The organism is Lactobacillus sp. RTP31084st1_F9_RTP31084_210423, from assembly GCF_040919545.1.
Classification (GTDB): Bacteria; Bacillota; Bacilli; order Lactobacillales; family Lactobacillaceae; genus Lactobacillus; species Lactobacillus paragasseri.
Genome location: NZ_JBCOVH010000001.1, coordinates 57672 through 115342, shown reverse-complemented (window position 1 = coordinate 115342; position 57671 = coordinate 57672). Strand labels below are relative to the sequence as shown.

The following is a 57671-nucleotide window of genomic DNA, read 5'->3' as shown; positions in this document are numbered from 1 at the left end:
TTTTCAACTATAAATGGATCCCAGTAATTTTCTTTGGCATTGTTGGTCTTGAAGTAAGTATCAATTTGTTAGCTAGCCTTGATAATATTTCTTATCAAAAAAACTTTGACTATACCAATTTCACTAAAAACATCTCTGAAAGTACATCATATTTACACAAATATGATTCTGGCTTATATCGAACCGAAAAAACTTTTACGCGTTCAGATGACGATCCTTTAAGCAATAACTATTATGGTATTAGTAATTTCAACTCCATTTCTGACCGTTCAACTATTAATTTGATTGAGTATTTAGGTCTTGAAAATAATGACAATTCTTTTACTAATAATTTTGCTACTCCCTTATCTGATAGTATTTTAGGCGTTAAATACAATATCGTTCCGATTAAGAATCGGCGAAGCCTTCCTTCAAAACAACAAATAGTTTTTACAAGTGCATTTTATCGACTCGATTTAATTACGAATAAGATTGTCAAAAGTTTTAAACAAGTACAAATTAGAAAAAATTCTTCAGCTTTACCTCTTATTTTTATCTCTCCATCACATAAGAAAACAAACTTTTATGCCAGTATGCCATCTGCTAATCAAAATACTCTTTTTAATAGCATTGTTGGTAAAAAAATTAATCTCTTTAATAGCTTGTACCTAACAAATCCTAATAAACTAGAAAATATCAAATCCACTAAAAATATTAATGAATATCAAAAAATTAACAAAAGCAGAATTGCAACGATTTCTTTCAAAATTTCTTCCTTTCAAAAAGGACCTTATTATTTAGAACTTCCTTCAAATTTAGATGCAAATTCTGTTTCCATTACTGTCAATGGACATCATCTTAATAATCAAGATTTAGGAATTTCAAACAAATTATTAAATATTGGTTATTATTCTCCAAATGCTCCAATCAAAATTACTTTTAATTTACATAATGAAAAAACTAATCTGAGTGGAATTCGAGTACTACAATTTAAAGAGCATGAATTTATCCAAATCATTCGTAAATTTAACAAAAAACAGCCTATTACTTGGCAAACCAGTCCTATTTCTTTAAAGCTCACTTACATTGCTAGAAGAAATAAACTGCTTAATTCTACTATCCCTTATTCAAAAAACTGGCTAATTTTAGATAACGGCACATTTCTACGAACAGAAAAATTTGCTCATAATTTTTTGAGTGCCAAATTAAGCAAAGGAAACCATCATTTAATTTTGATTTATATTCCCTTTGCCTTTCTAATCGGTCTTATAATTTCACTCATTTCACTTATAATTATATTTATTTTCAAACCAAAAAAGGCTTAACTTGCTCACTTGCAAGTTAAGCCTTTTTATAAACGAGTCAGAGTTAGTTCAATGTTTTAACATCATTGATAGTTACATCAAATGTTCCACCAGGAGTGTTAATAGTTACCTTTTCACCCTTTTTCTTGCCAAGTAAAGCTTGAGCAATTGGTGAATCATTAGAAATTTTTCCGTTAAGCGGATCAGATTCATCAGATCCAACGATAGTATAGGTTTCTGGATCATCAGTACCTACTTCAGTGTAGGTAACAGTCTTACCGATAGAAACTTCGTTAGGATCAACGCTATCTGCATCAACAACTTGTGCATACTTAAGCATTTGTTCAATTTGAACAATACGTTGTTCTACAGCACTTTGCTCATCTTTTGCAGCATCGTATTCAGAGTTTTCTGATAAGTCACCGAATGATCTAGCAACCTTAATTCTCTCAATAACTTCTGGACGTTTTACTAATTTTAAGTTTTTTAATTCCTTCTGAAGTTTTTCCTTACCTTCAGCGGTCATTGGATAAACTTTTTCTGCCATACTAAAAATTCTCCTTACCTATACCTATTATTCTTTGCACCAACCAGCTTATGTTTTCTACTAAAAAAGTCAACCATTTTTACTGGCCTAAACTACTATTCCGTTTCAAGTGTTCGTCATAGTTTTCATTGTAGTAAACCTTACCAGTCTTAAGATTTGCAACAAAGTAGAGATAGTTAGACTTGATTGGGTTTAATACAGCACTAATTGAATCTAAACTCGGATTATTAAATGGTCCCGGACCATATCCCTTGTGAACATACAAGTTATATGGAGATTTTACCTTAATATCCTTTAGGTTCAAAGAATGTTTATGCTTATTCAGCGCATACATGACTGAAATATCAGATTGAAGTGGCATATTTGCTTTAATTCGGTTAAAGAATACCCCAGCAATCATGCGGCGATCCTTAGACTTAACACCTTCACGCTCTACTAAAGAAGCTAAAGTTAAAACTTCCTGCACAGTCAAATGTTTTTTCTTGATAGAACTATAGTAAGGTTGTAAAACTTGATCAGTCTTATCAACCATTTGGTTAACTAGTTCTTTCAAAGAAGCTCCTTGATAGACATCATACTTAGCCGGAAAGAGATATCCTTCTAAGTGATAGCGAACACCTTTACTGTTCATTGAACTAGTTAAGAGCTTAGGATATTGCTTTTCTAGACTCTTCATAAAGCTTTGATCTTTCATTAGCTTCAAGAAGTCTTGACGGCTATATTTCGTATTCTTACCAACTGTCGTAGCAATACTATCAATCGTTTGTCCTTCTTTTATCAAAACGTGACCGACAACTGGACGACCGCCTCCACCTTGCAATTGACTAACGATTTCCTTGTTATGCATTGAAGGTGAAAGATAGAAATTACCTGCCTGAAAATTGGTTGCACTATGACTCTTTAACCAAAAGTTAAAGATGATCGCATTTCTAATAATCTTTTTCTCCTGTAAAATCTGAGCAATCTGACTATTAGTTGCACCTGCAGGAATATGAACACTAACGACATCTTCATCATGACGGTTGGCAGGCTGAAGGGCATAGCCAACATAACAGCCTCCAATTAAGATAAACAAGACTAAAATAGCACCTAATCCACTAAGAATCCAACGGGTAACTTTTTTAGATGCCTGTTCTTCTAACTCATGATTTTTCTTTTTGTCCTGATTTAGCAAACGCTTTTCCTCCGAAAATCACAAAAATCTAAGACAATTATAGCAAAGCTCCCTAGAAAAGAATTAACGAACTTTAATCTTTAGACTTTCTTTCAGATCTGCTTCAATTTTTTCCATTGCTTTAGTAACTACTTCATCAGTTAATGTATCTTTTTCATTCAAGAAAGTTAATGAATAAGAAATTGACTTATGGCCTGCTTCAATTTGACTACCAGCATAAACGTCAATGACTTGAATATCATGAAGATACTTGCCACCATTTAATTTAATTTGGGCTTCAATTTGGGCATTAGTTACTGCATTAGGTACTAATAATGATAAATCACGTTCAATTGCTGGGAACTTAGGAGCAGCTTTGGCCTTCATTCCCTTATGAAGCATTGAAACAATCGTATCTAAATCAATTTCGTAGCCATAAATTTCACTTCCACGCAATGCCTTATCAAGGGTAGTAACTGTATGAGCAATCATCCCAATTAAACCAACATATTGATCATTAAGGTAAATACCAGCTGTTCTAGTTGGATGCATACCAACTATGATTTCTGGACGATACTCAATATCTGTATCCTTAATTCCAATTGCTCTAAATAAATTAGTTAATTGGCCTTTTACAAAGTAGAAATCAATCTTTTGATCTAAATGTTGCCAATTTGCTGACACAGTATGTCCTGAATAAAGAGCAGCTAAATGTTCATGTTCATTAAAAGTATTATTTTCATGATCATAAACTCTACCTTGTTCAAATAAGGCTAATTCCTTTTGCTTACGTGCCATATTATAGCTTGCAGCATCAACTAAACCAGTTAATAAGTTTTCTCTCATCGTTGAACGGCTTGAATTCAATGGCCATTGAACTTCTACAACTGGCTTAGGATCTTTGGTAAATGAAATTGCTTTTTCCGGAGAAGTCAATGAATAAGAAATTGCTTCCATCATGCCTTGTCCTTGAACAATATCTTTGATTCTGCGCATAGCAGTTTCTTTTTCTGAATATCCACCATGAGTTTCAGCTAAAAGAGGTTGAGTAGACTTTAAGTTATCATAGCCATAAATTCTACCTACTTCTTCAACTAAATCTGCTGGAATAGAAATATCCCATCTTCTATTCGGAACTGTAACAATTAATTCATCTTTTGATCCATCAACAGTAAAGCCTAAGCGATCAAAAATCTTTTCCATTTCTGATCTACTTAATTCTGTTCCTAATACCTTGTTAATGTATGAAACAGTAGTTTTAACTACTGAAGGATTTCTTTGCACATCAGCTGCCTTAATTTCACCTTCGTTAACAGTACCATTTGCATCATTACGTAATAACAGAGCAGCAATATCTAAAGCTTTTTGCGTGTTATCCCAGTTAACCCCTTTTTCAAAACGACTTGAAGCTTCAGTACGATTAGCATGACGTAAAGCAGATTTTCTAACACTAGTTCCATCAAAAATAGCAGATTCTAAAATTACATCAGTCGTATCATCTTCTACTTCTGAATTTTTACCGCCCATCACACCAGCCATCATTACTGGCTTTTGACCATCGGTAATAATAATATCGTTTGGATCTAAGTCAACTTCTTTATCGTTTAGTAAAGTAAGCTTTTCACCTTTCTTAGCTTTTCTAACCTCTAATTTACCATCTTTAAAAGTACGAGCATCATAGGCATGTAGTGGTTGTCCAGTCAATAGCATTACATAGTTAGTTACGTCAACCACATTATTAATTGGCCGCAATCCTGCATTCCAAAGACGTCTCTGCATCCATAATGGACTTTCACCAATTTTAACATTTGAAACTTTTCTTAAGTAAAACTTAGGTGCTAATTTTTCATCAACTTTAGCATCTAATTCATTAGTCCATTCAGGACCATCTGCTTTAAGAACTACTGGTTCAACCTTAGGCTTTTTATCGACAATTGCACCAACTTCATATGCTGCACCTTCCATTGATAAAGTATCAGCACGGTTTGGGGTAATATCAAAGTCTAAAATGTAGTCATCCATACCAAGTGCTTCATAAACTTCTTCACCTGGTTTTACATCGGAATCTTTAGGGAAAACAAAGATTCCATCAATATATTTTTGAGGAACAGTCTTATCTGCAAAACCAATTTCTTGAAGACCACAAATCATTCCATTTGATTTAATTCCGCGAATTTTACCACGCTTAATCTTTTCATTGCCTGCGATTCTTGCACCGTGTAAAGCAACAATCACATCTTCACCCGCTGCAACATTTGGAGCTCCACAAACAATTTGAATTGGTTCATCTTCACCTACATCAACTTGACATTTATGTAAGTGAGTTCCTTCAATATCTTCACATTCTAAAATGTGACCAACTACTAACTTCTTTAAGCCTTCTGCTGGATGGTCTACTGATGCAATTTCGACACCAGTTCTAGTAATTTTTTCTCCTAAATCTTTAGGATCTTCGTCTAAATCAAGAAAATCTTTCAACCAGTTATATGAAACAAGCATTAATCTTCCTCCTTACGGAATTGTGCTAAGAAACGAACATCGTTGGTGTAGAAATCACGAATATCAGAAATACCGTATTTCAAAATTGCAAAACGGTCCAAGCCTAAACCGAAGGCAAAACCACCATAAACTGTTGAATCAACGCCAGCATTTTCTAAAACGTTAGGGTGAACCATTCCAGCCCCAAGTACTTCAATCCAACCAGTATACTTACAAATTGGACATCCCTTACCGTTACAGTTGAAACAAGAAACATCCATTTCAACAGATGGTTCAGTAAATGGAAAGTAGGATGGACGAAGACGAGTTTTACGATCTTGACCAAAGACATGCTTGGCAATCATTTCTAAAGTACCTTTAAGGTCCGACATAGTAACATTTTTATCAACTACTAAACCTTCCATTTGTTGGAATTGGTGAGAGTGAGTCGCATCATCATCATCACGACGGTACACCTTACCAGGTCCCACCATCTTTAATGGTCCTTTAGAAAAATCATGCTTTTCTAAGACTCTTGCTTGATCTCCTGAAGTTTGAGTTCTAAGCAAGTCTTCACTATCAATATAGAAAGTAGCTTGCATATCACGTGCTGGGTGATCCTTAGGTAAGTTCATCATCTCGAAACAGTAGTGATCTGTTTCAATTTCTGGACCTTGTACTACCTTATATCCCATACCAATGAAGTAGCTTTCCAAATCATCCAAGATAATATTGATTGGGTGCTTTGAACCTAAATGTCCTTCACGTCCTGGTAAAGTCACGTCAATCTTTTCTTCTTCTAATTTTTGAGCAATTACTGCTTGTAAGAAATGATCTTTTGCTTCATCTAATTGCTTTTGAAGAATATCACGAACTTGATTTACTTCTTGACCTACTTTTGGTCTATTTTCAGGTGCGATATCTTTCATTGAGTGTAGAATTTGAGTTAATTCACCCTTACGCCCCATTAATTCAACTCTAATCTTATCAAGCATCTTTTGATTTTTAGCTTGCTTGATTTGATCTAATCCTTCTTCTTTTAACTTATTTATTCTATCGAATAAGTCCATCTCATTTTCCTTTCCAACAAAAAAAGCTCCGTCCCAAAAGGGACGAAGCTTCGCGGTACCACCCTAGTTTGAACTAGCACAAAAAGTGCGTGTTCACACTCTCTTCATATAACGGTGAAATACCGGAATTGATTAGATTCTGCTCCTAAGATGAAATTCATGCTTCTATCTTAAGTTTTTTCCACCAATCAAACTCTCTCTAAAAAGATATCTACATTACTAATCTTAATCATTGCATTTAAGTATAATAGTATCTTAAATCTTTTTACTTAACTTTGCAATTATCTTTAGGCCCATTTATCTGCCCAATTATGAACTTGTTCAAAAACAGGCTGTAAGTCTGCTCCTTTTTGAGTCAGAGTATAGCTAATAATACCGCTCTTTTCATCAACTGTACGATTAACAATACCGTCCTTTTCTAGTTCTTTCAATCGCTCAACTAAAACTCGATCAGAACACTTACTAATACAACGTGCTAAATCTTTAAAACGCATTGCATTAGTATCGCACAAAGAGCTAATAATTAAACCATTCCATTTTTTACCAATAATTGCAAAAGCATCAATAAAATGCGAACACAGTGAGTAATCTTCTGGATCTGGACAGTCACCCATTTTAGTTTTGCTTTCAATTTCTTGGGACATTTATAATTCCTCCTAAAAAATCAAAATATTTTTAGATCAATCTATACTAAAGATTATAGTAATATTACTTACTTAAAACAAGCTGTAAGCTTATGAAAAATGATAAATCATGATTCCAGCTGCTACTGCTGCATTTAATGACTCTGCCTTACCTTTTATTGGAATATAAATTTTTTTATCTGCTGTTTCAATTACATCTTTACTTGCCCCATGAGCTTCATTGCCAATTACTAAGGCTAATTGAGGAACAGAAATACAATTATTCAATGATTTGGCTGTTTTATCTAGAATACTTACATAAACTGGAATTCCATTTTCCTTAAAGCTACTAATTGCTGCTAAGATTGGATTCTGAACAATTTGAATGTGAAATTGACTGCCCTGCATACTACGCTGAACTTTGGGATTATACAAGTCTACACTTTCTTCAGATAGAACAACTCCATCAAATCCAGCTGCATCAGCTGTACGAATAATAGTGCCTACATTTCCTGGATCAGTTAAGTTGTCCAAAACAACCCATTTTCCATATTCAAAACTAAATGATTTAGGCTGATTAATCGGTAAAACCATAAAAATATCTTGACTGTTCTTAGTACTGCTCGAATGCTCTGCAATTGCATCAGTAATTTGAATTACCTTGTCATCCTTCAACTTATAATGAGCAGTAAGTTTTACTAAAGCTGCTGAAGTTCCTAAAATATATAGATAATTTTCGTGATTCTTGAGTGCTTCTTCAACTAAATGAAAACCTTCGATTAAATAAGTTTGAGTCTTTTTACGATATTTCTTCTGTTCTAGCTTTCTAAGACTCTTAATTGTCGGATTGTTTACTGAATTAATTTCTATCATAATTTCTACTTCCTTCTAATCTAATATTTTAAATTACCTCGCCCAAAATTAACATGTTAAAATTTAAGTTAGAAGATAAAGAAAAGAGCGATATTTATGAAAACTGTCACAATGAAAGTTACCGGTCTTGTCCAAGGTGTTGGTTTTAGATGGACCACGCAAATGATTGCACAAGAATTAGGAATTAACGGCACTGTTAAAAATAACCCTGATGGATCAGTTTCTATTGTAGCTCAAGGGGAGGAGCTTCCTTTAGAACATTTTATTAAAAAAATTAAAGCTTCACCATCAGTAGCTGGACATGTGGATCATGTTGATTTAAATACAATCTCCAATGCAGAAAAATTTACTCGCTTTAGTGTGGTTTATTGATACTTTAACAAATAACTAGTAAACTTTATTCCAGTAACAATAAAGTAGGAAAGGTTATAGTTAATGAAATCAAAAACTAAATATTTTAGTCTATTTGCCATGCTAACTATCTTGGCATTAGTCTTAACTGGTTGTGCTAACAATAGTCAAAGTATCTATCAAGCACCTACTAGTGGACCATATGCTTGGGTTTTTAGTCTTTTTGGTAAGCCAATTCAAAATATCATGTTAGCTGTTGAGCATCAAATTGGTGGCTCAAATGGTGCTGGCTGGGCAATTATTATCATTACTTTTGTTGTTCAGTTAATTGTTATGCCGCTTCGTCTTGCATCTCAGCGCAAAATGACTACACAGCAAGAAAAGACTCAAAAACTTCAACCACAAATGAAGTTGATTCAAGAAGCACTGAAAAAACCTGGCTTAACTCAACCGCAACAAATGCAAATTAGCCAACTTCAAATGCGAGTTTATAAAGACAACAATATGTCCATGATGGGTGGAATGGGATGTTTACCATTACTTATCCAACTGCCGATTATGATTGGGATCTATCAAGCAGTAGCTTATTCTAAAGAATTAGCTGCTTCAAGTTTCTTTGGTATTTCTTTGGGGCAGCGCTCAATTGTTCTAACCATCATTGCTACCTTGCTTTATGTAATTCAAGGTTATCTATCAATGGTTGGAATTCCTGAAGAACAGAAGAAAGCCATGCAGATGACTTTGATTTTGAGTCCAGCAATGACTTTCTTCATCAGTATTTCAGCTCCTGGTGCCTTAGCTCTTTACTTCTTAGTTGGTGGTTTAATTGCTATCTTGCAACAAGTAATTACTACATTCATCATCATGCCAAAAGTAAAAAAGGATGTTGCAGCTGAATTAAATGAGCGTCCACTTAAGGTAGTAGTCACTCAAGAAACAATCGATAGTATTCTTAATACTACTACTTCATCAAATACTAATAACGAAACAGAAAAAGATCTTCATCAAGATTTACGTGCACGAAATGCCGGTAAGCAAAAACGTCCTCATAACTCTGATAAAGATTAATAAGCAAATAAGAAAGGAATCCAATTTTTGTAGGTCACTACAAAATGGATTCCTTTTTATTATCATTTATTTTCTTGTTTAGACTTTAACAAAGGAAATTCAATCATAAATTTACTGCCTGAACCAAGTGTCGAACTAACACTAATTTTTCCATGGTAGCTTTCAACTAATTTTTGAGCAATAGCTAAACCTAGACCATTACCACCTTTTTCACGAGTTCGAGCTTTATCTACACGATAGAAACGATTGAAGATCTTATCTTGCTCATCAGGCGCAATACCTTCACCAAAATCTTGGACGGAAATTTTAACTTTATCTTTTTCGGTAGCTGCATCAACTAATATTTCTTTACGATCCGTAGAATACTTAATTGCGTTGTCAATTAAAATAATCAAAATTTGCTCTAAGTGATTACGATAGATCTTGATAATTGTATCTGGTGCTAAGTCACTGTCATCATATGTAATTGTAAAATCCTGATGAATCATTCTCATATCATTAACTGTTCGATTAAGAACTTCGTTAACATCAGCCGTTTTATCAGGATACTGTAAATCAACTTGTTCAGCCCTAGTTAAGTCAAGCATCTCCTGAATTAAATGTTTCATCCGTTTGCTTTCTTGAAGAGAGGCTTGAATTGATTCTTCTAGGACCTGCGGATCATCTTTTCCCCATCGTTCTAGTAAGTTCAAGTGTCCTTCAATTACAGCCACCGGTGTACGTAACTCATGAGATACATCCCCAACGAATTGCTTCTGTTGCTGCATATACGCCTGCATTCGATCTAGCATTTCATTAAATGAAGTAGCTAATTCACCTAACTCATCATTTCGATGGAGATCTGGAACTCTTCGTTTATTAGTTGGATCTTCATTAATATCATGAGAAATCTGTGACATCTTTTTGATCGGTTGGACAACACTATTAACAATCAAATATGATAAACCGACAAAAACAATAATTGCAATAATCGACAGACCAATCATCCAATTACGAATTGATTTCAAAACATGATTTTGTTGATCCATCGAATTATCAACAATTAAGTATCCAGTTAATCGATGTGTTTTATCAGAAAAAATCTTCTGATAAATTTTCATATGGATTTTTCCTTTTGTGTTTTCTACCTTTAAAACATGATTCTCTGTCTTGCTAAAATGAGGCATTCCATTATCAGGAACATTTCCATTACTAAAGACCACATCTCCGCTTGGATTATAAATAGTAATACTTGTATCTCGATTCGACAAAGTCGCTAAAACATCATCATTAAAGACATTTCCCCCATCATTTGAAGTAATAGGGGTTTGCCCTTCCAAAATTCGATTAGTATTAGGCGAAAGCTGAGGAACAACATTTGAAATCTGGAGACTGGTCGGAATTTCGACCAATCTTCTCTGAAAGGTGGTGGCAACACTTTCAGTCAAATTTCTTTCCTGCGAAACAATTTGCTGCTTTACTAAAGAATAAATTGCAATTGAAAATATAACAAAAGAGACCGTAATTGTCGCTGCAACTAAGCTTACCCACTTAAAGGTTAGCGAGGACTTGAGGGTCTCTTTGGTCGATTTATTTTGCTTCTTCACGTGCTTCATCATTTTCATCCGTTCTTACCATATAACCGGTACCACGAACAGTCTTGATGTATGAAGGACGGCCCGGTACATCGATCTTATTACGTAAATAACGTACATAAACTTCGACAACATTAGTTTCAATTTTAGATTCAGGTCCCCAAATCTTATTTAAGAGTTGCTCTCTAGTAACAACGTTATTTTTGTTTTCAATTAATGTCATTAACAAGTTGTACTCACGCTTAGTCAGATCGACTGTACTATCTCCGCGATGAACGATTCGGTTAGCTGTTTCAATGGTTAAATCATTAAAATGAACAACTTTTTGAACACCCATCGTGTCGCCCATAGCTCTCTTTTCAATTTGTACTCTTCTTAAGACTGCACGTAAACGAGCCAATAATTCTTCGATTGCAAAAGGCTTAACAATATAGTCATCAGCACCGTGATCTAAGCCAGAAACTCGATCAATCACTGAATCTCTTGCAGTCATCATAATAATTGGAGTAGTTTTTTCTTGGCGAACGCGACGAGCAATTTCTAATCCATTAAGATCTGGCAACATTAAATCAAGTAAGATTGCATCAAAATCTTCGTTTAATGCTAAATCTAATCCTTTTCGACCATTTCCTTCAACTTGAGTTTCATATTTCTCATGTCTTAATTCTAGTTCTACAAAACGGGCAAGATTTTTTTCATCTTCAATAATCAGAATTTTACTCATTATTTTCTCCACACTATAATTAATCTGGTTAAAAATTTTATTAATAAATTAATATTAAATTTAAAAATACATTAATGCAAGGGTTTATTCCTTGTTTTTTTCATCTTTGAATAAATCTTTAAGCTTAGCAAAGGCTGGATTTTCCTTATTTGATTGTTCTTCTTGATAAGCCGCTTGAGAAATAACCTTCCATCCCTCTCCTTCAGGGAAATCACCTTCACTTTTTTCTTGAGGCGTTAGAATAACTGATGGTAAGCTTAATAATAAATTGTCTTCTACAGCTTTTTGAAGATCAATTTTATCATCCTTAACAGTTACGATAGTATCTTCTTCATCAAGCTGCTCTTGAGTTGGCTCAACTTCACTATAATTTTCAGTAAAATTAAACTCTTGATGCAGTTTTACCGGCTTCAAACTTCGAGTAGATGGGGCAATTACATCTGCTTCTACAGTGAAATTCCCAGTTACAAAGGGGTCATCATAAAAGAAATCGCCACTAACATGCACATTTTTGGCATCTTCAAGTAATTCTTTACTTCTATCAAAAAAATCTTTACTTAACTCGACATCTTCATCAACGTGAGTCAAGGGATTACGGCTATTTTTAATTTGTGAATATGAAAAATTTAACATTATTTTACCTCAATTGGTCTTCGACCAAAGTTTTGATCTTCACCCATAATTTGTTCAAAAAGTCGATCTACTCTTACTTGCAGACCTAAAGTTCCACTCGCTGCATTTTTCTTATCGACTTTAGAAATAATTGGGAGTTCAACATCTTTCCGAATTTTCTTAAGATAATTTCTTCCACGACTATTATAGCCAAGCAATAGCGTTGAAACATCTTGATATGAAGTCTGTATTTCCTTTTCGGTTACGTTTAAAAGAGTGTAGAGACAAAGTCTTCTTAGGCGCGCATAAGTATAGCGTTTAGACTTAATCTGGCGTAAAAATGAAGTAAAATCTTCCGCAGTATGAATTTCTTCTTTCATTTTGTACTCTAAACCCTCGCTCATTTGATAGATTGAGCGTAATTCTTCTAAACTGGCGCTTTCAATCCGATACTTTAAAAAATTAAATAAAAGATTCCAATTGGGGTAGACTTTTTGTTTTTCTAGTGCTGCTAGTTCTCCTTTAGGAAGATACTTTTTCAATTCAGTTAAATCATTTGGGTGATGTAAACAATAGTTTCTAATTGCAGTAGCAGAAGAAATAATCTTGTCTTGCAAAAGTGGATCATCATGTCCACTACCCAATCTAGTCACAGGGTGTAGATGAAGTGGATTTTCTAATTGCTCACTAGCTACTGCATAAGCAACAGCTAACATCATATTAGGTTGATTTACTTCATGACCAATTTCTCTAGCAATCATTTCGTTATACTGAGTAGCATAAGTTTGGGTATAATCACTAAAATCCAGACGATTCTTAGGAATTTGACTTATTTTTTGTCCTAGATATGAAAAATTTAAGTTAGCATCCTCTACACCAAAAAATAATTCTGATACTCCTAAATCACTTAACATCCTAATACTACCATTAGCAAAAATATCAGCTGGTTGAACTGCAAAAGAAAATGGTAGTTCAAATACTAAATCAGCACCTGAATTCAAAGCAGCTTTAGCTCTTTGCCACTTATCCATAATTGCCATCTGTCCACGTTGAACATAATTACCTGACATTATAACGATAATTGGATCGTTTTCAGCAACTAAACGAGCTTGGTTTAGTAAAAATTCATGTCCACTATGAAAAGGATTATATTCGGCTACAATGCCAATTACACTCATACGTCTTCCTTTAATCCAAGTTTAATTCTAACTTCTTACCATTGCTCCAGAGCTTTTCCAAGCCATAAAAGTCTCTAGCATCCGCAGTGAAGACATTTACAACTACATCTCCCATATCTACTAAAAGCCAGTTAGAATCACGTGTTCCTTCAATACGGTAATCTTCTTTTCCTTGTTCATGAATTTTATCAATAATGCTATTAACAATTGCATGAAGTTGACGATTTGAGCCTGCAGTAGTTACAACATAGTAATCTGCTAAAATACTAATTCCTTGCATATCATATGCTTCAGTATCTTCACCATGTCTCTCATCAATTGCTTCTACGGTTAAATCTAATAATTTCTTGCTATCCAATTTTATTTTTTCCTTTCAAAATTCTAATCTTTCACAGCCCATTTATTATATGCGGCAAAAGTCTTAGGATATATCTTTTTTCTATTAGTTATTAAAAAGTCAAGCGTATGAGCTAGTTCAAAACCTACTCCATCATCTAAATTAGCATATGACACCTTTCTTGCCTCTTCTACACCTGGGAAATCACGTCCTGGTTCTATAAAATCAGCAACAAAGACAATTTTATCCAAAGTAGACATTTCAACATCAGCTGTTGTATGACGTCTAATTGCAGTTAAAATTTCAGGATCAGTTATCTTTAACTCTTTCTCAATAAAATATGCCCCAACAATGCCATGCCAAATAGCACGATTATAGTTAAGTAAGTCCTGATCAAAGTGTTGTTCCTTAATTACCTTAATAAATCGTTCTGGAGGTACTTGCTTTGCATAATCATGAATAAATCCAGCTAAAGCTGCTTTATCCGGATCATAATCATTAAGTTCAGCTAACTTACGGCTCGTTTCACTTACACCAATACAATGCTTAAATCTTTTTTCATCCATGTTGCTTTTTTCTTGAGCAACAATTTCAGCAGAAGTTAACGGGGAATATGTTTTTGCAAAATTAATTTCAGTCACGATATAAGCCTCTTGATTCAATATATAAACGAACACTTTCAGGCACTAAATACCGAATAGAATTACCGGTAGCTACATTTTTACGAATTAGAGAAGACGAAATATCTAAATTTGGAGCATCTACCCAAATCATAGGGAATCTCGGATTTTGTGGATAGTTTGGTCTTCTAACTCCTACTAATGTCGACAAAAGGGCAATTGTTTCAGGTTCACGCCAATTTTCAAAATCATTTACTTCATCACTCCCCATAATCAAATAATATTGATTACGTGGTGCTCTTTTTTTCAAATAACGCAAGGTATCAACTGTATATGAAGTACCACCCCGCATTATCTCAAAAAGTTTAACATGAAAATATGGATTATCATGCGTAGCTAATTCAAGCATCGCACAGCGGTCTTTAGCACTGACATTACCTGCTAATTGTTTATGAGGTGGAGTATTATTGGGGATAAACCATATTTCGTCTAAGTGAAGTTGCTTTCTAACTTGCTCTGCCATTACTAAATGAGCAAGATGGACTGGATTAAAAGTTCCTCCCATAATTCCAATTTGCTGAGCAGAACTTGTAGCTGGTTCAAATTTTACTTGTGGCTTTTCTTTTACAACGCACTGCATTATATCAACGCTCTTCTAATTCCTAAACCAATGCCTTCCGGCGTATAAGCCTTCACTACAACATTAGCTGGTGTTGTAATAAATCCTACGCCTCCAAACAAAATATCGCTTTTTTCTTTTGGTGAAAATGTTTGTCCTTTTAATGGTCCTAAATTATCTTCCTTACTTGGTGGAAGTAATAAGTCATCTTTATGCTTTTCATAAAATGTATCAGCATTCTCAGTCTTGGTTCTATGAACATAAAGGTCTCGTGCAACATAAATTGTAAAACCAGCTGATGGACCATCAACATAATCAAAACGTCCTAGTCCAGCCAAGAAAATTGTTTGTCCCGGTAATAACTGGTAAGTTGCAGGCTTTAATGGTTTCTTTGGTTCAACAACTTCTAATTCTTTGCCACTCAAGTGACTAGCCAATTGATTAGCGTTCAGGATTCCTGGGGTATCAATTAAATAATGACCATTAGAAAGAGGTATTTTAATTTCATCTAAAGTTGTTCCAGGAAACTTAGACGTAGTAATGACATCTTTTAAATCACTATTCATATTGATAATTGCATTAATTAAAGTCGATTTACCAACATTAGTAGTTCCAACAAAATAAATATCTTTCTTTTCACCCTTTTTTGCTAAAAAAGCCATCAAATCAGCTAAATTTTTCTTTTTAGCAGCTGAAACTAAAAAGATTTTTTCTGGCTTTAAACCATTTCGGTTGGCTTCTTGACGCATCCAGTCTTTGATTTTTGACTCTTTAGAGTTTTTCGGAAATAAATCTACCTTATTACCAACTAAAATATATTCATTACCGCCAATAAAACGTTTAATCGAAGAAATTAATGAATTGCTAAAATCAAATAAATCAACTACGTTAACAACCAAGGCTTTTTTTTGACTAATTGAATTGAGCAATGCCAAGAAATCATCGTTATTTTCTTCAACTGGCATAATTTCGTTATAATGTCTTAATCTAAAGCAGCGCTGGCAATATACCTCATTGTCATCACTTGTTAAAGCTTTTTTTAAGGCAGAAGTTGGTAAATAGCCTGACTTTTTAGGATCTTGATCCTGCAATATACTTCCACAACCAATACAACGCAATTCTTCACTCATTCTAATTTCTCCTTAAAAACTACTGGCTTTCTTAAATTCAAAAAGAAGAAGATAAATTTTTCAAAAAAACGATTAATTCTAGTATTCCACTTATCGGTTTCAACTAATGGCTTTACCAAAACTGTAGCTACACCAGCTAAATTACCAGCCTGCATATCAGTAATCAATTGATCGCCAACCATTAAGACTTGATCTTTTTGTAAATTTAGTTCTTTTAATTCCTGATTAATTCCGATGGGAAGAGGCTTTCTAGCCTTTGCAATAAAAGAAATATGATATGGATTCAAAACTTTTCCAATCCGTTCAGCATTATTATTCGAAATAACAACTAAACGAATTCCAGCTTTTGCTAAACGGCGATTAAGTTGATCCATTTCAACTGCTGTATCAGCTTTGTTCCATGCAAGCAAAGTATTGTCTAAATCGCTAAAAACAGCCTTAATCCCCATCTTTTTTAACTGTTTTGGATCTAAATGATAGATAGTATCTATTGTATACCGAGGTCTAAATAACATTAAAAAATCTCCACTTTTTTCTCATATCTATAGTATCAGAAATCTTTAATCTTTAGAAATATTTGCTGATTAAAAAATTAAAATTTTACTTTTCTTTAGCACAAAAGATGGTAAAATAAGAACAATTTAAACTTTTCCACCGTATTACACAAAGGAGCTAAAAATGAAGAATTTTATTGATCTCCATCTTCACCTAGATGGTTCTTTGCCATACACTACCGTTAAAAAGTTAATGGAAGTACACAATTTTTCCAGTTTAACTGACTCGCAATTGAAAGAAAAGTTATCTGTTTCTGAAAGATGTGCTGATTTACAAGAATATTTAACTAAATTCGACTTTCCATTGTTATTTCTGCAAACAAAAAAAGATCTAGAAACAGCAACTTTTGATCTTTTACAGAAACTCCGCTCTCAAGGTTTAGTTTATACAGAGATCCGTTTTGCTCCACAGCTCCACACCCAAAAAGATCTTACTCAAGAAGATGCAATTAAGGCCTGTATTTTAGGATTAAAGAAATTCTACAACTGGCAAAATAACCATGAAGATAATTTTTATCCTCTGCACGCCAACTTAATTCTCTGCCTTATGCGCTTGCCTGATCGAGAACAAGAAAACTACTTAACTGTTAAACTAGCTGCTAAATATGCTAAAGAACACGTTGTTGGTATTGATCTAGCAGGGCCAGAAGGACCAATTCCAAATAAAAAATTTAAGCCTTTCTTTGATGATGCTAAGGAAATGCACATTCCTTTTACAATTCATGCAGGAGAAGCAGCGGGCCCAGAATCAATGCAAGAAGCATTAGACTTAGGCACTAAAAGAATTGGTCACGGAATTCGCTGCTTAGAAAGTGAGCAACTAGTTCAAGAATTAATTAACCAACATATTACCCTAGAATGTTGCGCCACTTCTAATCTTAATACTAAAGTATTTAAAAAAATCGACTCATATCCAATCAAAACTCTGCTTTCAAGAAAAATAAAAGCAACATTAAATTGTGATAATATGACCGTTTCAAATACCAATTTACCTAAAGAGTTTAAATTACTTGAAACTAAAACTAATCTTACAAATTTAGATGAACATCAATTATTATTAAACTCCATTAATGCTGCCTTTGCTTCTAACCAAGAAAAAAGTCGCTTATTACATATCTTCAATCAAATTTGAGAAAAAAATGCTCCGCTTATGCGGAGCATTTTTAATATTTTTAGTTCAAAGCTTTCTTAGCAGCATCTGCTAAATCAGCAAAAGCTTTTTCGTCGTTGTAAGCAATATCAGCTAACATCTTACGGTTCATGTCAATACCAGCTACCTTTAAGCCGTGCATTAACTTAGAGTATGAAAGACCATTTTGTCTTGCAGCAGCGTTGATACGAGCAATCCATAATTTTCTGAATTCACTCTTACGCTTCTTACGGTCACGGAAAGCATATTTACGAGAAACAAATACTTGAGTACTTGCAGCTTTAAATTGTAAGTGTTTTGAGCCACGGTAACCCTTGGCTAACTTCATGATCTTCTTACGACGAGCGCGTGTTACGGTTCCACCTTTAGTTCTTGGCATCTAAAATTCCTCCTCAAAAAGTCTTCTAATAATTAACGCATTTGGGAAAGCATCTGTTTGATGCGCTTTAAGTCACTTGCTGAAACCATAGCAGCTTTTCTCAAATGACGACGTTGTTTCTTAGTCTTACCGTGGAAACGGTGTCCAGTGTAAGCATGGTGACGCTTTAAGCCACCATTAGCAGTTCTCTTGAAACGCTTTGCTGAAGCGCGGTGTGTTTTTTGCTTTGGCATATCTATTCCTCCAATTAACTACTTTTTCTTTTTATCTTTCTCACTTAATGGAGCAAGCATTAAGAACATTGAACGGCCTTCCATCTTAGGCTTAGTAACTACATTAGATAAGTCACTAGCTTCATCAGCCATCTTCTCTAAGACCTGTTTACCTAACTCCTTGTGAGTAATTGCCCGGCCTCTAAAGCGAATAGAAACTCTAACTTTAGCGCCCTTGGTCAAGAATTTACGAACATGCTTTAACTTAGTGTCAAAGTCATTGCCTTCGATTGTTGGACTTAAACGAATTTCTTTGACAGCCATAACCTTTTGATTCTTACGGTTTTCTTTGGCTTTCTTTTGTTGTTCAAAACGGAATTTACCGTAGTCCATAATTCTAGCAACAGGTGGCTTAGCATTAGGAGAAAGCAAAACCAAATCAAGGTCAGCGTCAGCTGCTTTACGTAAAGCTTCATTCTTAGAAACGACACCAATTTGTTGGCCATCAACTCCAATTAAACGAACTTCACGAGCACGAATATCTTCGTTTAAGATCATATTTCTTGGTATGAGTATTCACCTCCACGTTAATTTCGAGGACAAGAAAAAAGCGGGCAAAGTTAACGCCCGCTTTTAATCAACAGATATTATCGATCAGCCCAGAGGTAATATTAACTTAGGCGAGAAGCGGGAGCTTCTTCTTGTTCTCAACTTCTAAATTATACCATCTAATTAATCTACGTCAAGAATTAATTGAATGCAACTGCTAATTTTAATAAAACTAATAGAAAGAAAGAGAGCCTTGCTTCTTCACAGCTTTATTAACTTTTTCAAAAATAAATAGTCCAAGCAACAACCAAAATATCGAATTAAAGGCTGAAAAGGATAAATAATATTTAAAATTATAAGCTGATCCACTAATAATTAATCTCATCCAGCTAACCATTGGTACAAGTGGCAAAAAATTTGCCATGTTCTTTACTAAAAGATCTGCTTTCTCAAATTGTGTTAGTAAAATTCCTAAATACAAATATTGACAAATTGCTAAAAAACTTCCTATTCGTTTAAATCTTAAAACTAAGCTAATTATCAGATACCCCAAGCCGAAAAGAGTAACTAAAGAAAAAATAGTTGGCCAAATAACCATAATTGTAAAGTTTATCCATTGTCCTGTAAAAAGCATAAGTGCTAAACAAACAATGATAGACTGTCCAAGTGAAATAGTAATATTTACCATACTTCTATTAAAAAATAATTTTTCACTTGAAATTGGCATCAAATATAATTGCTGTAAAATCCCACTTTTCGCATTATTCATAGTATTACTGCCTAACATTGATACTGTATTCTGAATTGTTGTCCACAATGTGAAGCCAATAATTAAAGCTGAAAGTGATTGTCCGATAATACCCTTACTAATTGAGTTACTACCCCAAAAGATACCCATAAACATTAAAATAGTTAAAGCTAAGTCTGAGACAGAGCTAAATAAATAGCGTCGGTATATGATTAATTCACGCTGAAATTCCGCTTTTAATGCTACCATCTTCATTTTTTCCTTTCATGTAAAAATCAACCACTTCTTTTAAACCTTTATTTTTAGTTTTAAGGTCAATTAATTTAAATTGAGTTAAAAATCCCAATAAATGTGATAAGTCTTTTCGATTAGATAAAATCAACTGATAAGTAGTATTATTAATCGAAATAATCTTAGCAATACTTTCTAAAAGTGCTTGTTGCTCATTAGACAAAACTCGCGAGAATTGAACCGTGATAAATTTTTCTTGATTGAATCTATCTAAACAATCTGCTTTACTGCCACTATAAATTAACTGTCCTTTTTTTATTAATAGGATCTGATCTGCAATTCTTTGTGCAAATGCCAATTCATGCGTAGTTAATAAAATTGCAACTCCTTCAGAAGCTAATGTCTTTAATATTCGTTCCACAGTTTCTACTGCCTCAATATCTAAACCAAGAGTCGGTTCATCTAAAATTAAAAATTTAGGTCTAGAAATCAACGCACAGCAAATAGCAATAATTTGCTGCATCCCTCGACTTAATTCAAAAATAACCGTATCCTTTTTAGACAACAGACCAAATTTCTCTAATAGTTCTAAACCATTTTTTCGTGCCACTTTTTTATTCAACCCACGTTGAGCTCCCCAATATATAAAATTTTCCATTGGCGTCAAGGCATAAAACATATTGCGCGTACTCTCTAAAACTACTCCGGTTTGTTTTAATAAAGGCGTAAAATCATTTTTTAGCAATTTATTTTCAAAATATATTTTCCCTTCATCAGGAAGCAATAAGTTCAAAATTATTTTTAAACTTGTCGTTTTTCCCGCTCCATTAAATCCTAAAAAAGTAGTTATTTTTCCAGCAGGAATATCAAATGATAAATCTTCAATTGCCCTTGTTCCATTTTGAAAACTTTTGCTTAAGTTTCTTACTTTAAGTAACATTTTAAGTCCTCTCAAATTTCTTTCAGTTTCTTATTAATTCGCTTAACCTCATGCCATAAATGATAAAAATAAATTCCGTATGCTAAAGCATACATAATAATAAAATCAACAATCGCTTTTAGTAATGCTGATCCAGAATAGTTAAACTTATTTAAAAAGAGATAAAAGCTTAACCATGCACTAAGACAAATGAAAAAGTTAATAAAGATTTGTTTTTTTAAAGACCAATTATCATGCTCAAAAACCAAACTGGCAAAATAAAAGAAAATTCCAATCAAAAACGAAGATCCTAGCCAGAAAAGAAAATATTTTACCGAAATAGTTGTCTCTAATCCATTCTTGAAAAAATGATTTTGTAAAATATCAATTCCCAGCCAAGTCATCCCAATTCCTATTCCTACTAATCCACTATTAATTAAACGTACAATATGTTTCATAATCCCAGTCTCTCCTTTAATTTTTTTATTTTTCGACGGGCAATTTGCACACGTAATCCGTTTTTCATCAAGGCATCGATATTACCATTACTGATAATTTCTAAATGATCGATAAAACGATAATTTAGAATTGCACTTCGGGATGCTTCAATAAAATCAGTTGGTAAGTTAATGCTGGCCTGATAAAGTCTACCTTTAAAAAGATATGTTTTATCCTGCGTATAAATTATTGTCTTTTCATTTTCTACTTGAATTAAATATATTTTTGAAACTTCAATCGCATATGCTGTTTCTTTTCGATATCCCCATAAAATTTGAGGATCAGACTGCAATTCTTGAGTGATTTTTCTTATCTTGTCTGTCATCTTCTTTAGCCAAAATTCAGCTTTTTCTTTTTGTAAATCTTTATCGATATTAAACTTTATTTCCATATGCTCACTCCTTATATTGCCTATAAGTATACTCATTGCATTTTCTAAAACCAGTAATTTTCGGTAAATGGTTAAAAACTTGTGGTGAATGGTCATATCTCAAATAAATTTGAAGTTTTTGATAATATAATGATTACTAATTGGACTAACTGGGAATATTTAGTACCTACTATTCTTAAAGAATATACTGACAACGAATCAGCAAACTCTATCTATCAACGCAGTCATTCATTACCCAAACAAATTCTTAATAACATTATTAAAATCATCAAGTAAACAAAAAAACGAGAAGACCTTATTATCAGTCTTCTCGCTTTTATATTAAAAACTATTATTTTAATTATTTTTCTCTTGAGTATGACTTAACATCTGCGTCAATTTCAGCAATAAAGTCATCTAAACTCTTAGAAATTTGTTCTTCAGTACCATAACGACGAACATTAACACCATTGGCATTCATTTCATCGTCACCCAAAACTAAAGTATAAGGAACTTTTTGAGTTTGTGATTCACGAATCTTGTAACCAAGTTTTTCGTTTCTGTGGTCTACTTCTGCTCTAAATCCGCGCTTAGCTAATTCTTCACGAACCTTATCAGCATATGCGCCGTGAGCTTCCTCGTTAACTGGGATAATTTCAGCTTGAACTGGAGCAAGCCAAGTTGGGAAGGCACCCTTGTAAATTTCAGTTAAGTAAGCAATGAATCTTTCCATAGTACCAACAATACCACGGTGGATCATAACTGGACGGTGTTCTTCACCATCTTGACCTACATAAGTTAAGCCAAATCTTTCTGGAAGCATAAAGTCAAGTTGGATAGTTGACATAGTTTCATCGTTACCTAAAGCAGTCTTAGTTTGAATATCAAGCTTAGGACCATAGAATGCTGCTTCACCTTCTGCTTCAACATAATCAAGGCCAAGATCATCCATAGCTGCCTTAAGCATTGATTGAGATTTCTCCCACATTTCATCATTTGCGTAGTACTTATCAGTGTTCTTTGGATCACGGTATGAAAGTCTGAAGTAGTAATCAGTAATATCGAAGTCTTTGTAAACATCCATGATCAACTTCAAAACTTTAGCAAATTCTTCTCTGATTTGGTCAAGTGCAACAAAAGTGTGACCATCATTCAAAGTCATTTCACGTACACGTTGTAAACCTGATAGAGCACCTGACTTTTCGTATCTGTGCATCATACCTAATTCAGCGATACGGATTGGCAATTCACGGTATGAACGAATGTGGTGCTTATAGATTTGAATATGTGAAGGACAGTTCATTGGGCGAAGTTCAAGCATTTCACCATCACCCATGTCCATTGGTGGAAACATGTCATCACGATAGTGTGCCCAGTGACCAGAAGTCTTGTATGCATCTACGTTCATTAAAACTGGAGTATAAACATGTTCATAGCCATCAGCAACTTCTTTATCAACAATGTATCTCTCGACAACGCGACGAATAGTAGCACCCTTTGGCATCCAGTAAGGAAGACCTGCACCAACTTTAGGATCAACAAAGAATAAGTCTAAGTCTCTACCAATAGTTCTGTGATCTCTTTCCTTAATTTCAGCGCGACGCTTTAAATCTTCATCTAAAGCTGCCTTCTTAAAGAATGCAGTACCAAAAATTCTTTGAAGCATTGGGTTAGAAGATTTACCTAACCAGTATGCACCAGCAACTGATAAAAGCTTAAAGTTCTTAATCTTACCAGTATTTGGTAATAAAGCTTCAAAACCAAAGTCAACAAAGTCACCTAATTTGTAAACTGCAACTTCGTCTTTTTCGTCCTTTAAAAGATCTAATTTGAATTGGTCATCTTTAAAGATATCTTCCAATTCACTCTTTTTCATTGAAGTATATTCGATCTTTTCGCCATTCTTGATTGCCTTTTGCATTTCTTTTTCAAGTTCTGGCAATTCAGTAATCTTAATTTGATCTTCTTTATCAGTATCTACAAAGAAGCCACCCTCATCTGCTTCATGCATACCCAAGCGTAATTCTGGATACTTACGCTTAGCGATAGCTTCAAGCAAGAATGCAGCAGTAGCACGTAAAATATCTAAACCTTCTTCATCCTTATCAGTGATGATAGCTGCTTCTACATCTTCATCAACAACGTAATCTAAAGGCTTCATTTCGCCGTTAATTTTTGCACCAACAGCAGCTTTTCCTAGAGAAGTAGCAATTGAAGATGCTAGTTCTTTAACAGAAACTGCCTTGTCAAAATCTTTCTTTGAGCCGTCTGGCAAAGTTACAGAAAAACTCATAAAATTTTACCTCCAAATAAAAAATCCCAGCACTAAAAATAGCGCTGGGACGTTAAAATACGTGGTTCCACCCGAAATTCGAATTAATTACCAAGAATTAATTCCTCTAAAGGTCGTTAATGGTACCTAACCAAATTATAAAAATTTCAGGAATGAAATTGGGGTTTTCTTCTAATCAGGAGCTTCCAGAACTAGGCTCCTGTCTCTGAGTTGAAGAAAATCATGTCTTTCATTGACTTTCATTATACTAGCTCATCAAATAGATGCAAGCAAAATTTGAAATTAATTTCTACGATTTTTACCGCCAACAAAAACCTCTTTACTCAAGAAACGAACCCGCTCCATTAAGCGTCTTGCCTTAACCTCATCAACATTATTTCTTGTTTCAGCAAAATGTTCAGCCAAATCATCCATTGTCATATTTGAACTAAAAAATGTTGGTAAAACATTATCCATGCGTTTTTGCAAAATAACGCCTAACACGTCATCACGTGACCATTCACTTAGAGTCTCTGCTCCAATATCATCAAAAACTAAAACAGGAGCTGACGCAATACGATCAATCTCGTCACTTAAGCTATTATCTTGAAAATGGCTCCCCAAACTGGCAATAAAAGAAGGTACATGTAAAAAGACTACTCGACTTCCTTGACGCGCAATAGCGTTAGCTAACCCAGCTAAGATATACGTTTTTCCTACACCAAAATCACCAGTTAGATACAAACCTTTGATGTGTTTGTTCTTCTTAAAACTGGCTAAAAACATAGCTACTTCATTTAATGCAGCATCCCGTTCAGGAGTTGAATCAACATTTTCTAGTTCAACATGACGTAGTTTTCCTGGTAGATCAATCAATTCAATCCTGCGTTCTGCCCGCATTTTAGCTTCTGAGTTTAACTTTGCCTCAGTTGGAACATAGGTAATATCAATTACCTTTCCATTAAGAAAAAGCTTTGGCGTATATCCTTCCATCACAGGGTTTGGCGCCTCAATTTGCTCAACATAGTTAAAAATCGTAGGAAGAGAAGCCTGGACAATTTCTTTATTTAATTTGTCTTTATTTTGTGCGAGAAAGGCTTGAACACTGGGATGCTTTATTGCTGTTTTAGCAATCTTTTTCCCATCTTCGCTCAATTTTCTTTTCTTGATAATACGTGTGATTACTTCAGAAATATCTTCCACCAGTACAACACTTCCTATTCATTTTTACCGAATTCACGAAAGATTCGATTTCTTTCCTCAGCTGACATGGTTGTTTTCTTATTTTGATGCTGTTTTTCATACTTCGACCAATCAGTTGTCTTACGAATATTCTTTTTGGGAGCACGATAATATTGATGACTACGTTTATTCTTTCGTTCCTTAAGATATGCGATAGCTTCAGTTGGCGTGGTTATTCCTTGCTGAAGCCAATCATTAGCAATTCGATCAGCTAAATTATTAGTCAACACAGCATCATATTCAAAACAAGTATGAACAATCAAATTAATTAAAGGTGGTGTTAACCCCATTTGATCTTGCAAACGAAAGATAACTTTCTTTTCATTTGCAGTTACATAGCCACCTTTTTTCTCTTTTAATTCGTATAAATAATCAGTTGGCACCTTACTATCTACTGCACGAATTAGATCTGCATCTGCTTTTGATAATTTTTTAATTGCATGATCAGCATCTTTAGGAGTTTGACGTAACTGCTTTTTAACCATTTTTTTATTGCGATTAAGTCCAAAGTTTTCATTAACTGCATTTTGAATTGCATACATATTGAGTTTATCTGCCCCAGCTGACATCGTAATCAGCGCAGTTTCGACAAATTCTTGCTCAGTTAAATGGTAAAAATCAATAATCTGTTTAATTTCTACCTGGTGCTTTAAAACTTCTTCTTTCTTAATATGATAGCTCTCAAACAAATCAACCAAAAAGCTCCAGTCAACTTTTACTGGCTCATTACCTAACTTAATTTCACCTTTGGTATCTTTAGGAACTTCACCAGCCGCTTCTTTAACTTCAACTGGTGCATCAATCGCATTTTCAGCACTCAAGTGAAAAACATCAAAAAAGCCACTAGTAACTTCCTTAGCATCTTTTAAACCGACAAAAGTTCGCGGAGTAAATTTTTTTACCAAACGATCAAAAGCTACATTTCCTACTCGTTCAAGCAACAAACTTGAAAGTAAAAAGGTGTGAAAGAACTCGTCTGCTGAAGGAACTTTTTCTACTTCAAAAATCAAAACCTCGCCTAAAACAGGATTTGAACCTAAAAATGTCTTAATTAAGCCTGTTGCCTCTAAATGATGCAAAGTTTTAAATAAGTCCTCTAATTTTAAGTTTGTTTGATCTTGAAGTTGATATAAAGTTTTATAATCTTTGGCAAAAGGTACTTCATCAAATTCTTTTGTCAATGTTATATATAATCCTACTCCACGAATACCCACAAGAGGCTCAAAAAGAGTAGTTAAAACTTTTATATTTTCTTCACTAACAGCTACTTGATTAGCCACATAAAAAGGCTGCTTAGGGTCAGCACTTTCAAACACAGGCTACCTACTCCTTATCATGTTTAGCCATCATATCTTCCATGGCTTCCATAAATCCTGAAACATCTTTAAATTGGCGATAAATACTTGCAAATCGAATGTAAGCTACATCATCTAAATTAGCCAATTCCTTCATCACCAAATTACCAATGTCTTTAGATGAAATTTCATTAAGACCTTGCTTTCTAATTTCATTTTCTACATGATCTACTAAAGTATCTAGTTGTTCGCTTGAAATTGGTCTCTTTTGCGCAGCCATCATTACGCCATGCAAAATTTTATCGCGGTTAAAGGCCTCACGAGTCCCATCATTTTTGATTACCAATAGAGGCGAGCGCTCTACTCTTTCAAAAGTAGTAAAGCGAAAACCACAATTTTCGCATTCTCTGCGTCGTCTAATTGCTCTATTTTCATCGCTTGGACGAGAATCAATTACTCTTGAAGCATTCTTGTGGCAATTTGGACATTCCATCTTCTCTACCTGCCTATCTTTTGTAATAAATCAGATAATCTTTTCTCTAAGTCATCTATTGTACCAGTATTAGCTACCACATAGGTAGCTCTTTTTTCTTTTTCACTTAGTGGCATTTGATTATTTATTCTAACCAAAGCTTCTTCTCTAGTGAAATTATTTCGTTTCATCAGACGTTTAACCTGCAGTTTTGGTGAAATAGAAATAACCAAAACGCCATCGCATAAGCTTTCAAAACCAGATTCAAATAGTAAAGGCACATCAACTACAACTTTTTTTTCTTGATTTAAACGGTATCGCTCCATTTGTTGTTTAATTTTCTGATGAACAAGTGGATGAGTTATCTCATTTAATTTTTTCAGCTTAGTTTTATCATTAAAAACTATTCCACCTAATTTATGACGATTAATTGTTTGATCATCATTAAGAATATTGCTGCCAAAATAATTAACTATTGCCTGATAACCCTTTTGGCCTACTTCCATTATCTGATGAGCAATTAAATCGGAGTCGATAATCGGAATATTTTGCTTTTCAAAAAATTCATCAGCTGTACTTTTACCACTGGCTATTCCGCCAGTTAATCCTAAAAAATATGTCATTTATATAGTACCTGACAATGCGGACAGAAAGTAGTTCCGCGTCCATTTACCTTAATCTTCTCTAAAATAGTGCCGCACTTACTACACTCTTCACCAGCATGTCCATAAACCTGCAGCATCTTTTGATAACCACCAATTTTACCATTAGCATCTAAATAAGTATGAACAGTAGTTCCGCGTTCCTTAGTTGCTATAGCGATAGTACGGTTGATATTTTGATATAAATTCTTCACCTTATCAGCAGGAATAGCTTGAGCGCTACTTAGGGGATGAATTTTACTCTTCCAGAGTACTTCATCTACATAAATATTTCCTAAACCACACACAATTGTCTGATCCAATAAAGTGTTCTTTATATTCTTTTTCTTCCGGCTCAAAGCATTAATGAAATAGGTTAAGTTAAATTCAGCAGTATTAGGTTCAGGTCCAAGATGACGAATTCCAGTCGTCTTTCTTTCAGTTCCTGTTTCAACTAAATGCATCCTACCGAATTTGCGCACATCATCATAACGTAAGGCAGTCCCATCAGTAAAAATAAATTCTACATGTTCATGCTTTCCCTTAGGTGTATCAGGACTAACTAAATGATATTTTCCTTCCATGCGCAAATGCGAAACCATTGTTAAGTCGCCATTGAACCTAAAGAGTAAATACTTGCCATAACGATCAATTTTCAAAATCGTTTTATTTGTCAATTTTTTAATAAATTCAGCTGGATCGTTAACTATAATTTTAGGATACCAAATATTTATTTTAGCAATTGTTTTTCCCTTTACTAAGGGAGTTAAAGTCCGTCTAACTGTCTCAACTTCTGGCATCTCTGGCATTAAATCACCTACTTTTTACTTAGCGTCATACCAATTATGACCCCAGTTAGAGTCAGCTATCAGTGGAACATCTAGTGTTACAGCTGACTGCATAACTTCTGGCACAATTTTCTTAATTGTATCTAATTCAGCCTTCGGTACATCAAAAATAAGCTCATCGTGTACTTGTAGAACCATTTTAGTCTTTAAATGCAATTCATCAAGTTTCTTTTGCATATTAATCATGGCAATTTTAATAATATCAGCAGCTGAACCTTGAATAGGAGAATTAATTGCAGTTCTTTCAGCAAAGCTTCTAACGTTGAAATTTTTTGAATGAATATCTGGTAAATAGCGTCTTCTATGCATAATAGTTTCTGCATAGCCTTTTTCGCGAGCTTCCTTAATTGCCTTATCCATATAATTCTTAATTTGCGGATATTGTTCAAAATAATTATCAATAAATGTCTTTGCTTGTTTACGACTGATGCCTAAGTTCTTAGACAAGCCATAATCAGAAATACCATAAACTATTCCAAAGTTGACCGCCTTAGCATGCCGACGCATTAACGGAGTTACTTCATCAGGTGAATCCAAATGGAAAATCTTCATTGCAGTGTGGGCATGAATATCGTAACCAGATTTAAATGCCTCCTGCATATGTTCATCCCCGGAAACATATGCCAAAACTCTTAATTCAACCTGTGAGTAGTCGCAAGAAAAGATATAGCCGTCTTTAGTTGAAGGTACAAAAGCCTTCCTAATCTGTTTTCCTTCATCAGTTCTAGTTGGAATATTTTGTAAATTAGGATCAACCGATGAAAGACGACCTGTTGCAGTTAAAGTCTGTAAATAACGGGTATGAATTCTTCCATCTGGTTGAATACACTCGAGCAGTCCCTTAACGTAAGTATTTTGAATTTTAGCAATTTGACGATAATCTAAAATTTCCGAAACAATTGGACTCTTCATTTTCAATTGCTCTAATACTTCAACAGAAGTTGAATAGCCAGTTTTGGTCTTTTTAATTGGTGGTAAGTTTAATTTTTCGAAAAGAATATGACCTAGCTGTTTTGGTGAATTTAAATTAAATTCTTCACCAGCTTGTTGATAAATCTTATGTTCTAGTTCTTGTAATTTAAGTGCAAAGTCATTGCCTAATTGATTTAAAACTGATGCTTCAACCTTAATTCCAGTAATTTCCATTTTAGCTAAGACAAAAGCAACTGGAATTTCAATTGTTTCATATAAATCATCTTGCTCATGATCTTTTAATTTCTCTAGAAGTGGCTGCTTTAACTTCTCAATTACAACGACTTTAGCTGCTAAATGTTCAAAGAACTCATCATCCTCAGGTACAGCTTTCTTTTTACCTTTACCATAAACTTCCAAGTCAGTTTTTACTGAATAATCGCCATATAAATGCGCTACTTCACCAAGATCGTTAGAATTATTCTCATTATTAACTAAATAAGAAGCTAGAAGCATATCATAGTCTAATCCTTCTGCATCAATATCTAGCCGATGTAAACCTACATAGGTTCTTTTAATATCGAAAACATTTTTCTTAATCTTCTTATCTTCTAGCATTTGACAAAGTGGAGTTTCTTGCAGTAAAACCACATCTTTAGAAACATAGATTTTATCGCCAACTTTTAATGAAAATCCTTCAAGTGGAGCTAAATGGTAGTTATCACCCAACATTGCTAGATAAAATGTTACTTCCTTTTCATTAGTTTTACCAAGTTCAGCGATATTTTCTTTTGTCAGCTCTTGATACTCGTACTTCTCGCTTTCTTGCTTACCAGCACTCACTCCACTTACGCCTAACTCAGCTAAAAACTTCTTAAATCCTAATCTTTCATATAAATTACGTAAGTCTTCAATATTAGGTTCTTCCAGCTTAGTATCAGCAAGGGTCACTTCTACTGGAGAATCACGATCAATTGTGGCCAGTTTTTTAGCTAAAAAAGCCTTATCTTTATCATTAATTAAGTTCTCTTTTAACTTGGATTTTTTCATTTCATCCACATGTTCATAAAGTTTTTCAACAGAACCATACTTCTGAATTAAACGTGAAGCTGTCTTCGGACCAACTTTCGTTACACCTGGATAATTATCAGAATTATCTCCCATCAGAGCTTTCATATCAATAAATTCAGTTGGAGTTACGCCATTAACTTCTTTCATATGTTCTGGCGTATATGCCTCAGTATCACCAACTCCATTCTTAGTTATTAAAACCGTGGTTTTATCAGAAGCAAGCTGTGTTAAATCACGATCCCCAGTTACAATGTCAACAGTATAACCAGCTTCTTCTCCCATTTTAGAAAGTGTGCCAATAATATCGTCTGCTTCATAATTCTTTAGTTCATAGCTCTTGATACCTAAGTCTTTAAGCATTTCACGAATTACAGGCAATTGCTCTGATAATTCACTTGGAGTTTTTTGTCGACCACCTTTATAGTCTTGATACATTTTAGTTCTAAAAGTAACTTTTCCTGCATCAAAAGCAACTAATACATTGCTTGGATCAGTCTGCTTCATAATCGCATCAAGCATATTTTTAAAAGTAAAAATTGCATTTGTATGCAAACCATCTGGGCTAGTAAAGCGATCCAGCTGACGGTATAAAGCATAAAAGGCACGAAAGGCCACAGAGTTACCGTCAATTAAAAGTAATTTCTTTTGTGCCATCTTTTTCTCCTTAAATAAAAAAACTGTCAAATAGTCTCTTACCTATTTTAACAGTTTTTCTTACATGATTTAATTATCTACATTTGTTTTGAACTTTAAATCCTAAAATGGATTGTTTTCGTCAACAATTTTATGGTAATTATCAGGATCAGTATTACCTTCTGTACTTAAAACAATAATGCGTGAATTTTGGTCAAGACCTAATTCGGCGCGATCCTTGGCTAAAGCTGGATTAGATAAAATTTCATAAACATAGGCAAAACCAGCAGCACCAGATTCACCAGAAACGACTTTAGGATCTCCTTCAAGAGGATGACCTAAACGTGCCATTCCTTCTGCATCAACGTCTTCACTCAATGTTCCATAAAACTTTGCACTATCACGAATTATTGGCCATGCAGTGATACTTGGAGTCTGACAGTTTAAGCCAGCCATCATTGTCTTAGTTAGTCCCTCTAAGTGGTGACGCTTACCATCAGCTTTTTGAGCTGAGAGATAGTAACAAGCTACTGTCTCAGGTTCAACAATTGTAATGACTGGTAATTCTTCAGGTTTCATTCTTTCTTCTAAACCTAAAATAATCCCAGCTGCAAGAGAACCCACACCAGCTTGTAAAAAGATATGAGTTGGTTTTTCTTTCATTTGATGTAAAAATTCATCAACAATTAAGCCATAGCCCTTAATAATCCAACCTGGGATCTTCTCATAGCCTTCCCATGCAGTATCTTGAATCATAATTCCATTAGGATCTTTTTCGCAGAGTTCTTTAACTTCTTTGACGGTATTGTCATAATTTTTATCAGTAATCTCAACTTCTGTATTTTGAATCTTGCGGATATGATCAGCACGAATTTCTTTTGAGCTTTTAGGCATCTTGATTACTGCATGAGTTCCAAGCTTACTTGCTGCCCAAGCAATTCCACGTCCGTGATTACCATCAGTAGCAGTATAGAAAGTGATTTTTTCTGCTACCTTTCTAACCTCAGGCTTCATTAATTCATCATATGTAAGCTTATCTGCATCAAGACCAGCTCTTTCAGCAATGCAGCAAGCCATAGCATAAAGACACCTGCACCTTTAAAAGAATTAATGCCAAAGCGACTACTTTCATCTTTAACAGCAATTTCTGCAACATTTAAGTGCTTGGCCAAATTAGTCAAATCTTTAAGTTCAGTTGGCTTGTAATAAGGAACTGAATTAAAGAAAGTCTCTACTTCATGGTCATCTTTTAACTCTGGAGCTTTAAATGAGAAAGGTGACTTTAATAAATGAACTTTTTTCATAATTACACCTCATAAACGTTAACTAATAACTTTAAGTCCAGTTTATCATTCTTTATTTACGCTTAATCATTTTTATTGCGTGCTTGAGTATATTTCATAAAAATAGCAATGATGACTAACACGAGGACTAATAAAAAAATATAAGCTAAATGGGTACCATGAGCAGTAGGAATTGCGCCTTTTGATCCAGCATTTCTTTGCGCAAATGCCACAAAAGCGGCAGTTGTTGACGTACCAACCGCACCAGCAAATTCTTGCAAAGTATTCAAAATTGCATTTCCTTGGGTTACTTCACTTTTTTCAAGATGATCTAGCGCGTCCGTCATAACGCATCCCATCATCATTCCCATTCCACCCATATAAAAGATGTAAATAAATAGAATAAGAAAATTACTTAAATTATTTGTGAAAATAGTAAAAATAAGCAATTCTAACAACATAAAGCTAGAACCAATTAAAATCGGTCTTCTTGCACCATATCGATCAAGTAAACTCCCACCAAACGGAGCTAAAAATGCACCAGCAAATCCTGCTGGTAAAACAACTAATCCAGCAATTAAAGCGGAACTGCCATTAACTAATTGAATAAAGTTTGGTAATAAAAATGCATTTCCTAATGAAATAATCTGAATTAAGAAAAATCCAACAGCGTGAGCAGCAAAGAACTTATTTTTAAACAAATTTAAATCTAAAACTGGGTCGTTAATTCTATTTGACCGATAAATTAACAATCCCAAAGAAATTAAAGCAATTAAAATAGCTCCTAAACAATTGAAGGCAACATAATTTCCAGTGCTTAAATTACTAAAGCCTAAAATCATTCCAATAAAAAAGACTGCGATTAATAGAATACTTAAAAGGTCAAATTTAACCTCTCTCAGTTGTGATTTTTGTCTAATTCCTCCAATTCCAAGTACCAATGAAATCAAGATAAAGGGAATCATAATATAAAAGATCCAGCGCCAACCTAAGTGAGTCACAACAAGACCACCAAAAGTTGGCCCTAAAGCTGGTGCAATCCCAGTAATCATATTTCCAACGCCCATCATTACGCCAACTCGACTTTTTGGAACTTGCTCCATAATGATATTAAACATTAAAGGAAGAGCAATCCCAGTTCCTAGTCCTTCAACAATTCGACCAATTAATAAAAATTCAAAATTAGGTGCACAGGCACCAATAATTAAACCACTTAAATATAATAAATTAGCTGTAATAAACAGCTTTTTTGTTTTAAAGTGCGCCTTTAAATTTGCTGATAAAGGTACAATGATCGAAATAGTTAACAAATAAATTGATGTCAGCCACTGAACTGTATTAGTAGCTAAATTAAATTCTTTCATTAAAGTTGGAAAGGCAATATTCATTGAAGTTTCAATAATTACCCCACTAAAGGGGAGGATGCCCGTCGAAAAAATTGCTGCAAGTACATGCTTAGGAATTTTTTCCTTAGTCATTTGCTTTTCCCTCCTTTATGCTCCTTAGAAATGCTGTAATGGTATTTACATCTTTCATTGATAAATTGTCTAAAACTTCTTCATTATCTTGTTTCATATACTGCCTAATTTTTGGCACTATTTTTAAGGCAGATTCGGTTAATTGCGCCTGCTTTTTTCTTTTGTCTTTAGGATCATCAACTCTAACAATTAATCCACGTTTCTCCATCCGTTGCAGCATGATTGTAGTTGTTGATCGTTTAATATTAAATTCATGCTCAATTTCATTTTGCGAAGCAAGATTGTTTTGATGATTAGATAAGAAATCAATTACTGACATTTGCACGCCTGTTACGCCTAAACTATTAGCAAAGTTTTCACGTTCACGATCAATTTGAGTAGTTGCTTGTTTAATTAACTTTTTCAGTGTCTCCATATTTATCTCCTTAATTTGGTTAGCTGTCTAACAAACACGTTATAAAATAAAATTGTTAGATATCAAACATATTTCAAAAGATAAAAAAAGAATCACATTGTCCGCTATCAATGTGATTCTTTTAAGTAAGTATCTAAGCAAAAATTTTATACGGGGGAAAAGGTTTTTATTTAGATTCTACGTTTTTCGTGAAAAAAGTTACTTTTTGTTGATAATCATCTATCAACAAGTTTAAATTCTGTCGACCCTTCCATTGTCCATAGCCAAAGATCGACATACCTAAAGCTCCTAAAACAAAGAGAACTATACCAGTAATAAACAACCAAAGAGTTTTGGCATGGTAGTAATAGATTAAAACAACTCCGATTGTACTAATCATAAAAAACAAATTAAACCAAGACTTCAAATTCTTTAACATCTTTTTTTGATAATTAACTTCGTTGACATAGCCTTTTTTTAATTCTTCAATTGTCATTACTAATCCCCTCCGAGCTTTTAATTAGTATGATAAACCTGGGTTGAAGAAACCAACTAAGACACCTAAGAAGGCAACTCCAATTAAAATGATCATCGTCCAAATAGCTGAAACATGCTTCTTAGCCATTAACCACCAACATAAGAAGGTAACAATAACAGTAAGCAAACCAGGATAAATATTATCAAGTTGCTTTTGCAAATCCATAAATACACGACCACTTGAGTCACGTAGTTTCAATGAAGTCGTTACACTTACCCAGCTTGCAAGAACACCACCAACTACCATTCCACCGACAATGGAAATAGCTTTACGAATTGCCTTACCTTGAGTACCAACTAAGATATCAACAGCTTTATCACCTAATTTATATCCACGGAAGTATAAGAAACGTTGACCAAAGTAAGCAATTAAACTCCAAGCAATAATGTAGAAAATTGCACCAACTGGTGAACCATTTCTAGACATACCAAGGGCAATACCCAAAAGGATAGGAATTAAAGTACCATCAATTAATGAATCACCGATACCTGCAATTGGTCCCATCAAACCAGCACGCATATCATTAATAGTTTCGCCGTCAATTCCCTTACCATTTGCACGAGCTTCTTCCAAACTAGCTGTCGTACCAATAATAACTGAACCTAACATTGGGTTAGTGTTAAAGAATGCGGTATATGCATGAATATTTTCTTGTTGCTTTTTCTTATCAGGATATAGTTCCTTAATAATTGGCAACATTGAAGCTAAATAACCAAATGTCTGCATTTGTTCTTGAGAGAAACAAGTTAATGCTCCCCAGAACCATAAGTTAAAGGATTTATTTAAAGTCTTTTGACTAATCTTTTTCTCATCCATCATTAAATATCCTCGTCTTCCTCATCGTCATCATCTACTGGTGTATTTGTATTAGCAGCTACTGGAGTAGTCTTACCCTTGCTCATTTCAATTTCGTACATAATTACGGCGAAGAGTAAAGATACTACAGTAATTGATACCAAGTTTAACTTTAATGAAGCAGCTAATGTAAAACCAACTAAAAATGGAATAAAGTCTACTGACTTATTAACAATCTGACGAAGTAAAATAGCAATACCAACACATGGAAGCATAGCACCTACAGTGAACAAGGTTTTCATTGGAATACCATCCATTGGAAGTGCGTTACGTAAAGCAGTAACACCTTGTGCTCCAAAGTGAGTCATTAAAACTGTTGGCAAGAATGAAAAGATTAAGTGAGAAACCCATGGCCAGCCAAAGTTAACTGCGTATAATCTATCTAATTTATTGTTTTCAATATCTTTCCAACCAAATGATTGCCAAACCAAGTTAAGGAATGCAACTGAGTAGAACAAAACTGAACCGATAGTACCAACTAAAGTACCTAATGATTTAGCCATATTAGCTGCTTGGCTACTGAAAGGACTTAAACCTCTAGAACTAATCGCAACCATTGCTAAAGGAATACCAATATAAGAAATAGCACGTACATCGGCTGAAACAGTACCACCTGGAGTTACCAAGGCAATGTAAACAAGCTGTGTAGCCACACCACAGGCAATACCTAATGGAACATTCCCCATTACGAGTCCACAAATTAATCCTCCGACTAATGGACGACCAATCATATAATTACCAATGGCTTGTCCAGCCATACAAGAGTTTGAACATAAACATGCTAGCAAGCCAAAAATACAAGCTTGTAACCAACTTATAGTCATTTTTCTACCTCTTTTACCTTTATCTATACTTATAAATTATTTTTAATAACCAAACTTGCCTTTAAACTTATCCCAGTAACCAATTTGCTTATCTGGAAGAAGTGCAAAGTGGATCTTATATCCCTTATCGGCAATTGCTTCAAAAGCATCTCCTTCTTCTTGAGTAAATGATTGGTTATCACCTAATTTAATAGCACCGGGACGGTCATTACCTGGTCCAACAATCACTTCATTTACATCACTTGGCTTAAATCCCCAATCAACTAAAATAGTTTTCATATCAAGTGGGTTTTTAGTAATTAAAAAGTAGCGAGTGTTTGAAGCTAAAACTTTGTCTTGTACTTTCTTAAAGTGATCCATTGTCCAAACAAAGCACTTCTTACCTTGACCTTCAGCTGCTGATTTATAAGCTTCTTTCAAAATTGGATTATCGTGGGCTTTATCATTTACAGCAATAATTCCATCACATGGAACTTCCTTTGCCCAACGAGTAGTAATTAATCCATGAATCATACGGTCATCAATTCTAACAAGTGATACAGTCATTTTTATTTCCTCCTAAATATCGTCATCATCATCTGAACTATTATCTGATGTGATTTCATATTGCTTTAATGCTTGTCTAGCTTCATCTAAAGCATTTTTAGCAATATCTTCTTTACTCATTGCGTCTAAAGAAACAGTTGCAGTTAAAGCCATAGTGAAGTTCATTCCACCCAAAACAACACTTTTATCCATTAATCCTCTTTCAGAAAAAACATTTAAAAATGTTGTTAACGGACTTCCACCAATAATGTCAGCTAAAACTATAAATTCATCTTCTGAATTAAAGTTTTGTTTATCGAAAAAGTCATTAACCTTTTTCTTAAAATCATCAGCTGATTCTCCGTTGTATAGACACAAAGTATGGACTCTGTTAATTGCGTCTCCAGCAAACATATCTAATGAAGTTTTAAGACCTTCAGCGAATTTACCATGAGAAACTAAAATTAGATTTTTCACTTTTGCACCCCTTCTCTTGATTACAGGTATAATTTATCATTATGAAAGCGTGTGCATAAGTGCCAAATGTAATCGTTTTCCAGCTAGGTAATATGACATTTGTCACATTTTTCAGCTTAACTTATTTTTAAAATTTTTATAAAATAAGCATGATACAACACATGTAATAAAATATGGCTTAAAAGGATTAAAATGAAGAAATTATATGGAATAAGTAAAGTAATCTTTCCGCTACTAATCATTGGATTGATTATCTACCTCTTTTACGCGCAGCCATTTGGTCATAGACCAATTAAATTTGGTAGCACGTATATGACAATGAATAATGATTTTTATCAAACTTTAAATGAACCGATTGCAAATGAAATAGATGATCATAACGACATCCTTTACAGTCGAAATCCAGAACTGAGCGTTAACAATCAAGTTAATGAAATAAATAATTTCATCAAAAACGAAGTTAAGGTTATTTTTATTAATCCCGTTGATGGAACATCTACTAAGCTAATTAGAGCATTAAAAAAAGCCCACGAAGCGGGCATTAAAATTATTGTTGTTGATAGTCAGCTTGAAAATTCAAGTAATTATGTGGACTGTACTATTCGCTCAAACAACTATCAAGCCGGCGTCCTTTGTGCTAAAGAACTAATGTCAAAGCAAAAAAGTGCTAATATTCTAATTTTGCAGCAGCCAACTGCTATTTCTGTTGTTGATCGAATCAAGGGATTCGAAGATACAATTAAAAATAATAAAAATTTTCATATTGTAGATAAAATCAATACCACTGGACAATCTGAAAATAGCTATCCAAAAGTTCAAAAATATCTTAAGCAGGGTAAAAATTTCGATACTATTATGTCCTTGAATGATAAAACTGCCGTTGGTGCTTTAGCAGCAATTAACGCCAATAATAAAAGCTCTAAAATAGCTATTTACAGTATTGATGGGTCGGAAAATATTAAAAAAATGCTTAGTACTCAAAATGCTAATGTCAAAGCAACTGTAGCTCAATCGCCACTCCAAATAGGTAAAGTTGCTATCAAGGTTGCTTATGAACTCATAAACCATCAAAAAGTAAAAAAAGAAATCATTTTACCTGTTAAACTTATTACGTCTAAGAATATTAAGAATTTTAACATCACGGGGTGGCAATAATGAAATTCAAATATTTAGTATCTATGCGCCACTTCATGGTAACTTTAAATTTTATTATTATCTCTTTTATCGGTGCACAATTTTTATTAATCACGCAATATATCCTAAACCACCAATTAAGTTCAGAACTCTTAACTACGCTAGCTCGCGTTCCAGCTTCGCCCATGATTTTATTTAGCGAATGTATTATTTCTTATGGTCTACTAGTACTAGTTATGTATGTTCTCTACCATCACCATTTTTCTACTCAAAATACGCTTTTATTACTGATCCTTGAGTTTATACTTGCTTTTGCAATCTTTTTTGCTGTCAGAATGAATTATAATGGGATCTTTTTATTAGTATTTATTGATTTATTACTTACTTATCGAAATCTACCAACTATTCAGAATTATTGCTTTTGGGGTATTTCTGGGATTATTTTTCTTCTTTTATTTTCATTTTCAAATTACTCTCTTTTAGGTGTCTTTTTCAAAATGCCTAGTTTAAATACATATCTTAACTTTCTTCCTACACAATCTCGTTCGCTCCTTGTTTTCTTTAACAACTTCCTTGTTTCCTTAAATCTAATTACCTTTATTTGCATTTGCTTGGGATACGTAATCTATATCTTAAATCGTGCGCATACGGTTCAATCAAAATTACACAGTATGCAAAAGGCTAATGATGAACTTAAAAGTTATGCAGCAATATCTGAGAAAATTGCCCAGGAACATGAAAGGAAAAGAATTGCTCGTGATATTCATGATACGGTCGGCCATACTCTAACTGGAGTAGCTGCTGGAATTTATGCTGCGATGGTTTTAATTGATATTGACCCTAAAGCAGCTAAAACTCAATTACAAAAAATTTCAGTTGCAATTAAGCAAGGTATCAAAGAAGTTCGGGAAGTTTTAAATCAGCTACGCCCAGATGCGTTAAAAAGTTATACATTAGCATCCGCATTAAATAAGATGCTAAAAGAATATAGTGATATCTCTCATATCAAAATTAACTTTAACTATGCTTGGGGCGACGCAGATTTTCAAAAGACAACTGAAAATATTATTTTTCGTGTAATTGAAGAAACAGTTACCAATTCTTTGCGTCATGGTCATGCAACTGAGATTTGGATTGACTGTACTAGTAATGATTCTTTTTATGTTTTATCTATTCACAATAACGGAAAAAGTGCAGCCAAAATTAAGCCTGGATATGGGATAACCCAAATGAAAGAAAGACTGGCAATTATAAATGGGACAGTTGAGTTTGATGGTGAAAAAGGTTTTACTACAATTGTAAAGTTTCCTAAGGTAGGTGTTTAAAATGATTAAAATATTAATTGCGGATGACCAACAGCTAATCAGAGATTCAATCAAAATTATTCTTGAAAGTAACAAGGACTTTTCTGTAACTGATACAGTCGGTAATGGTAAGGAAGTGCTAGCTAGTATTGAGAAAAATAAACCTGATATCATCTTAATGGATGTTAGAATGCCCATTATGGATGGGACAGTTTGCACTAAATACGTTAAAGAAAAATATCCCGATATTAAGGTAATAATTTTAACTACATTTGACGATGACGATTTTATTTTCAGCGCTTTAAAATATGGAGCATCTGGATATTTGCTAAAAGGTGGCTCACCTGCGGACTTGTTCACATCAATTCGCACAGTTGCTCAAGGTGGTGCAATGATCAATCCCGATATTACAGAAAAAGTTTTTAGATTATTTTCAAAAATGGCCCAATCAAATTATGCTATTTCAGTTAACGACAAGGAAACAAAAGACTTTTCAAAAAGTGAATGGTGTGTAATTCAACAAGTTGGATTAGGATTATCAAATAAAGAAATTGCAGCTAAACTATTCCTTTCTGAAGGAACAGTTAGAAATTATATCTCCAAAATCTTAGAGAAGTTAGATTTGCGTGACAGAACTCAATTAGCAATTTGGGCAGTTCAAACAGGTGTTACTAGTGAAAACATTGATCCGAAATAAAAAAATACTATGTTGTATGCTCTTCTTATTTATCGCAGTTTCAGGCTTATTTATTTTCTTTAAACTTAAATACAGCAAACCCACTTTAACTATTGGAGTTTATACAGATAGTAGTTGGGAAGTGCCTAATGGGGATGCAGACCGTGTTACTAAAATAGCAATTAAAAAATTTAAAGAAAAGTATCCCAATGTTCAAATTAAATATGAAGCTGGAATTCGTAAAAATGATTATAATAATTGGTTAACTGAAAAAATTGTCAGGGGAACTACGCCTGACGTAATGATGTTACCCGAAGATATTTTCAATTTATTAGCAAGCAATGGAACGCTCAAATCATTGAATAGTTCATTAAAAGATGAAAACATCTCCTCTTCCACTTTTTATCACAACGTTTTTAAAGCGGGAGAATATCATGGTACTCAATACGCTTTACCTTATGAAACTAATCCTACTCTAATGATTGCTAACAATGATTTATTAGATAAAAACGGCTTCTCTAATTTAAACAGCCACCTGTCCCCGACTAAATTTAAGAGTATTTGTCACACTGTTAGCCTTAACAAAAATAACACTGGAATTACATCAGATTATTCCTGGCAGGATGCTCAATTTGCTTATGGCAATTCAGTTTTTGAAAATTCATCTGTTAATCTTACTTCAAATAAAGCACGAGCAGGTTTTTCATTAATTGAGGATCTAACCAATGAGAATGGTTATCAATCAGTTAGTTCAAATCAATTTGATCAAGGTACAGTTGCCTTTATGCCACTATCACTAGCTAAATATCGCACCTATACCTCTTATCCTTATCACGTGACGCACACTTCATCTTTTAAATGGAAAGTATTTCAAATGCCTTCTATAACTAACGTCAATGCTACTCCAGCATCAACTGTTTGCTTAGGAATATCTGCCGAAACTGCTCACCCTACTCTTTCTTGGGAATTTATCAAATTAATGTGTACTGATAAAGAAATACAACAAGAAGTAATAAAAAATAGAATGGGTTCTTCAGTTTTGCCCAAGGTTATCAATAGTTCTTTTACCAAAAAAATTTTTCAAAAAGAACAGAAAAATACCCTTACTCCTAAAATGCTTAATGCAATTTTAGAAAACATCGTTATTACACCCAAATTTAGAAATTATGACCGTCGATTAGACGAGCTAAACTATCTAATTCAAAATGCGTTGAAAAATAATCAATTGAATCTTCAGCTCTTTAATATCCAACATCAAATTAATAAAAACGAATATTAGAAATAAAAGATAACTTCACTTGTGGTTATCTTTTATTTTTTAATTTGACAAAGCGCTTTCATAATCCTACGATATGTCTGTAATATGTAATTACATATTTGAAAGAAGGATAAAAATGAAATACACTATTGATAACTTTGCTCGCTTAATTGACCATACTAATTTACATGCGGATGCTTCTAACATGGATATGAAAAAACTTTGTAATGAAGCAAAAAAATATCATTTTAAAATGGTAGCCATTAATCAAGTACAAGCTAAATTTTGCTCAGAACAATTAAAAGGTACTGATATTGATACTGGTGCAGCTATTGCCTTTCCATTAGGTCAACAGACTATCGCATCTAAAATTTTCGACACGGAAGATGCAATAAAAAATGGCGCCAACGAAATTGACTATGTAATTAATATTACTGAACTAAAAAATAAGAATTACGCCTATATCAAAGATGAAATGAAGCAAATGGTTGCTCTTTGCCATAAGTATCATGTTCCCTGCAAAGTAATCTTTGAAAATTGCTACTTAACTAAAGATGAAATAAAAAAGTTAGCAGAAATTGCTAAAGAAGTTAAACCTGACTTTATTAAAACTTCTACAGGTTTCGGTCCTTCAGGTGCAAAAGTTGAAGATGTGAAACTAATGAAGTCAATTGTTGGCGAAGATGTAAAAGTTAAAGCAGCGGGTGGAATTAGAAATAGCGATGATTTCCTCGCTATGATCCGCGCAGGTGCTGATCGAATTGGATGTAGCGCCGGCGTTAAAATTATCGAAGCTCTAAAACAACGGATGCAAGACGACAATGTAACTACAATTGAGATTAATAGATAAATGACTGAAGCAAAATATAAGAAAATTGAAACTATCCTAAAGCAAAGAATTATTGACCAAACCTACCCTCTTAATAGTTTATTACCTAAGGAACTGGAGTTAGCACAAGAATTTAAGACAAGTCGTCCAACAATTAATCATGCTATCCATAATCTTGTTCAAGAAGGCTTACTAGAACAGCGCAAGAGATTAGGTACTATTGTTAGGAGAAATAAAATTCAGCAGGAATTTACTCACCTTATACAAAGCTACAATCAAGAAATGAGTACCAAAGGACTTAAAACAAAAACAAAAGTACTCTATTTTCAAAAAGTCGTTCCTAACTCAGAGGTACAAACAGAATTTAACATATCTACATCTGATTCCGTATTTAAATTAATTAGATTACGATACGTTGATAATCACCCAATTGTTAAAGTAACTACTTATGTCCCCGTTTCACTTGTTCCTGATTTAGAAAAAATCAATTTTTCAACTGCATCTTTATATCTTGAACTTAAGAAAAGAAATTTAGCTGTTACCCATGTTGTAAGAAAACTAGAAGTTAAAAAAGCCTCTTCTGAAATTGCTCAAAAGTTAGCTATTAAAGAAAATGATCCTGTATTTTGTTTTCGTACTCGCGGATACACAAACAAGGATCAAAAAATAGAATATTCAATTGCTACTTACCGCGGTGATATGAATTCTTTTATCATCGATCTTAAACGCTAAATAACAAAAGGGATTGATTATTCTTGTAATAACAAGATATCAATCCCTTTTTTCGACTTTAAAATTTTTAATTAAAGTAATTTTTCATATGCATCTTCGTACTTAGGAATGTCACCAGCACCCATAAATACAACAACTGCATTTTTATGCTTAGTTAAGTCAGCAATATTATCTAAATCAATTACTTCTGAGCCAGGAATATTTTTAACCAAGTCTTCACTTGAAATATCACCACTAGCCTCACGAGCAGAAGCATAAATTGGAGTGACATAAGCCTTATCTACATCACGTAAGATCTCTTCAAAATCTTTTTGATATTTCTTAGTTCTTGAGAAAGTATGTGGTTGGAAGACAACAACTAATTCTTTATCTGGGAACTTTTGACGAGCGGCTTGGATAGTTGCACGCATTTCTGTTGGATGGTGAGCATAATCATCAATTACCGAAACATCGCCAAAGTCTTTTTCAGCAAATCTTCTCTTAGCACCCTTGAAAGTGAGCAATCCTTCCTTAATATCTTCCATTGGAACTTTTTCAGTATAGGCAACTGCAATTACAGCAGTAGTATTCAAAATACTGTGGTCACCAAATAAATGAATTTCAAAACGTCCAAGATCCTTACCATGGGCTAAAACGTTGAATTTAGAACCAGTAGTAGTCTTTTCAATGTTTACTGCTTGAAAGTCATCAGTGTCTTTAAAGCCGTAAGTATACTTAGGAATATCAGTCTTTAAGCTTTGAAGACGCTTGTCATCTCCCCAAACAAAGAGAGCTTTCTTAGTTTGATCAGCAGCACTTTGAAAAGCACTAGTATAGTCGTCTTGATCTTTAAAGTAATCTGGGTGATCAAAATCTATGTTAGTCATAATTTGGTAATCTGGGTGATATGCCAAGAAATGGCGGCGGTACTCATCTGCCTCGTAAACAAAGAAACGGGAATCAGCAACACCCTTGCCTCGTCCATCTCCAATTAAGTATGAAGTAGGTGCAACTTCACCTAATACATGAGCTAAAAGACTAGTAGTTGAAGTCTTTCCGTGAGTACCAGATACGCCAATTGAAGTGTGCATTTGCACTATTTCTTCAACAGTATCAGGGTAGCTTTGCCATTCAACATTTTTATCTAAACAAGCTGCTACTTCTGGATTATCTTGTTTAAAAGCATTTCCCTTAACAATTACTTGTTCATCATTACTCTTAATATTTGCTGGGTCAAAATCTTTTACTTCAATACCGGCTTTTTCAAGTGGAACTTGAGTGAAAGTATACTTTTCAATATCTGAACCAGCAACGTTATAGCCTAAGTCATGTAAAACTAAAGCTAATGAAGCCATGCCAGTTCCTTTAATGCCAATGAACCAAATTTGTTTATTTTTGTCTAACATATTATTAATATCTCCATTGTTTATGCCAAAATATTCGCTTTAATTCTACCATTTTTAACACAAAAAAAGAACATAACACAACGTTATGTTCTAATTCAGAAAGTAGTAAGCTCATCCATGTTTCCTACTTTCTTTAATTTTGTTAATTTCAACCAAATTAATTATATCGAACCCTAAAAATATTAAGCAACTTTGATCATCAATTCGCGCCAAAACCGTTTCTTACATCCTCACTATAACACTTTTTCTAATTAAATAACATAATAAAGATATTGAGCATACATGATTTTTGATTTATATATTCGTAGTTTTACTACTGTGCAAGACTATCAGCAAATGAAAGCTGACATATAACTTATCAAAAGAAGTTTAAAATTACACTAGTCTAAATTTTACCTAATATTTTAGTACCATGAGCTTGAGTTACACCAACTTTTTCTATAACAGAATTTACATTTTTATCTGTTATGCCACCACCAGGTAAGATCTCGATTTTTCCCTTAGCCTGTTTATTTAATTTTTTTAAATTTTCAAGACAATCAGTAATTGAACGATCTAATGACCCACCATGAGTAAGAATACGTGCAACCTTGTTTTTAGATAACCATTCTAAGGCTTCTTTCTGCTTTGAAGCTGTTAATTCATCAAAAGCCATATGCATTACAACTTCTAAATTTCCAGCATGGGCAGTTGTAATAAGCTTTTTCATTGCAATTTTATCTAGCTGTTTATTATTAGTTAAGCACCCAAAAGCTATACCGTCTGCTTTGAGTAAACTACACATTCGAATATCACTATTCATGATTTCTAACTCATCAGCAGTGTAAACAAAGTTTCCGCTACGTGGTCTAATCATTACAATTACTGGCACATTATACTTATGAGCATACTCCACTGTCTTTTTAATTACACCAAATGATGGTGTGGTCCCTCCATTAGCTAAGTCATTATTTAATTCTATTCGTTCAGCTCCTCGCTCAATCATCAATGGCACATTAGTAAAATTCTCAACACATACTTCTTTAAGCATTTGTTATACCTCACTAAAGTCAATATCTAGGTCTTTCTCAGCAGCAGCTTTTTCTTCTTTAAGATATTGTTTATCTAGCATTTTCACAAATGGATAATAAATTAAAATATTTAAAATAATCTCTACAATTTGTAACGCAGATCCTGTCCAGCTTCCTGTTGCCAACCATCCAGAAATAATTGGTGGAGTAGTCCAAGGTAATTGAACACCATTTGTCCAAGCTACCCATCCCAATTTCATTACAATTCCTGAAATCAATGTATTTAAAACTGGACATAAAATAAACGGAATAACTATAACAGGATTTAAGACTACTGGTAAACCAAAAATAACAGGTTCATTAATACCAAAAACTCCAGGCAAAATTGCCAACTTACCTAACTCAAGCAACCTTTTTGATTTACAAATTGCAAATACAACAATTAATAAAGCAAGTGTACTACCACCGCCGCCATAGGTTGTAAATAAATCAATAAAAGGTTGAGTATAGATATGTGGTAATGGAGCATGATTTTGAAATGCCTTCAAATTATCTTGCGTTGAGACAAAGAATATAGGTTGCCATACTGAATTGGTAATTGAAGGTCCATTAATACCAAAGAACCAAAAGAAACTTGCTAAGAAATTGTATAGCAAAACTGATGGTAAAGAAATACCCACATGCTTCAATGGTGTCTGTAAAATCGTGTAAATAAAGCTATACGCTGTATGAAAACTAGTTAAAGAGAATAGAATTCTTATTAGAAAGAAGAAAACAACGACTAATGCACTTGGAATCAAAGCATCAAATGATTTAGTAACTGCAGGGGGAACACCATCTGGCATCTTAATAGTCCAATTACGTTTTATTGCAAATCTGTAAATTTCGACAGATATTAAGGCAATAATAATTCCTAAAAAAATACCATTAGGCCCTAAAAACTGAGTTTCAACTGCAGAAACAGTTTTCTTTCCTAAAACAACAGAAGTAGGTGTCAAAATTAGAAATGATATAAATGAAACCATCCCTGCTTGAATGGGATCCAGTCCTCTATTCTTACCATATGCATATGCAATTGCAATTGCTGATAAGATTCCCGTAAAGCTAAATACGGAATTAGATACAGCACTAAACCAATCAGGAAATTGCGGCCCACATAATTTAATCCAAAATTCAGACCAGCCTGGAATCGGAAAATTACCAATAAGTAAAAATATAGAAGTAACTATGATCAAAGGAGTAATAATTAAGAAGCCATCACGCAATGACATTAAAACGACATTATTTCCTAGCTTCGAGGCAACTGGCATCAGCACCTTTTCAAATTTCTTTTGCATTTTAAAGCCTCCAACTGAAAAACTAATAGCAGCAACTTCCCTTAAACTTTGAAATATCTTCTTTATTTGCTAGAATTTGACAACCCTTAGCCAAATTATCTAAGGATTCAGCAAGACCAGTACCACCCTTTTTAGGCATCTTAACAATCGGAAATCTGTCTTTATATTTTTCAATAAGTTCTTGATTCTTTTCCTTTGCGATAGCTCCAATTACTGGAATACTAGTGTTCTCTGTAATTGCAATTCCAATTTCTACCGCCATTTCAGCAAAATCATGATAATCAAATGCTGGCCCCACGATAACTACATCAGTCTTCATTTTTTCAGCCATTTTTGAAAATTTTCTCTGTACAATGTCTTTATTTTGTTGATAATATTTCGGCCCACAGTAGAATGTACCAATAATCTCTCCGTGCACAGCCTCTAAAGCTTTCTCAACATTATCAGCACTTCCCATTGCAATCTTCTTACCGCCTAGTGGTGTATCGCTTCTTTCATCTCCGCCTAACCCAGCTTGAATCTGATCAAGAATAATAATAGTTTTCATAATATATCACCTTCCTACTCTATAGGTGCATGAATCCTTTTTTTGTAAGCATCAAGCCATTCCTGGCTAACAGGTTCAATTTTAGTCTTCATATTATCTATTGGGTTGGCCATCAAAATTACAGGTTTTTGTTTATCAGTTGCAACACAAAATGTAAATTCAACGTTAGTAGCTACTCCCCATTCTCCTTTATTATTCATTGCAACTAATGAAAATTCTCCAGCTTTACCATAGCGCTTCTTTAGGTCTGCTATAAATGGATAAACTGCATGATCACAAGCATCTTGTGGTAATTCACCATCCCGCATTCTCCTAACAATTTCATATGATAAACAGCCTTTCATAATATCTTCTCCAAGACCTGTTGCTGCAGCGCCACCAACTTTACTGTCAACATAAAAACCTGAGCCAGATAATGGAGAATCACCCACACGACCATCTTTTTTCATAAATAAACCTGACGTTGAAGTTGCAGCTGCCATTGAATTATTTTTATCTAAAGTAATGGCACCTACAGTATCATGCCCATCATATGGATTCAAATTCTGCTGTTCGATTTCTTTACACCGCTTTTGCCAGCGCTTTTTAGCACGTTTTGTTAACATATTTGTCATTTCAAATCCATGCAAACTAGCAAACTTAGTTGCTCCTTTACCGACTCTGAAGCTATTACAATGTTCATGACTCAAAGCCCGAGCGACAGATACAGCATGCATTACATTTTCAATTGCACCAACAGCTCCTTGAGCTAGCGTATCCCCATTCATGAAAGCGGCATCCATTTGTACAATACCTTCTTCATTTGGAAGACCTCCATAACCAACTGACTTATAATACGGATATGCTTCAACTGTATTAATTAATTTTTCGACTGCATCTCCAGCAGTACCATTTTCTTCTAAAATTGTACTAGCCTTTTCGACTCCTTCATTTGCCATTCGCCAAGTTGCAATTGTTCCCCATGACATAGCAAATACTTCCTCTCTATTCTAAAGAACCTAATCTTTCTAAGCTTCTCATATATATTTTGATACTTAGTAATAGATCATCTAAATCCATCCATTCATTTTCTTTATGTGCTATTCCCTTTTGTCCTGGAAAAGATGGTCCAAAGGCAATGATATTTGGCATTACTCGAGCATAAGTGGCACCTGTTGTTGTAACTGGTGTGCCATCAAGTCCAGTAACTTTTTCATATACTTCAGATAGAATTTGGATAAATTTAGAATTTTTATCGTGCATTACGCTTGGAATACTACGTATAACCTTAATATTACTGTCTACTGGAATATTATTTTTGATCCCTGCTGTAATTTGCTTCTCTTGATATGACACTGGATAACGAATAGCTATTTCTATTCGCATGCCATTATTTTCAATATTTAAACCAGTAGGAGTCATAATTAATTTTCCAGAATCATTATCGTGAAATTCAATTCCTAGGCCTTCTCCATAATGCTTTTGATGGAGGGCTTTAACAATCCAGTTAAAATAATTATTCAATTGACCAGAAACTAAGTTTTCATCAACTATTTTTTTAGCTAAATATGTTATTGCATTCTTTCCCATTTCCGGAGCATTACTTGGAACTCTTATACCATGACTCTCAACCTGTTTGTTTTTAATTTCTATACTTAATTCATCAGGAACATGATCTTTGGACATATCCCCTTGCAAATTTTTGATTTGGCTTAAACTTCCATCTAAAATCGGCGTAAAAATACAATAGTTGACAATTCCACGTTCTCCATATACTACTGGATATTTACAATCAGCTGTCCAGCCAAAAATTGGTGGTTTTTCCTTTTCTAGATATAAAGGCACATCTTTAGAACCATTTTCCTCATCTGATCCAAAAACTAGCCGAATCGTTCTTTTTGGTCTATATCCTAAATCTTTAAGAATTTTCATAGCCCATAATGTTGCTAATGCAGGCCCTTTATTATCTAATATTCCTCTACCATACAATCGGCCATTCTCATCGGATAAATCCCACGGATTAAACTTCCATTTGTCACCCACTGGCACTACATCTAAGTGGTCAATGATACCGATATAATTTTCATCGTCATCTCCCCATTGCGCATATGCCATCGCATTATTAACAATTTTTGCTTTAAATCCACATTTTTCAATAATTGGAACAATAGCTTCTAATGCTTTTTTAGGTCCTTTACCAAATGGCGCATCTTTTTCTGAACTACCTTTAACGCTTGGAATCTGCATAATTGTTCGTAAGTTTCCTAAAAATGCCTTTTCATTTGTACTTATAGCTTCGTTGATTTTTTCTTCTGCTATCATTGTCTTAACCCTTAAAACTAAACTATCTCAACCTAGTTAGTGTTGACTTAAATGAATATTTATCAGCTCGATAGAATGATGTATCAAAGAAAATTGGAATTGCATCCGGCGTATAAGTTATCGTCTTAACTTTAAATATTGGCTGCTGTCCTTTAATGTTCAAATATTTAGAAATTTCATCAGTAACCATAATTGCTTCAATTTCTTGATGTGCATAACCAATTTCGATGTTTTCATTTAAAATCTTAAACAAAGATTGTTCAAAATCAGTTAATGTCTTATTTTTTATATATTCATCACAAATAAGAATTTTTTCGAGAGTCATCGGATCATTATCCCAATAACGTATTCTTTTTAACTCAAAAATTTGTTTATCTAATCTATCGTCCAACGCCAATATTTCACTAATTCTTCTGCTCGGATTTCTAATAGGAACAAATTTTAATACTTTAGTGTGCGCAGTTTTTCCATGTTCTCTAGCAACTTCAGTAAAACTCTGTAATCCTCCCCTACCAGACTCAATTTTTGAATTTCTTTCAGCACCTAGCATTACATATGTGCCTTTACCCGGATCTTTTACTAAAATTTTGGCATTTATTAAACGACTAATTGCTTTTCTAATAGTCAGACGTGAAACATTAAATTCTTGCGCTAATTGATATTCAGAAGGGAGTCGTTGACGGCTGGTATATGTTTCATTTCTAATTCTTTCTCTGATTATTTTTACTATCTCTTCAACTTTTGTCATCATTTTCACCAGCTCTTACTTATTTAAGGTTCTTTTCATAGTATATACTATGCTATATATTCATAGATGTAAACGCTTTAATAAAAAATCTCACTAAAAATATTAATTAATTCTTAGTGAGATTAAAAAAAGGAGCCCATTAACATTAATGAGCTCCCTTTATATAAAACATATTAAAATCTATTACAAACTAATTTGACCACTAGCTAATAATTCATCGCATTTAGTTGGTTCAAATTCGTCACCAGCATTAAAGTCATCAGGAACAACCATAATACCACGCTTTTGAGGAGCATGAGCTAATCCTAATTCACGTGCTGAACAAATCATACCGTATGAATCAACCCCGCGAAGTTCACCTGGCCAAATTTGTTGACCATTTGGCATCAAAGTACCTGGAAGTGCAACAACTACCTTTTGACCTTGAGCAATATTTGGTGCACCACAAACAATTTGGTGTTCTTCACCATTTCCAACATCAACAGTAGTTACATGCAAGTGATCAGAATCTGGATGTGGTTCACAAGTCTTAACATAGCCATAAACAAGAGTTGGTTTACCAATTTCTAATTTAGTATCAAAACCAGCTTCAGCTAATTTTTTATTTAAAGCATCAACTAAATCTTGTGTTGGTTTAATTTCACCATTTGGTAACTTATCATAATCTAAAAAGCTACTTACGTTAAAGAAATTAAATCCAATAACTTCACCATCTTCATTTTCAACTCGCGTAACTTGATCCTTTTCTGTAAACTTACTACGACCCTTATCTTGGTCAAGAATTACAATCAAAGTATCAGGATAACTTGTTTTATTGGTAGAAACAATCATTTCTAGTAAATTTCCTTTCCTAGACTATTTGAGAGAGTTAAGGAAGTTTTCTACTTCTTCTTTAGTCTTTCTGTCCTTATTTACTAGTCTACCAATTTCTTTGCCATCTTGGTAGACAACAAAGCTAGGAATTCCAAAGATATTTAATTCTTTTGCTACATCGACTGAACCATCACGATCAACCTTATAGAATTTTGCATCAGAATTATCTTTTTCAATTTGTGGTAAAAATGGATCTAAAAAGCGGCAATCTGGGCACCATGCAGCTGAAAATAATAGTACTACCTTGCCATTCTTTGTAATTTCTTTTAATTTTTCAGAAGTTAATTCTTTGATTTCTTCCATCCGTTTCACTCTTTTCTTACTTTTTATAAGTTATGTTTATTTTACAACCTTTTATTTTAAAAATCTAGTCCAAGATCTTTCAGTTAATTTTAAAAACGGACTACAATAAAAGGCAAGAAATAAGGTAGTACATAATGCAAGAGATTAGAAAAGATACTGATAATTGGATGAAAAAAGTGTCTAAGAAAATTATTTTTCCTAGACACTTTTTATTATTTATAAAGATCGATTATTTTTTCTAATTCTTTGTTAGAAATTAGCTTTAAGCTTTTCACAAATTCTGTAGCTTGTTCCAAAGTTCTACCATTATCCATTTGATTTTCGAAAATAACTTTAGCAGAATCAATTTTTCCTTGTTCTAATCCTTCTGCAACCCCATCTTTTCTTCCTTCTGCATATCCTGCTTTCCCAGCAGCTTGTTCACGTTCTAGCATTCTTGTTTCGTAAAGCATAATCTTCTCCCTCGTTTCCGGATCTTCGTTAATTTCTTTAATTCTTCTTTGCGCGTAATCAAAATGTTTATTTAAATTCACAGGTTCATTGTTCATCAGCTTCGCCAAGGCTTTTAAGTCTTCGCTCTGCCCTTCAGCTGAAACTTGTGAATTAATAATAATCTTAGTTACGCCATCCTGCAATTGTTTTGATTCGTTCTGAGCAGAATAATTGAGTAGGCCATCCACATGTTTATTACGCATTCTAAGGACATTTTTTGGAGAAAATAAAAAATGCTTCTAACAAAAGAAGCATTTTCAACTTATTCAAAATGTGCATGCAGACAATAAATCGGATTTCCTTTTGCCGCAAATTTATGTTCATACTCAGTCTCAACATTTCTTTCGAAAATTTCATTTTCTGCATGATGTAAATCTAAACTGACATAGTCAAATTTCATCCCATAATTGTTAAGACTTACCAAACTGTACTCAAATAATCCTTGATTATCTGTCTTAAATTCTAAATGTCCTTCTGGCTTTAATATCTGTCGATACTTGTCTAAAAAGCTCTTATAAGTCAATCTCCGCTTCTCATGACGCGTCTTTGGCCATGGATCGGAAAAGTTCAAGTAAACAACATCTACACTATTTTCAGGTAAATACATTGCTATATTAGCTGCATCAGCACACATTAACTGTAAATTATCAATCTTTTCTTCTAGTTTAGTTCTCAAAATCATCCCTGCAGCTGTTGTTTGCAGCTCTACGCCAATAAAGTTCATTTCAGGATGTTTCTTAGCCAAAGTAGTAATAAATCGTCCCTTACCTGAGCCAATTTCAATTGCCAAAGGTTTAGAAAAGTCATCAAATCTCTCTTCCCAGTTAATTTTCTTTTCTGGATCTGGCTCATTCAAAATAGCTTCTGGATGTTCAACTACCAATTTTTGAGCCCAAGGCTTATTTCTTAATCTCATTTTTTCACAACCTAATATCTAACTTTTTTAAATAACTGTTCAATTTTACTTGGTAAATAGAAATATAGCAACAAGAATGTCAAAGCAAGCAAACCAATAATGCCACCAACTGCTTCTAATTTTTGCGGAGAAAAAATAATTATTGCTAAACTGATTAATCCCCATTCAAGTAGCATTCCTTTTTGCAAAACTTTTCTTAGTGCTTCTCCTCTTGAGGTTAGCGGAATTGGCATTACATGATACATCATATTATGTTCATAAACTGTTCCTAGAGGAATCAGCTGATAAAGCGTTAAGAAAATAATCAAAGCACCACTAGCAATTGCCCAGCGTGCATCTTGCAAACAAGCAATTAATAAAATTGAAAAGAGCACCATTCTAATCAATAAATTGCTATATTCTGGATCCCTTAATAATACTCTTTGATAAATAAAAGTATTCGGTGTCTGATCTTCAGTTTTAATTAAGAAGTCTAAATACTTTCTTCTAGCGATTCGAACTTTCTTATCTGGTACATCAGTAAACATACTGTAGAAATTATTTAGCAAATCAACTCGTCTTTCTTCATAGTCTAAAGCTTTGTACCAGTCAAACATTTTACCACGTGGTAAATAATCCACTCCAATCCAGCCTGCAATTGCTAAATTCGAATAAATAATTGGATTTGGATAATATCCTAAAAAAGATAAATAGAGTATTAAAAAGTTAATCCCTAAAAAAAGCCAAGTATTGTAGTAAGCATGCTTATTAAAATAAAAACTTCTGACAATCAACTTAAATTGTAAGTCTTTACTTGCAATCAATCCTATTACTATAAATACAAGGTCGCCAATTGAAAAACCAGCCCTCATTGTCGCAAATGGCAATAAAATGCCTGATATTAAAATGATCAAGACCGTTGGCAGAATCATATTATGCATATACAGTGGCTTGAAATAATTCTTCATTTCACTATCTTGATTAAAAAGGAAATGCTCATCAGCCCTATCAAATAAAGTCGCAAAATGACCAATTCCTAAAGTTGTAGTCCAAATCAAGGCTAAAAGCGGCTTATAAAACCAAAGATTATTCGGCCACTTCTTAATATTCTGCGCATACCAAAACATTAAAGCTCCAAATAGGAAAATTAGAGCTAAAATAAAAAAGTCATTAAAAACCAAAGTTAGATAGTGCATTTGCTTTTTAAAGTTTTTATTGAGTCTATTTTTAATTAAATCAGTCATGCTTCTTCACCGTTTTCTGATTTAAAATTTGATATAAACGATCAAATGAATCACTAGGCTTTAAGCCATAAAACTGCCTAATTTCAGTTAAACTACCTTCAGTTTCAATTGTGCCATTATTGAGTACCGCAAATGTTTGCACAGCTTCTTGAGCTTCAGCTAGAACATGAGTAGTCATTAAAACCATTTTCTGATCAGCAACAGCTTTTTTAACTAGATCAATAAAGTTAGCTACAGCTAAAGGATCAAGACCCGTAAAGGGCTCGTCAATTACTAACAAGTCTGCATTTGCTAAAAAACTGGTTACAATCATTACTTTTTGCTTCATTCCTTTAGAAAAGTTAATTGGCAACCAATCAAGTTTATTTTCCAGACGAAACATCTTACATAATTCTTTTGCTCGTATCCATGCTTGATCATGATCTAAACCATAAGTAAGCATCACTAATTCAAGGTGCTCCTTTAAAGTTAATTCTGGATATAAAATTGGTGTTTCTGGAATATAAGCAACCATCTTTTTAAATTCAGCAGGATTTTCAGTTAGACTTACTCCATTTAAAGTAATCTTCCCCTTTTGCATTCTTAATAATCCAAGTAGATGCTTAATTGTTGTTGATTTACCAGCACCATTTAAACCAATTAAGCCAACTGCTTGGCCAGGTTCTATTGTTAAATTTACATTTTTAATGACATTAATTCCGGAGTAACCACCAGTTAAATTTTCAATTTTAAGTGCCATAGATTTTTCCTCTCTACTGCAAATACTTCCTTATTATGATAGCATGAACATAAGTTAAACTAAATTTTCTTTTCATTAAGAAAGGAGCCGGTCTCATGGCAGAATTAGAAAAGGATTGTTTATTTTGTAAGATTATTAGAGGAGAAATTCCTTCTTACACAGTTTTTGAAAATGATGACGTCAAAGCTTTTCTTGATATTTCTCAAGTAACTAAAGGACATACTCTAATTATTCCTAAAAAGCACTTGGTTAACCTCTTTGACTACAGTCAAGAAGACGCTGCTCGCTTTTTACAATATATTCCAGTTGTTGCACAAGCAATTAAAAAGTCTGATCCGACTATTAAAGGATTAAATGTTGAAGTAAATAATGGTGAAATTGCAGGACAAGTTGTTATGCATTCCCACATTCACTTAATTCCACGTAGAAGTGAAAATGATCCAATCTCTACTCCTCATGTAAACAATGCAGATCAATATTCAGAAGCAGACTACCAAGCAGTTGCAAACGCTATCAAAAACAATCTATAATATCAGTAATTTTTCCTTTAATGCGGTACAATAAAGATGGTTATTAAGTTAAAAATTATTGAATAGATAAAGAGGTATACATTATGTCTGGATTTTTATTAGGAATTCTTACTGGTACAGTTGCAGGTGGCTTATTATCATACGCCAAGAATCCATTAAGTGGCAATTCAATTAGAAGCGATGTAAAGGATTCTGCAGATAACTTCAATGATTCAGTTCACCGCGTTAAAACAATTTACGATGAATTAGAAGAAAAGAGAATGGAACAACCAGAAAAAGAAAAGTCTGAAGACACTGACGCAACTGAAAGCCCAGTTGAAGATGAAGAAGTTGAAGTTTCAGATCGTCCTTCACTTAAAGATAAGGCTCATGATTTAGTTGATGCCTTCTCTGCAGCATCATTCAAGGCTGTCGACCATGATCGCGTTTTTGCCGCAGTTAAGAACAAATTAAATGAAGCAAACGAAGATCTTGAAGATGTAAACGACGATGTTAAAGATGCTACTCAAGATGAAGAAAAAGTAGACAGCAATTCTGGTGCAAGCGAAGAAGAACATAAGGAAGAAAATTAATGAAATTTTTTGGAATTGGCTTAGGATTAGGTAGTTTAGCAGGATTAGGAATTTCTCTTCTTCCTAATCCACAAACTGGTCATAAAGTTAAAGATGATGTTCGTCTCTTTTTAAATGGTACTAAAAATGACGCTACTTCATTAGCCACTAGCACAAAACAAGCTAAAAGTGCTGCTGACCAGTTGATAAATGACTTACCACAAGCTGAAAAATCAGTTAAAGACATTCAAAACAGCTTAACTAATTTTCAAAGTTCAATTAAGCCAGAAGTAGATCAAATGAAAGAAAACGTTTCTACACTAACCAAGGAAGCAGAATCTACAATTAATGGAATCAAAAATGAACTTTAATCTTAAGATTTGTTAGTCTTTTTTATAAATATCAAGAAAACTCTTATTGTCCATTGGGATAATAAGAGTTTTTATGTTATATTTGAACTTGTAATTAAGCAAAGGATGTGCAAATTAATTTATGAAAAAAACATGGAAGAAAGCAGCTACTGTTTTAGCTTTTGCAGGAATTGCCTTAAGTGCTACTGCTTGTTCTGGCGGTAAAGCTGTCGTTACTTATAAGGGCGGTAAAATTACCGAGTCACAATACTACAACAAGATGAAAGAATCTCAAGCAGGTCAATCTACCCTTGCCAGCATGATTGTTTCTGATGCCCTAGAAAGTCAATACGGCAAAGACGTTACTCAAAAACAAGTTGATAAAGAATACAACAAGTACAAGAAACAATATGGTAGTCAATTTGACTCAGTTCTTGAACAAAATGGAATGACTGCTTCAACTTTTAAGGATAACTTGAAGACTAATCTTTTGACTGAAGCTGCTTTAAAGCACATCAAGAAGATTACTCCAGCTCAAGAAAAGAAAGCTTGGAAGAATTATCAACCAGAAGTTACTGTGCAACACATTCTTGTTTCAAAGAAGAGTACTGCCGAAGATATCATTAAACAATTAAAAGATGGTGGCGACTTTAAGAAGTTAGCTAAGAAGTATTCTACTGATACTGCGACTAAGAATGATGCCGGTAAGTTACCTGCATTCGATTCAACTGATTCCACTTTAGATTCTAGCTTCAAGACTGCTGCATTTAAGCTTAAGACTGGCGAAATCACTACTACTCCAGTTAAGACTCAATACGGCTAT

The 57671-nt window shown here is 33.8% G+C and carries 65 protein-coding genes and 2 other annotated features (2 of these 67 cut by a window edge); of the genes, 14 read left to right on the top strand and 51 right to left on the bottom strand.

Annotated features, from left to right (window positions below; genetic code table 11):
* Positions 1-1304, top strand: partial view of a YfhO family protein gene (locus AB5359_RS00610; RefSeq protein ID WP_368279934.1) — the 3' portion only. The gene continues 1276 nt to the left of window position 1, outside the view; 1304 of the gene's 2580 nt are visible here — the last part of the coding sequence; its start codon lies off the left edge, out of view; its stop codon occupies positions 1302-1304.
* A gap of 43 nt (positions 1305-1347) precedes the next feature.
* Here AB5359_RS00610 and greA read toward each other — a convergent pair whose 3' ends face one another.
* From greA to AB5359_RS00580, 6 genes are all read right to left on the bottom strand, one after another.
* Complete coding sequence (gene greA, locus AB5359_RS00605; protein WP_003646934.1) at positions 1348-1830, bottom strand: transcription elongation factor GreA; 483 nt, start codon at positions 1828-1830, stop codon at positions 1348-1350.
* 79 nt (positions 1831-1909) lie between these two features.
* Positions 1910-3004, bottom strand: coding sequence for an endolytic transglycosylase MltG (mltG, locus tag AB5359_RS00600; RefSeq protein WP_048685122.1), 1095 nt, complete (start codon positions 3002-3004; stop codon positions 1910-1912).
* Between the two features lie 63 nt (positions 3005-3067).
* A complete protein-coding gene (pheT, locus tag AB5359_RS00595) occupies positions 3068-5482 on the bottom strand; it encodes a phenylalanine--tRNA ligase subunit beta (RefSeq protein ID WP_048685120.1) in 2415 nt (804 codons plus the stop codon).
* Entirely contained in the window at positions 5482-6531 is a 1050-nt protein-coding gene (gene pheS, locus AB5359_RS00590; RefSeq protein WP_048685117.1) for a phenylalanine--tRNA ligase subunit alpha, read from the bottom strand. Before pheS ends, pheT begins: the two co-directional genes overlap by 1 nt.
* 35 nt (positions 6532-6566) lie before the next feature.
* Positions 6567-6773: a binding site (T-box leader), on the bottom strand.
* A 45-nt stretch (positions 6774-6818) separates the two neighbouring features.
* Positions 6819-7175, bottom strand: coding sequence for a helix-turn-helix domain-containing protein (locus AB5359_RS00585; RefSeq protein WP_003646931.1), 357 nt, complete (start codon positions 7173-7175; stop codon positions 6819-6821).
* 90 nt (positions 7176-7265) lie between these two features.
* The gene (locus AB5359_RS00580) at positions 7266-8027 is read right to left on the bottom strand and encodes an RNA methyltransferase (protein WP_048685113.1); all 762 of its coding nucleotides are present in this window, start codon (positions 8025-8027) and stop codon (positions 7266-7268) included.
* Positions 8028-8123: 96 nt separating this feature from the next.
* Here AB5359_RS00580 and AB5359_RS00575 point away from each other — a divergent pair, with 96 nt between their 5' ends.
* Both AB5359_RS00575 and yidC read left to right on the top strand, forming a co-directional pair.
* Positions 8124-8399 (top strand): acylphosphatase, encoded by a 276-nt coding sequence (locus AB5359_RS00575; protein WP_048685111.1) that lies wholly within the window; start codon positions 8124-8126, stop codon positions 8397-8399.
* A gap of 63 nt (positions 8400-8462) precedes the next feature.
* Positions 8463-9446, top strand: coding sequence for a membrane protein insertase YidC (gene yidC / locus AB5359_RS00570; RefSeq protein WP_003648373.1), 984 nt, complete (start codon positions 8463-8465; stop codon positions 9444-9446).
* A gap of 62 nt (positions 9447-9508) precedes the next feature.
* Here yidC and AB5359_RS00565 read toward each other — a convergent pair whose 3' ends face one another.
* The 9 genes from AB5359_RS00565 to AB5359_RS00525 form a co-directional block, all read right to left on the bottom strand.
* Positions 9509-11050 carry a HAMP domain-containing histidine kinase gene (locus tag AB5359_RS00565; RefSeq protein ID WP_003648372.1) on the bottom strand — a complete coding sequence of 514 codons (1542 nt, stop codon included), beginning with the start codon at positions 11048-11050 and terminating at the stop codon, positions 9509-9511.
* Positions 11016-11744: a response regulator transcription factor gene (locus tag AB5359_RS00560; RefSeq protein ID WP_003646926.1), complete on the bottom strand. Its 729-nt coding sequence runs from the start codon at positions 11742-11744 to the stop codon at positions 11016-11018. Before AB5359_RS00560 ends, AB5359_RS00565 begins: the two co-directional genes overlap by 35 nt.
* 84 nt (positions 11745-11828) lie before the next feature.
* Positions 11829-12377, bottom strand: coding sequence for a DUF177 domain-containing protein (locus tag AB5359_RS00555; protein ID WP_077410457.1), 549 nt, complete (start codon positions 12375-12377; stop codon positions 11829-11831).
* A complete protein-coding gene (locus AB5359_RS00550; protein WP_048685106.1) occupies positions 12377-13534 on the bottom strand; it encodes a nucleotidyltransferase in 1158 nt (385 codons plus the stop codon). The genes AB5359_RS00555 and AB5359_RS00550 overlap by 1 nt, the downstream gene beginning before the upstream one ends.
* Before the next feature lie 10 nt (positions 13535-13544).
* Entirely contained in the window at positions 13545-13892 is a 348-nt protein-coding gene (rsfS, locus tag AB5359_RS00545) for a ribosome silencing factor (RefSeq protein WP_003648368.1), read from the bottom strand.
* A gap of 23 nt (positions 13893-13915) precedes the next feature.
* Positions 13916-14512, bottom strand: coding sequence for a bis(5'-nucleosyl)-tetraphosphatase (symmetrical) YqeK (gene yqeK / locus AB5359_RS00540; protein ID WP_003648367.1), 597 nt, complete (start codon positions 14510-14512; stop codon positions 13916-13918).
* Positions 14505-15131: a nicotinate-nucleotide adenylyltransferase gene (locus tag AB5359_RS00535; RefSeq protein ID WP_003648366.1), complete on the bottom strand. Its 627-nt coding sequence runs from the start codon at positions 15129-15131 to the stop codon at positions 14505-14507. The genes yqeK and AB5359_RS00535 overlap by 8 nt, the downstream gene beginning before the upstream one ends.
* On the bottom strand, positions 15131-16240 hold the full coding sequence (yqeH, locus tag AB5359_RS00530; protein WP_003648365.1) for a ribosome biogenesis GTPase YqeH: 1110 nt from the start codon (positions 16238-16240) through the stop codon (positions 15131-15133). The genes AB5359_RS00535 and yqeH overlap by 1 nt, the downstream gene beginning before the upstream one ends.
* Positions 16237-16755, bottom strand: coding sequence for a YqeG family HAD IIIA-type phosphatase (locus tag AB5359_RS00525; RefSeq protein WP_020806749.1), 519 nt, complete (start codon positions 16753-16755; stop codon positions 16237-16239). Before AB5359_RS00525 ends, yqeH begins: the two co-directional genes overlap by 4 nt.
* A gap of 163 nt (positions 16756-16918) precedes the next feature.
* Between AB5359_RS00525 and add the strand changes: the two genes are divergently transcribed.
* On the top strand, positions 16919-17926 hold the full coding sequence (gene add, locus AB5359_RS00520) for an adenosine deaminase (protein WP_048685100.1): 1008 nt from the start codon (positions 16919-16921) through the stop codon (positions 17924-17926).
* Between the two features lie 40 nt (positions 17927-17966).
* Here add and rplT read toward each other — a convergent pair whose 3' ends face one another.
* The 23 genes from rplT to AB5359_RS00405 form a co-directional block, all read right to left on the bottom strand.
* Positions 17967-18323, bottom strand: coding sequence for a 50S ribosomal protein L20 (gene rplT / locus AB5359_RS00515; RefSeq protein WP_003646918.1), 357 nt, complete (start codon positions 18321-18323; stop codon positions 17967-17969).
* A 32-nt stretch (positions 18324-18355) separates the two neighbouring features.
* Positions 18356-18556 carry a 50S ribosomal protein L35 gene (gene rpmI, locus AB5359_RS00510; RefSeq protein ID WP_003646917.1) on the bottom strand — a complete coding sequence of 67 codons (201 nt, stop codon included), beginning with the start codon at positions 18554-18556 and terminating at the stop codon, positions 18356-18358.
* Positions 18557-18574: 18 nt separating this feature from the next.
* A complete protein-coding gene (gene infC, locus AB5359_RS00505) occupies positions 18575-19093 on the bottom strand; it encodes a translation initiation factor IF-3 (protein ID WP_003646916.1) in 519 nt (172 codons plus the stop codon).
* 38 nt (positions 19094-19131) lie between these two features.
* Positions 19132-19244, bottom strand: a sequence feature (ribosomal protein L20 leader region).
* A 72-nt stretch (positions 19245-19316) separates the two neighbouring features.
* Positions 19317-20087, bottom strand: coding sequence for a hypothetical protein (locus tag AB5359_RS00500; protein WP_035425708.1), 771 nt, complete (start codon positions 20085-20087; stop codon positions 19317-19319).
* Positions 20050-21003, bottom strand: coding sequence for an ABC transporter ATP-binding protein (locus AB5359_RS00495; RefSeq protein ID WP_020806752.1), 954 nt, complete (start codon positions 21001-21003; stop codon positions 20050-20052). The genes AB5359_RS00500 and AB5359_RS00495 overlap by 38 nt, the downstream gene beginning before the upstream one ends.
* Before the next feature lie 11 nt (positions 21004-21014).
* Positions 21015-21440 carry a DUF3021 domain-containing protein gene (locus AB5359_RS00490; RefSeq protein ID WP_048685093.1) on the bottom strand — a complete coding sequence of 142 codons (426 nt, stop codon included), beginning with the start codon at positions 21438-21440 and terminating at the stop codon, positions 21015-21017.
* A complete protein-coding gene (locus AB5359_RS00485; RefSeq protein WP_020806754.1) occupies positions 21437-21871 on the bottom strand; it encodes a LytTR family DNA-binding domain-containing protein in 435 nt (144 codons plus the stop codon). The genes AB5359_RS00490 and AB5359_RS00485 overlap by 4 nt, the downstream gene beginning before the upstream one ends.
* 340 nt (positions 21872-22211) lie before the next feature.
* Entirely contained in the window at positions 22212-24143 is a 1932-nt protein-coding gene (thrS, locus tag AB5359_RS00480; protein ID WP_003648357.1) for a threonine--tRNA ligase, read from the bottom strand.
* A 282-nt stretch (positions 24144-24425) separates the two neighbouring features.
* On the bottom strand, positions 24426-25325 hold the full coding sequence (gene dnaI, locus AB5359_RS00475) for a primosomal protein DnaI (RefSeq protein WP_003648356.1): 900 nt from the start codon (positions 25323-25325) through the stop codon (positions 24426-24428).
* 14 nt (positions 25326-25339) lie between these two features.
* Positions 25340-26680, bottom strand: a complete 1341-nt coding sequence (locus tag AB5359_RS00470) for a DnaD domain protein (RefSeq protein ID WP_048685087.1) — start codon at positions 26678-26680, stop codon at positions 25340-25342.
* Positions 26681-26687: 7 nt separating this feature from the next.
* Complete coding sequence (gene nrdR, locus AB5359_RS00465) at positions 26688-27152, bottom strand: transcriptional regulator NrdR (protein ID WP_003646909.1); 465 nt, start codon at positions 27150-27152, stop codon at positions 26688-26690.
* Between the two features lie 5 nt (positions 27153-27157).
* The gene (gene coaE / locus AB5359_RS00460; RefSeq protein ID WP_048685084.1) at positions 27158-27754 is read right to left on the bottom strand and encodes a dephospho-CoA kinase; all 597 of its coding nucleotides are present in this window, start codon (positions 27752-27754) and stop codon (positions 27158-27160) included.
* On the bottom strand, positions 27751-28581 hold the full coding sequence (gene mutM / locus AB5359_RS00455) for a bifunctional DNA-formamidopyrimidine glycosylase/DNA-(apurinic or apyrimidinic site) lyase (RefSeq protein ID WP_048685082.1): 831 nt from the start codon (positions 28579-28581) through the stop codon (positions 27751-27753). The genes coaE and mutM overlap by 4 nt, the downstream gene beginning before the upstream one ends.
* 15 nt (positions 28582-28596) lie before the next feature.
* Positions 28597-31257 carry a DNA polymerase I gene (gene polA / locus AB5359_RS00450; RefSeq protein WP_368287184.1) on the bottom strand — a complete coding sequence of 887 codons (2661 nt, stop codon included), beginning with the start codon at positions 31255-31257 and terminating at the stop codon, positions 28597-28599.
* 102 nt (positions 31258-31359) lie between these two features.
* On the bottom strand, positions 31360-32313 hold the full coding sequence (locus tag AB5359_RS00445) for a diaminopropionate ammonia-lyase (protein WP_232001008.1): 954 nt from the start codon (positions 32311-32313) through the stop codon (positions 31360-31362).
* Complete coding sequence (locus AB5359_RS00440; RefSeq protein ID WP_232001009.1) at positions 32250-32540, bottom strand: hypothetical protein; 291 nt, start codon at positions 32538-32540, stop codon at positions 32250-32252. The genes AB5359_RS00445 and AB5359_RS00440 overlap by 64 nt, the downstream gene beginning before the upstream one ends.
* A 62-nt stretch (positions 32541-32602) precedes the next feature.
* On the bottom strand, positions 32603-33997 hold the full coding sequence (locus AB5359_RS00435) for an MFS transporter (protein WP_368279929.1): 1395 nt from the start codon (positions 33995-33997) through the stop codon (positions 32603-32605).
* Positions 33990-34412, bottom strand: coding sequence for a MarR family winged helix-turn-helix transcriptional regulator (locus AB5359_RS00430; RefSeq protein WP_003648349.1), 423 nt, complete (start codon positions 34410-34412; stop codon positions 33990-33992). The genes AB5359_RS00435 and AB5359_RS00430 overlap by 8 nt, the downstream gene beginning before the upstream one ends.
* 166 nt (positions 34413-34578) lie before the next feature.
* A complete protein-coding gene (locus AB5359_RS00425; RefSeq protein ID WP_003648348.1) occupies positions 34579-34887 on the bottom strand; it encodes a hypothetical protein in 309 nt (102 codons plus the stop codon).
* 24 nt (positions 34888-34911) lie between these two features.
* Positions 34912-35745 carry a PTS system mannose/fructose/sorbose family transporter subunit IID gene (locus AB5359_RS00420; RefSeq protein WP_048685230.1) on the bottom strand — a complete coding sequence of 278 codons (834 nt, stop codon included), beginning with the start codon at positions 35743-35745 and terminating at the stop codon, positions 34912-34914.
* 2 nt (positions 35746-35747) lie between these two features.
* The gene (locus tag AB5359_RS00415) at positions 35748-36608 is read right to left on the bottom strand and encodes a PTS sugar transporter subunit IIC (RefSeq protein ID WP_003648346.1); all 861 of its coding nucleotides are present in this window, start codon (positions 36606-36608) and stop codon (positions 35748-35750) included.
* Positions 36609-36650: 42 nt separating this feature from the next.
* Complete coding sequence (locus AB5359_RS00410) at positions 36651-37154, bottom strand: PTS sugar transporter subunit IIB (protein WP_003648345.1); 504 nt, start codon at positions 37152-37154, stop codon at positions 36651-36653.
* Between the two features lie 12 nt (positions 37155-37166).
* Complete coding sequence (locus tag AB5359_RS00405; RefSeq protein ID WP_048685073.1) at positions 37167-37610, bottom strand: PTS sugar transporter subunit IIA; 444 nt, start codon at positions 37608-37610, stop codon at positions 37167-37169.
* A 192-nt stretch (positions 37611-37802) separates the two neighbouring features.
* On the opposite strand from AB5359_RS00405, the gene AB5359_RS00400 reads away from it, so the two are divergent.
* The 6 genes from AB5359_RS00400 to AB5359_RS00375 all read left to right on the top strand — a co-directional run bounded on the left by AB5359_RS00400 (position 37803) and on the right by AB5359_RS00375 (position 43543).
* Positions 37803-38765 (top strand): substrate-binding domain-containing protein, encoded by a 963-nt coding sequence (locus AB5359_RS00400; protein ID WP_003648343.1) that lies wholly within the window; start codon positions 37803-37805, stop codon positions 38763-38765.
* Positions 38765-40069, top strand: a complete 1305-nt coding sequence (locus tag AB5359_RS00395) for a sensor histidine kinase (RefSeq protein WP_368279927.1) — start codon at positions 38765-38767, stop codon at positions 40067-40069. The genes AB5359_RS00400 and AB5359_RS00395 overlap by 1 nt, the downstream gene beginning before the upstream one ends.
* Position 40070: 1 nt before the next feature.
* The gene (locus tag AB5359_RS00390) at positions 40071-40745 is read left to right on the top strand and encodes a response regulator transcription factor (RefSeq protein ID WP_035429555.1); all 675 of its coding nucleotides are present in this window, start codon (positions 40071-40073) and stop codon (positions 40743-40745) included.
* A 16-nt stretch (positions 40746-40761) separates the two neighbouring features.
* Positions 40762-42003 carry an ABC transporter substrate-binding protein gene (locus AB5359_RS00385; RefSeq protein WP_048685069.1) on the top strand — a complete coding sequence of 414 codons (1242 nt, stop codon included), beginning with the start codon at positions 40762-40764 and terminating at the stop codon, positions 42001-42003.
* Positions 42004-42118: 115 nt separating this feature from the next.
* Positions 42119-42832, top strand: a complete 714-nt coding sequence (gene deoC / locus AB5359_RS00380; protein ID WP_003648339.1) for a deoxyribose-phosphate aldolase — start codon at positions 42119-42121, stop codon at positions 42830-42832.
* Positions 42833-43543, top strand: a complete 711-nt coding sequence (locus AB5359_RS00375; RefSeq protein ID WP_048685066.1) for a GntR family transcriptional regulator — start codon at positions 42833-42835, stop codon at positions 43541-43543. It begins immediately after the preceding gene.
* A gap of 71 nt (positions 43544-43614) precedes the next feature.
* Here AB5359_RS00375 and murC read toward each other — a convergent pair whose 3' ends face one another.
* The 13 genes from murC to AB5359_RS00310 all read right to left on the bottom strand — a co-directional run bounded on the left by murC (position 43615) and on the right by AB5359_RS00310 (position 55417).
* Complete coding sequence (gene murC / locus AB5359_RS00370) at positions 43615-44928, bottom strand: UDP-N-acetylmuramate--L-alanine ligase (protein ID WP_039155917.1); 1314 nt, start codon at positions 44926-44928, stop codon at positions 43615-43617.
* Between the two features lie 385 nt (positions 44929-45313).
* Positions 45314-45958 (bottom strand): copper homeostasis protein CutC, encoded by a 645-nt coding sequence (locus tag AB5359_RS00365; protein ID WP_048685063.1) that lies wholly within the window; start codon positions 45956-45958, stop codon positions 45314-45316.
* 3 nt (positions 45959-45961) lie between these two features.
* Positions 45962-47275, bottom strand: coding sequence for a PTS sugar transporter subunit IIC (locus tag AB5359_RS00360; protein WP_049149846.1), 1314 nt, complete (start codon positions 47273-47275; stop codon positions 45962-45964).
* 22 nt (positions 47276-47297) lie between these two features.
* Entirely contained in the window at positions 47298-47822 is a 525-nt protein-coding gene (locus AB5359_RS00355; RefSeq protein ID WP_368279923.1) for a GrdB-related putative oxidoreductase, read from the bottom strand.
* A 14-nt stretch (positions 47823-47836) separates the two neighbouring features.
* Positions 47837-48790, bottom strand: a complete 954-nt coding sequence (locus AB5359_RS00350; RefSeq protein WP_048685055.1) for a N(4)-(beta-N-acetylglucosaminyl)-L-asparaginase — start codon at positions 48788-48790, stop codon at positions 47837-47839.
* A 16-nt stretch (positions 48791-48806) separates the two neighbouring features.
* Positions 48807-50123, bottom strand: a complete 1317-nt coding sequence (locus tag AB5359_RS00345) for a Sapep family Mn(2+)-dependent dipeptidase (protein WP_048685052.1) — start codon at positions 50121-50123, stop codon at positions 48807-48809.
* Positions 50124-50145: 22 nt separating this feature from the next.
* On the bottom strand, positions 50146-50871 hold the full coding sequence (locus AB5359_RS00340; RefSeq protein ID WP_048685226.1) for a GntR family transcriptional regulator, LSA1692 subfamily: 726 nt from the start codon (positions 50869-50871) through the stop codon (positions 50146-50148).
* A 183-nt stretch (positions 50872-51054) separates the two neighbouring features.
* The gene (ytpR, locus tag AB5359_RS00335) at positions 51055-51702 is read right to left on the bottom strand and encodes a YtpR family tRNA-binding protein (RefSeq protein ID WP_003648333.1); all 648 of its coding nucleotides are present in this window, start codon (positions 51700-51702) and stop codon (positions 51055-51057) included.
* A 24-nt stretch (positions 51703-51726) separates the two neighbouring features.
* Positions 51727-52047 carry a thioredoxin family protein gene (locus tag AB5359_RS00330; RefSeq protein WP_003648332.1) on the bottom strand — a complete coding sequence of 107 codons (321 nt, stop codon included), beginning with the start codon at positions 52045-52047 and terminating at the stop codon, positions 51727-51729.
* Between the two features lie 212 nt (positions 52048-52259).
* Positions 52260-52742, bottom strand: a complete 483-nt coding sequence (locus AB5359_RS00325) for a hypothetical protein (protein WP_077410461.1) — start codon at positions 52740-52742, stop codon at positions 52260-52262.
* A 59-nt stretch (positions 52743-52801) separates the two neighbouring features.
* Complete coding sequence (gene trmB / locus AB5359_RS00320) at positions 52802-53455, bottom strand: tRNA (guanosine(46)-N7)-methyltransferase TrmB (RefSeq protein ID WP_048687250.1); 654 nt, start codon at positions 53453-53455, stop codon at positions 52802-52804.
* 11 nt (positions 53456-53466) lie between these two features.
* On the bottom strand, positions 53467-54678 hold the full coding sequence (locus tag AB5359_RS00315; RefSeq protein ID WP_048687252.1) for an ABC transporter permease: 1212 nt from the start codon (positions 54676-54678) through the stop codon (positions 53467-53469).
* Positions 54671-55417: an ABC transporter ATP-binding protein gene (locus tag AB5359_RS00310; protein WP_048687255.1), complete on the bottom strand. Its 747-nt coding sequence runs from the start codon at positions 55415-55417 to the stop codon at positions 54671-54673. The genes AB5359_RS00315 and AB5359_RS00310 overlap by 8 nt, the downstream gene beginning before the upstream one ends.
* 95 nt (positions 55418-55512) lie before the next feature.
* Between AB5359_RS00310 and AB5359_RS00305 the strand changes: the two genes are divergently transcribed.
* The 4 genes from AB5359_RS00305 to AB5359_RS00290 form a co-directional block, all read left to right on the top strand.
* Positions 55513-55947 (top strand): HIT family protein, encoded by a 435-nt coding sequence (locus AB5359_RS00305; RefSeq protein ID WP_048687257.1) that lies wholly within the window; start codon positions 55513-55515, stop codon positions 55945-55947.
* Positions 55948-56030: 83 nt separating this feature from the next.
* Entirely contained in the window at positions 56031-56519 is a 489-nt protein-coding gene (locus tag AB5359_RS00300; RefSeq protein WP_048687258.1) for a hypothetical protein, read from the top strand.
* Entirely contained in the window at positions 56519-56869 is a 351-nt protein-coding gene (locus AB5359_RS00295; RefSeq protein WP_003648325.1) for a YtxH domain-containing protein, read from the top strand. The genes AB5359_RS00300 and AB5359_RS00295 overlap by 1 nt, the downstream gene beginning before the upstream one ends.
* Positions 56870-56990: 121 nt before the next feature.
* Positions 56991-57671: the 5' portion of a peptidylprolyl isomerase PrsA gene (locus AB5359_RS00290; RefSeq protein ID WP_003648324.1), read on the top strand. Its footprint extends 216 nt past the window's final position; the window shows 681 of its 897 coding nt (coding positions 1-681); it begins with the start codon at positions 56991-56993; its stop codon lies beyond the right edge, outside the window.

What these genes read in the sequence shown, in the direction of transcription:
- AB5359_RS00315 (WP_048687252.1), bottom strand. Translation starts at nt 54,678, where the DNA reads ATGACTGATTTAATTAAAAATAGACTCAATAAAAACTTTAAAAAGCAA.
- AB5359_RS00325 (WP_077410461.1), bottom strand. Translation starts at nt 52,742, where the DNA reads ATGCGTAATAAACATGTGGATGGCCTACTCAATTATTCTGCTCAGAAC.
- AB5359_RS00310 (WP_048687255.1), bottom strand. Translation starts at nt 55,417, where the DNA reads ATGGCACTTAAAATTGAAAATTTAACTGGTGGTTACTCCGGAATTAAT.
- deoC (WP_003648339.1), top strand. Translation starts at nt 42,119, where the DNA reads ATGAAATACACTATTGATAACTTTGCTCGCTTAATTGACCATACTAAT.
- AB5359_RS00435 (WP_368279929.1), bottom strand. Translation starts at nt 33,997, where the DNA reads ATGACTAAGGAAAAAATTCCTAAGCATGTACTTGCAGCAATTTTTTCG.
- AB5359_RS00535 (WP_003648366.1), bottom strand. Translation starts at nt 15,131, where the DNA reads ATGCAGTGCGTTGTAAAAGAAAAGCCACAAGTAAAATTTGAACCAGCT.
- rpmI (WP_003646917.1), bottom strand. Translation starts at nt 18,556, where the DNA reads ATGCCAAAGCAAAAAACACACCGCGCTTCAGCAAAGCGTTTCAAGAGA.
- AB5359_RS00495 (WP_020806752.1), bottom strand. Translation starts at nt 21,003, where the DNA reads ATGTTACTTAAAGTAAGAAACTTAAGCAAAAGTTTTCAAAATGGAACA.
- AB5359_RS00390 (WP_035429555.1), top strand. Translation starts at nt 40,071, where the DNA reads ATGATTAAAATATTAATTGCGGATGACCAACAGCTAATCAGAGATTCA.
- AB5359_RS00350 (WP_048685055.1), bottom strand. Translation starts at nt 48,790, where the DNA reads ATGTCATGGGGAACAATTGCAACTTGGCGAATGGCAAATGAAGGAGTC.
- AB5359_RS00555 (WP_077410457.1), bottom strand. Translation starts at nt 12,377, where the DNA reads ATGTTAAATTTTTCATATTCACAAATTAAAAATAGCCGTAATCCCTTG.
- murC (WP_039155917.1), bottom strand. Translation starts at nt 44,928, where the DNA reads ATGTTAGACAAAAATAAACAAATTTGGTTCATTGGCATTAAAGGAACT.
- AB5359_RS00585 (WP_003646931.1), bottom strand. Translation starts at nt 7,175, where the DNA reads ATGTCCCAAGAAATTGAAAGCAAAACTAAAATGGGTGACTGTCCAGAT.
- coaE (WP_048685084.1), bottom strand. Translation starts at nt 27,754, where the DNA reads ATGACATATTTTTTAGGATTAACTGGCGGAATAGCCAGTGGTAAAAGT.
- AB5359_RS00580 (WP_048685113.1), bottom strand. Translation starts at nt 8,027, where the DNA reads ATGATAGAAATTAATTCAGTAAACAATCCGACAATTAAGAGTCTTAGA.
- AB5359_RS00300 (WP_048687258.1), top strand. Translation starts at nt 56,031, where the DNA reads ATGTCTGGATTTTTATTAGGAATTCTTACTGGTACAGTTGCAGGTGGC.
- nrdR (WP_003646909.1), bottom strand. Translation starts at nt 27,152, where the DNA reads ATGGAATGTCCAAATTGCCACAAGAATGCTTCAAGAGTAATTGATTCT.
- AB5359_RS00345 (WP_048685052.1), bottom strand. Translation starts at nt 50,123, where the DNA reads ATGATAGCAGAAGAAAAAATCAACGAAGCTATAAGTACAAATGAAAAG.
- mutM (WP_048685082.1), bottom strand. Translation starts at nt 28,581, where the DNA reads ATGCCAGAGATGCCAGAAGTTGAGACAGTTAGACGGACTTTAACTCCC.
- trmB (WP_048687250.1), bottom strand. Translation starts at nt 53,455, where the DNA reads ATGAGATTAAGAAATAAGCCTTGGGCTCAAAAATTGGTAGTTGAACAT.
- polA (WP_368287184.1), bottom strand. Translation starts at nt 31,257, where the DNA reads ATGGCACAAAAGAAATTACTTTTAATTGACGGTAACTCTGTGGCCTTT.
- AB5359_RS00295 (WP_003648325.1), top strand. Translation starts at nt 56,519, where the DNA reads ATGAAATTTTTTGGAATTGGCTTAGGATTAGGTAGTTTAGCAGGATTA.
- AB5359_RS00365 (WP_048685063.1), bottom strand. Translation starts at nt 45,958, where the DNA reads ATGCTTAAAGAAGTATGTGTTGAGAATTTTACTAATGTGCCATTGATG.
- yidC (WP_003648373.1), top strand. Translation starts at nt 8,463, where the DNA reads ATGAAATCAAAAACTAAATATTTTAGTCTATTTGCCATGCTAACTATC.
- AB5359_RS00445 (WP_232001008.1), bottom strand. Translation starts at nt 32,313, where the DNA reads ATGGCTTGCTGCATTGCTGAAAGAGCTGGTCTTGATGCAGATAAGCTT.
- AB5359_RS00500 (WP_035425708.1), bottom strand. Translation starts at nt 20,087, where the DNA reads ATGAAGATGGTAGCATTAAAAGCGGAATTTCAGCGTGAATTAATCATA.
- AB5359_RS00560 (WP_003646926.1), bottom strand. Translation starts at nt 11,744, where the DNA reads ATGAGTAAAATTCTGATTATTGAAGATGAAAAAAATCTTGCCCGTTTT.
- yqeH (WP_003648365.1), bottom strand. Translation starts at nt 16,240, where the DNA reads ATGAGTGAAGAATTGCGTTGTATTGGTTGTGGAAGTATATTGCAGGAT.
- pheT (WP_048685120.1), bottom strand. Translation starts at nt 5,482, where the DNA reads ATGCTTGTTTCATATAACTGGTTGAAAGATTTTCTTGATTTAGACGAA.
- rplT (WP_003646918.1), bottom strand. Translation starts at nt 18,323, where the DNA reads ATGCCAAGAACTAAAGGTGGAACCGTAACACGCGCTCGTCGTAAGAAG.
- thrS (WP_003648357.1), bottom strand. Translation starts at nt 24,143, where the DNA reads ATGAGTTTTTCTGTAACTTTGCCAGACGGCTCAAAGAAAGATTTTGAC.
- AB5359_RS00440 (WP_232001009.1), bottom strand. Translation starts at nt 32,540, where the DNA reads ATGAAAAAAGTTCATTTATTAAAGTCACCTTTCTCATTTAAAGCTCCA.
- ytpR (WP_003648333.1), bottom strand. Translation starts at nt 51,702, where the DNA reads ATGATTGTTTCTACCAATAAAACAAGTTATCCTGATACTTTGATTGTA.
- AB5359_RS00525 (WP_020806749.1), bottom strand. Translation starts at nt 16,755, where the DNA reads ATGTTATTTAGACCTCGGTATACAATAGATACTATCTATCATTTAGAT.
- AB5359_RS00385 (WP_048685069.1), top strand. Translation starts at nt 40,762, where the DNA reads ATGCTCTTCTTATTTATCGCAGTTTCAGGCTTATTTATTTTCTTTAAA.
- AB5359_RS00305 (WP_048687257.1), top strand. Translation starts at nt 55,513, where the DNA reads ATGGCAGAATTAGAAAAGGATTGTTTATTTTGTAAGATTATTAGAGGA.
- greA (WP_003646934.1), bottom strand. Translation starts at nt 1,830, where the DNA reads ATGGCAGAAAAAGTTTATCCAATGACCGCTGAAGGTAAGGAAAAACTT.
- AB5359_RS00490 (WP_048685093.1), bottom strand. Translation starts at nt 21,440, where the DNA reads ATGAAACATATTGTACGTTTAATTAATAGTGGATTAGTAGGAATAGGA.
- AB5359_RS00330 (WP_003648332.1), bottom strand. Translation starts at nt 52,047, where the DNA reads ATGGAAGAAATCAAAGAATTAACTTCTGAAAAATTAAAAGAAATTACA.
- AB5359_RS00410 (WP_003648345.1), bottom strand. Translation starts at nt 37,154, where the DNA reads ATGACTGTATCACTTGTTAGAATTGATGACCGTATGATTCATGGATTA.
- AB5359_RS00395 (WP_368279927.1), top strand. Translation starts at nt 38,765, where the DNA reads ATGAAATTCAAATATTTAGTATCTATGCGCCACTTCATGGTAACTTTA.
- AB5359_RS00430 (WP_003648349.1), bottom strand. Translation starts at nt 34,412, where the DNA reads ATGGAGACACTGAAAAAGTTAATTAAACAAGCAACTACTCAAATTGAT.
- AB5359_RS00355 (WP_368279923.1), bottom strand. Translation starts at nt 47,822, where the DNA reads ATGAAAACTATTATTATTCTTGATCAGATTCAAGCTGGGTTAGGCGGA.
- AB5359_RS00400 (WP_003648343.1), top strand. Translation starts at nt 37,803, where the DNA reads ATGAAGAAATTATATGGAATAAGTAAAGTAATCTTTCCGCTACTAATC.
- add (WP_048685100.1), top strand. Translation starts at nt 16,919, where the DNA reads ATGAAGAATTTTATTGATCTCCATCTTCACCTAGATGGTTCTTTGCCA.
- AB5359_RS00415 (WP_003648346.1), bottom strand. Translation starts at nt 36,608, where the DNA reads ATGACTATAAGTTGGTTACAAGCTTGTATTTTTGGCTTGCTAGCATGT.
- AB5359_RS00420 (WP_048685230.1), bottom strand. Translation starts at nt 35,745, where the DNA reads ATGGATGAGAAAAAGATTAGTCAAAAGACTTTAAATAAATCCTTTAAC.
- AB5359_RS00340 (WP_048685226.1), bottom strand. Translation starts at nt 50,871, where the DNA reads ATGACAAAAGTTGAAGAGATAGTAAAAATAATCAGAGAAAGAATTAGA.
- AB5359_RS00425 (WP_003648348.1), bottom strand. Translation starts at nt 34,887, where the DNA reads ATGACAATTGAAGAATTAAAAAAAGGCTATGTCAACGAAGTTAATTAT.
- AB5359_RS00360 (WP_049149846.1), bottom strand. Translation starts at nt 47,275, where the DNA reads ATGCAAAAGAAATTTGAAAAGGTGCTGATGCCAGTTGCCTCGAAGCTA.
- AB5359_RS00575 (WP_048685111.1), top strand. Translation starts at nt 8,124, where the DNA reads ATGAAAACTGTCACAATGAAAGTTACCGGTCTTGTCCAAGGTGTTGGT.
- AB5359_RS00375 (WP_048685066.1), top strand. Translation starts at nt 42,833, where the DNA reads ATGACTGAAGCAAAATATAAGAAAATTGAAACTATCCTAAAGCAAAGA.
- infC (WP_003646916.1), bottom strand. Translation starts at nt 19,093, where the DNA reads ATGATCTTAAACGAAGATATTCGTGCTCGTGAAGTTCGTTTAATTGGA.
- AB5359_RS00485 (WP_020806754.1), bottom strand. Translation starts at nt 21,871, where the DNA reads ATGGAAATAAAGTTTAATATCGATAAAGATTTACAAAAAGAAAAAGCT.
- pheS (WP_048685117.1), bottom strand. Translation starts at nt 6,531, where the DNA reads ATGGACTTATTCGATAGAATAAATAAGTTAAAAGAAGAAGGATTAGAT.
- AB5359_RS00565 (WP_003648372.1), bottom strand. Translation starts at nt 11,050, where the DNA reads ATGAAAATGATGAAGCACGTGAAGAAGCAAAATAAATCGACCAAAGAG.
- AB5359_RS00550 (WP_048685106.1), bottom strand. Translation starts at nt 13,534, where the DNA reads ATGAGTGTAATTGGCATTGTAGCCGAATATAATCCTTTTCATAGTGGA.